Origin of the sequence: Cribrihabitans neustonicus (genome assembly GCF_048820895.1) — a bacterium.
GTDB lineage: Bacteria > Pseudomonadota > Alphaproteobacteria > Rhodobacterales > Rhodobacteraceae > Cribrihabitans_A > Cribrihabitans_A neustonicus.
This window is the reverse complement of the sequence record NZ_JBMERQ010000012.1, coordinates 1-57,671: the sequence shown is the minus strand read 5'-3', so window position 1 is coordinate 57,671 and position 57,671 is coordinate 1. Positions and strand designations below refer to the sequence as shown.

47 protein-coding genes and 4 pseudogenes (1 of these 51 running past the window's edge) are annotated in these 57,671 nt (G+C 59.7%); 13 read left to right on the top strand and 38 right to left on the bottom strand.

The features are described 5' to 3' along the window. The 7 genes from ACOHWE_RS17565 to ACOHWE_RS17535 form a co-directional block, all read right to left on the bottom strand. A protein-coding gene (locus ACOHWE_RS17565; protein WP_420668036.1) for a competence protein CoiA crosses the window boundary here: on the bottom strand, window positions 1-81 show its 5' end (the start). The gene continues 612 nt to the left of window position 1, outside the view; the window shows 81 of its 693 coding nt (coding positions 1-81); the start codon lies at window positions 79-81; its stop codon lies off the left edge, out of view. A gap of 11 nt (window positions 82-92) precedes the next feature. Next, entirely contained in the window at window positions 93-2,300 is a 2,208-nt protein-coding gene (locus tag ACOHWE_RS17560) for a hypothetical protein (RefSeq protein WP_420668035.1), read from the bottom strand. 95 nt (window positions 2,301-2,395) lie between these two features. Beyond that, on the bottom strand, window positions 2,396-4,567 hold the full coding sequence (locus tag ACOHWE_RS17555) for a DEAD/DEAH box helicase (protein WP_420668034.1): 2,172 nt from the start codon (window positions 4,565-4,567) through the stop codon (window positions 2,396-2,398). Window positions 4,568-4,572: 5 nt separating this feature from the next. Further along, on the bottom strand, window positions 4,573-5,880 hold the full coding sequence (locus ACOHWE_RS17550) for an ATP-binding protein (RefSeq protein ID WP_420668033.1): 1,308 nt from the start codon (window positions 5,878-5,880) through the stop codon (window positions 4,573-4,575). Then, window positions 5,873-8,401 (bottom strand): TerB N-terminal domain-containing protein, encoded by a 2,529-nt coding sequence (locus ACOHWE_RS17545; RefSeq protein ID WP_420668032.1) that lies wholly within the window; start codon window positions 8,399-8,401, stop codon window positions 5,873-5,875. The genes ACOHWE_RS17550 and ACOHWE_RS17545 overlap by 8 nt, the downstream gene beginning before the upstream one ends. Before the next feature lie 415 nt (window positions 8,402-8,816). Beyond that, on the bottom strand, window positions 8,817-11,891 hold the full coding sequence (locus tag ACOHWE_RS17540; RefSeq protein WP_420668031.1) for an AAA family ATPase: 3,075 nt from the start codon (window positions 11,889-11,891) through the stop codon (window positions 8,817-8,819). Beyond that, window positions 11,888-13,030 carry an exonuclease SbcCD subunit D gene (locus tag ACOHWE_RS17535; RefSeq protein WP_420668030.1) on the bottom strand — a complete coding sequence of 381 codons (1,143 nt, stop codon included), beginning with the start codon at window positions 13,028-13,030 and terminating at the stop codon, window positions 11,888-11,890. The genes ACOHWE_RS17540 and ACOHWE_RS17535 overlap by 4 nt, the downstream gene beginning before the upstream one ends. Window positions 13,031-13,107: 77 nt before the next feature. Here ACOHWE_RS17535 and ACOHWE_RS17530 point away from each other — a divergent pair, with 77 nt between their 5' ends. Next, the gene (locus tag ACOHWE_RS17530) at window positions 13,108-13,902 is read left to right on the top strand and encodes a BrxR family transcriptional regulator (RefSeq protein WP_420668029.1); all 795 of its coding nucleotides are present in this window, start codon (window positions 13,108-13,110) and stop codon (window positions 13,900-13,902) included. Between the two features lie 4 nt (window positions 13,903-13,906). Here the strand turns inward: ACOHWE_RS17530 and ACOHWE_RS17525 are convergent, their stop codons facing one another. From ACOHWE_RS17525 to ACOHWE_RS17505, 5 genes are all read right to left on the bottom strand, one after another. Beyond that, the gene (locus ACOHWE_RS17525; RefSeq protein WP_420668028.1) at window positions 13,907-15,907 is read right to left on the bottom strand and encodes a type IV secretory system conjugative DNA transfer family protein; all 2,001 of its coding nucleotides are present in this window, start codon (window positions 15,905-15,907) and stop codon (window positions 13,907-13,909) included. An 8-nt stretch (window positions 15,908-15,915) separates the two neighbouring features. Beyond that, entirely contained in the window at window positions 15,916-18,252 is a 2,337-nt protein-coding gene (locus tag ACOHWE_RS17520) for a relaxase/mobilization nuclease domain-containing protein (protein WP_420668027.1), read from the bottom strand. Beyond that, complete coding sequence (locus tag ACOHWE_RS17515; protein ID WP_420668026.1) at window positions 18,239-18,820, bottom strand: transposase; 582 nt, start codon at window positions 18,818-18,820, stop codon at window positions 18,239-18,241. The genes ACOHWE_RS17520 and ACOHWE_RS17515 overlap by 14 nt, the downstream gene beginning before the upstream one ends. 564 nt (window positions 18,821-19,384) lie before the next feature. After that, on the bottom strand, window positions 19,385-19,591 hold the full coding sequence (locus ACOHWE_RS17510) for a hypothetical protein (protein WP_007120662.1): 207 nt from the start codon (window positions 19,589-19,591) through the stop codon (window positions 19,385-19,387). 535 nt (window positions 19,592-20,126) lie between these two features. Beyond that, window positions 20,127-21,056, bottom strand: coding sequence for a DUF2493 domain-containing protein (locus tag ACOHWE_RS17505; RefSeq protein WP_420668025.1), 930 nt, complete (start codon window positions 21,054-21,056; stop codon window positions 20,127-20,129). A 913-nt stretch (window positions 21,057-21,969) separates the two neighbouring features. Between ACOHWE_RS17505 and ACOHWE_RS17500 the strand changes: the two genes are divergently transcribed. Further along, entirely contained in the window at window positions 21,970-22,476 is a 507-nt protein-coding gene (locus ACOHWE_RS17500) for a hypothetical protein (RefSeq protein ID WP_420668024.1), read from the top strand. A gap of 52 nt (window positions 22,477-22,528) precedes the next feature. Here ACOHWE_RS17500 and ACOHWE_RS17495 read toward each other — a convergent pair whose 3' ends face one another. The 20 genes from ACOHWE_RS17495 to ACOHWE_RS17400 form a co-directional block, all read right to left on the bottom strand. Further along, window positions 22,529-23,494, bottom strand: a complete 966-nt coding sequence (locus ACOHWE_RS17495) for a toll/interleukin-1 receptor domain-containing protein (protein ID WP_420668023.1) — start codon at window positions 23,492-23,494, stop codon at window positions 22,529-22,531. 19 nt (window positions 23,495-23,513) lie between these two features. Then, on the bottom strand, window positions 23,514-24,404 hold the full coding sequence (locus ACOHWE_RS17490; RefSeq protein WP_420668022.1) for a reverse transcriptase family protein: 891 nt from the start codon (window positions 24,402-24,404) through the stop codon (window positions 23,514-23,516). After that, the gene (locus tag ACOHWE_RS17485) at window positions 24,401-24,706 is read right to left on the bottom strand and encodes a helix-turn-helix transcriptional regulator (protein WP_037240913.1); all 306 of its coding nucleotides are present in this window, start codon (window positions 24,704-24,706) and stop codon (window positions 24,401-24,403) included. The genes ACOHWE_RS17490 and ACOHWE_RS17485 overlap by 4 nt, the downstream gene beginning before the upstream one ends. 45 nt (window positions 24,707-24,751) lie before the next feature. Then, complete coding sequence (locus tag ACOHWE_RS17480; protein WP_420668021.1) at window positions 24,752-24,919, bottom strand: hypothetical protein; 168 nt, start codon at window positions 24,917-24,919, stop codon at window positions 24,752-24,754. A gap of 436 nt (window positions 24,920-25,355) precedes the next feature. Next, a complete protein-coding gene (locus ACOHWE_RS17475; RefSeq protein WP_420668020.1) occupies window positions 25,356-25,955 on the bottom strand; it encodes a rhomboid family intramembrane serine protease in 600 nt (199 codons plus the stop codon). A gap of 130 nt (window positions 25,956-26,085) precedes the next feature. Continuing rightward, on the bottom strand, window positions 26,086-26,565 hold the full coding sequence (locus ACOHWE_RS17470) for a hypothetical protein (protein ID WP_420668019.1): 480 nt from the start codon (window positions 26,563-26,565) through the stop codon (window positions 26,086-26,088). Between the two features lie 213 nt (window positions 26,566-26,778). Beyond that, on the bottom strand, window positions 26,779-27,507 hold the full coding sequence (locus ACOHWE_RS17465; protein ID WP_420668018.1) for a DUF736 family protein: 729 nt from the start codon (window positions 27,505-27,507) through the stop codon (window positions 26,779-26,781). 124 nt (window positions 27,508-27,631) lie between these two features. Beyond that, window positions 27,632-27,934, bottom strand: a complete 303-nt coding sequence (locus ACOHWE_RS17460; RefSeq protein WP_420668017.1) for a hypothetical protein — start codon at window positions 27,932-27,934, stop codon at window positions 27,632-27,634. A 100-nt stretch (window positions 27,935-28,034) separates the two neighbouring features. Next, entirely contained in the window at window positions 28,035-28,496 is a 462-nt protein-coding gene (locus ACOHWE_RS17455) for a DUF6915 family protein (RefSeq protein ID WP_420668016.1), read from the bottom strand. Between the two features lies 1 nt (window position 28,497). Then, window positions 28,498-28,884: a DUF6878 family protein gene (locus ACOHWE_RS17450; RefSeq protein ID WP_420668015.1), complete on the bottom strand. Its 387-nt coding sequence runs from the start codon at window positions 28,882-28,884 to the stop codon at window positions 28,498-28,500. A 121-nt stretch (window positions 28,885-29,005) separates the two neighbouring features. Continuing rightward, window positions 29,006-33,268: a strawberry notch-like NTP hydrolase domain-containing protein gene (locus ACOHWE_RS17445; protein ID WP_420668013.1), complete on the bottom strand. Its 4,263-nt coding sequence runs from the start codon at window positions 33,266-33,268 to the stop codon at window positions 29,006-29,008. Window positions 33,269-33,371: 103 nt separating this feature from the next. Beyond that, entirely contained in the window at window positions 33,372-33,524 is a 153-nt protein-coding gene (locus tag ACOHWE_RS17440) for a StaA (protein WP_420668012.1), read from the bottom strand. Further along, window positions 33,525-34,043 (bottom strand): type II toxin-antitoxin system YhaV family toxin, encoded by a 519-nt coding sequence (locus ACOHWE_RS17435; RefSeq protein ID WP_420668011.1) that lies wholly within the window; start codon window positions 34,041-34,043, stop codon window positions 33,525-33,527. Beyond that, window positions 34,040-34,366, bottom strand: a complete 327-nt coding sequence (locus ACOHWE_RS17430; protein ID WP_420668009.1) for a type II toxin-antitoxin system PrlF family antitoxin — start codon at window positions 34,364-34,366, stop codon at window positions 34,040-34,042. The genes ACOHWE_RS17435 and ACOHWE_RS17430 overlap by 4 nt, the downstream gene beginning before the upstream one ends. Window positions 34,367-34,491: 125 nt before the next feature. Then, entirely contained in the window at window positions 34,492-35,145 is a 654-nt protein-coding gene (locus ACOHWE_RS17425; RefSeq protein ID WP_420668007.1) for a DUF6927 domain-containing protein, read from the bottom strand. After that, window positions 35,145-35,738 carry a regulator gene (locus ACOHWE_RS17420; RefSeq protein WP_420668006.1) on the bottom strand — a complete coding sequence of 198 codons (594 nt, stop codon included), beginning with the start codon at window positions 35,736-35,738 and terminating at the stop codon, window positions 35,145-35,147. The genes ACOHWE_RS17425 and ACOHWE_RS17420 overlap by 1 nt, the downstream gene beginning before the upstream one ends. 76 nt (window positions 35,739-35,814) lie before the next feature. Next, complete coding sequence (locus ACOHWE_RS17415; protein WP_420668005.1) at window positions 35,815-37,797, bottom strand: ParB/RepB/Spo0J family partition protein; 1,983 nt, start codon at window positions 37,795-37,797, stop codon at window positions 35,815-35,817. Window positions 37,798-37,953: 156 nt separating this feature from the next. Then, window positions 37,954-38,343: a DUF3768 domain-containing protein gene (locus ACOHWE_RS17410; RefSeq protein ID WP_420668004.1), complete on the bottom strand. Its 390-nt coding sequence runs from the start codon at window positions 38,341-38,343 to the stop codon at window positions 37,954-37,956. 68 nt (window positions 38,344-38,411) lie between these two features. Further along, window positions 38,412-39,350, bottom strand: a complete 939-nt coding sequence (locus tag ACOHWE_RS17405) for an ArdC family protein (RefSeq protein ID WP_420668002.1) — start codon at window positions 39,348-39,350, stop codon at window positions 38,412-38,414. A gap of 40 nt (window positions 39,351-39,390) precedes the next feature. Beyond that, window positions 39,391-39,876, bottom strand: a complete 486-nt coding sequence (locus ACOHWE_RS17400) for a hypothetical protein (RefSeq protein ID WP_420668001.1) — start codon at window positions 39,874-39,876, stop codon at window positions 39,391-39,393. 277 nt (window positions 39,877-40,153) lie between these two features. On the opposite strand from ACOHWE_RS17400, the gene ACOHWE_RS17395 reads away from it, so the two are divergent. Then, on the top strand, window positions 40,154-41,356 hold the full coding sequence (locus tag ACOHWE_RS17395; protein ID WP_420668051.1) for a Fic family protein: 1,203 nt from the start codon (window positions 40,154-40,156) through the stop codon (window positions 41,354-41,356). A 212-nt stretch (window positions 41,357-41,568) separates the two neighbouring features. Here the strand turns inward: ACOHWE_RS17395 and repC are convergent, their stop codons facing one another. From repC to ACOHWE_RS17375, 4 genes and pseudogenes are all read right to left on the bottom strand, one after another. Further along, window positions 41,569-42,624, bottom strand: a complete 1,056-nt coding sequence (gene repC / locus ACOHWE_RS17390; RefSeq protein ID WP_420668000.1) for a plasmid replication protein RepC — start codon at window positions 42,622-42,624, stop codon at window positions 41,569-41,571. A 240-nt stretch (window positions 42,625-42,864) separates the two neighbouring features. Continuing rightward, the gene (gene repB / locus ACOHWE_RS17385) at window positions 42,865-43,833 is read right to left on the bottom strand and encodes a plasmid partitioning protein RepB (RefSeq protein ID WP_420667999.1); all 969 of its coding nucleotides are present in this window, start codon (window positions 43,831-43,833) and stop codon (window positions 42,865-42,867) included. Next, window positions 43,833-45,032, bottom strand: a complete 1,200-nt coding sequence (repA, locus tag ACOHWE_RS17380; RefSeq protein WP_420667998.1) for a plasmid partitioning protein RepA — start codon at window positions 45,030-45,032, stop codon at window positions 43,833-43,835. Before repA ends, repB begins: the two co-directional genes overlap by 1 nt. Before the next feature lie 342 nt (window positions 45,033-45,374). Beyond that, window positions 45,375-46,282 (bottom strand): annotated as a pseudogene (locus ACOHWE_RS17375) (recombinase family protein). 237 nt (window positions 46,283-46,519) lie between these two features. On the opposite strand from ACOHWE_RS17375, the pseudogene ACOHWE_RS17370 reads away from it, so the two are divergent. The 4 genes and pseudogenes from ACOHWE_RS17370 to ACOHWE_RS17355 form a co-directional block, all read left to right on the top strand. Next, window positions 46,520-47,579 (top strand): annotated as a pseudogene (locus ACOHWE_RS17370) (hypothetical protein); the annotation flags it as partial. Window positions 47,580-47,930: 351 nt separating this feature from the next. Beyond that, window positions 47,931-49,202, top strand: coding sequence for an MFS transporter (locus ACOHWE_RS17365; RefSeq protein ID WP_420667997.1), 1,272 nt, complete (start codon window positions 47,931-47,933; stop codon window positions 49,200-49,202). 226 nt (window positions 49,203-49,428) lie between these two features. Further along, window positions 49,429-49,698: pseudogene (locus ACOHWE_RS17360) on the top strand (DUF3768 domain-containing protein); the annotation flags it as partial. Between the two features lie 92 nt (window positions 49,699-49,790). Beyond that, a pseudogene (locus ACOHWE_RS17355) lies at window positions 49,791-49,997 on the top strand (integrase core domain-containing protein); the annotation flags it as partial. A gap of 110 nt (window positions 49,998-50,107) precedes the next feature. Here the strand turns inward: ACOHWE_RS17355 and ACOHWE_RS17350 are convergent. Then, on the bottom strand, window positions 50,108-50,809 hold the full coding sequence (locus ACOHWE_RS17350; RefSeq protein WP_420667995.1) for a 4'-phosphopantetheinyl transferase family protein: 702 nt from the start codon (window positions 50,807-50,809) through the stop codon (window positions 50,108-50,110). A gap of 322 nt (window positions 50,810-51,131) precedes the next feature. Here ACOHWE_RS17350 and ACOHWE_RS17345 point away from each other — a divergent pair, with 322 nt between their 5' ends. From ACOHWE_RS17345 to ACOHWE_RS17335, 3 genes are read left to right on the top strand one after another with little or no spacing between them, the layout of a single operon-like run. Beyond that, complete coding sequence (locus ACOHWE_RS17345; RefSeq protein ID WP_420667994.1) at window positions 51,132-51,377, top strand: acyl carrier protein; 246 nt, start codon at window positions 51,132-51,134, stop codon at window positions 51,375-51,377. Then, a complete protein-coding gene (locus tag ACOHWE_RS17340) occupies window positions 51,374-51,769 on the top strand; it encodes a hydroxyisourate hydrolase (RefSeq protein WP_420667992.1) in 396 nt (131 codons plus the stop codon). The genes ACOHWE_RS17345 and ACOHWE_RS17340 overlap by 4 nt, the downstream gene beginning before the upstream one ends. A 4-nt stretch (window positions 51,770-51,773) precedes the next feature. Next, window positions 51,774-53,018, top strand: a complete 1,245-nt coding sequence (locus tag ACOHWE_RS17335) for a Zn-dependent hydrolase (protein WP_420667991.1) — start codon at window positions 51,774-51,776, stop codon at window positions 53,016-53,018. Between the two features lie 180 nt (window positions 53,019-53,198). Here ACOHWE_RS17335 and ACOHWE_RS17330 read toward each other — a convergent pair whose 3' ends face one another. Further along, window positions 53,199-53,954, bottom strand: coding sequence for a thioesterase II family protein (locus ACOHWE_RS17330; protein ID WP_420667990.1), 756 nt, complete (start codon window positions 53,952-53,954; stop codon window positions 53,199-53,201). A 441-nt stretch (window positions 53,955-54,395) separates the two neighbouring features. Between ACOHWE_RS17330 and ACOHWE_RS17325 the strand changes: the two genes are divergently transcribed. The 3 genes from ACOHWE_RS17325 to ACOHWE_RS17315 form a co-directional block, all read left to right on the top strand. Continuing rightward, the gene (locus ACOHWE_RS17325) at window positions 54,396-55,379 is read left to right on the top strand and encodes a TauD/TfdA family dioxygenase (protein ID WP_420667989.1); all 984 of its coding nucleotides are present in this window, start codon (window positions 54,396-54,398) and stop codon (window positions 55,377-55,379) included. 26 nt (window positions 55,380-55,405) lie between these two features. Next, window positions 55,406-57,136: a non-ribosomal peptide synthetase gene (locus ACOHWE_RS17320; RefSeq protein ID WP_420667988.1), complete on the top strand. Its 1,731-nt coding sequence runs from the start codon at window positions 55,406-55,408 to the stop codon at window positions 57,134-57,136. After that, a partial coding sequence (locus ACOHWE_RS17315; protein WP_420667986.1) for a hypothetical protein occupies window positions 57,133-57,671 on the top strand: 539 nt, incomplete at its 3' end. The genes ACOHWE_RS17320 and ACOHWE_RS17315, both read left to right, overlap by 4 nt.

Here is a 57,671-nt window from a genome sequence, read left to right as displayed (position 1 = left end):
GGCGGCATCGCAGCCTGGGCAGTTGCCCAAGGCACCAGGCGTCGCCTCAACTCGTTGACCATTCAAAAGTGCAAAACGCATTCCGACTACGCCTAGTTCAAATCTGACTTTACGTTCTGGTACAACGTCACCAATTCTGCCATGCCCATGTCTAAGATTGGCTCATACATAAAGGAATTGAGATGTATATTCGCTGGCGTGATCAGATTAACGCGGCGTAGAAGGCCTATTTCTTCGGCTTCATTATTGAACAAATCTTTGAATTTTTGAAAAATCTTCCCCGTCTGTTTATTCGAAACATCAAATTCTTCCTGCGCAGAACGGATCTTCGCGACCATGTATCGCTCGGCTCGCATTCTGATCGCGATTGACAGAGCGATCTTGTGCTCAAGATTGATGCCATCGGCAACTTTTTCACACTCATCGGCCGTGGCGAAAAGATGCTCAATAATTGGCTGCGTCAGATCAACATCAGGGAAAGTACACCCGCTCAAATGGCGTTCGAATACGGCCTTGTAGTCCTCGATGGTGAGGGCTTCAGTTTCATCTTTGAAGTGGAGCATCCTGGTAAGCTGAAGGTAGTCAGCATTAGGATTCCCATCGGCATCTTTTGGGCCAAGCGTGTACTCGATCAAATTACGTAAGAACGGGATATAAGCAATTAGAACGGACGGTTCCGCCAACCTGGCCTGCCACTTTCGAAACGGACTCTGGATGTCCGTCCGCTCGAATGGCTCAAACTTGATCCCATCATCAGATCGAAACGCCAGCCGACACTGATGTGCTGGACAGATATCTCTGCTTGAAACTGTTCGAAGGAAATCAAAGTTGTGAGTCAGGACGATGGCAAGGAAATTGGTGTCTTCGACCTTGGTTACATCCTCCAAGAAGTCGATGATCGCGAACTTGTTCTTGTAGTCAAACGAGTCAGAAATGTCGTCAAAGACAAAGAGGGTCTTGGTGCGGTTCTTCCATCGCACGAATACCTCATACATAATATCAAGTATGTACAGCGCGCGGCTTTCACCTGTGCTTAGCGCTCGGAGCAGTTCTTGCTTTTCGGATGAAGCATAACGCCTCTCTTCACCTGCATCTTTGATGATAAAAGCAATCGAAGGAGCACTTCCTTTGAGGATCGCATCGGCCTTGTTCTCAACGGAAAGTTCAAATGGCAGGTAGAGAAAGCGACGATTGAAATCTGCCACTACAGCATCCCAATCACCTCTGCTGCTGTCCGCGTCTGCGATGATTTCAGCGAGAGCACTTTGACCAGTTCGATACTCGGATACCAGCGCTTTGTACTCATCAAGTGCAGCCCGAAGATATTGCATCCAAAGGTCACGTTTCAGGCCTTTCGGTTCGTTTAGCATAGGCAGAAGGTGTTTATTATCTGTGATATAGTCTCGGAAAGCCTGCAGCTCCTTATTTTTGAGCTTTGAATTGAATGTGTCGAATTTCTTCGCCACCGCCTCATCGTTCAAGACGCGAAGCTTCTCCTCTTCGATGCGCTCGCGAAGAGATTGGTCCGAGGAAACTTCTTCCTTCTGATCCGTGTTTTCATCCGCCAAGCTGATGCTGTGTCCAGCGTTAAAAAAGTTGTTCGCTTCGAGCTGCTGCTGAACCTGGGCGACATTATGATACCGAAAATCCCTTCGAAGGATTGGCGATTGTTCGGTTATCTCGCCATACTTTTGCGCAAAGTCCTCGACCGCAGCCGCCACATCTTCGCTGGCAAGGAATTGCTGAACTTTTGGGTCGTACAGGATTCTGTAGTCGGCTTTGCCGAGGTCCGATTGATGAAGTTCGTCGAGCTCGTCCTCAATCGCAGAAAGTGCCTCATAATAGCTACCGCCAAACACATCCTCGATAATCGGGTCTAAGTTCTCCCGTGATCTTTCTCCAAATCCCGCAGCGTTCCTGAGAGCTTTGTCCAAAGCCTTTTTTGCTTCGCCAATCGACTGATGGATTCTTTCGTACTTCGTTCTGAGTTCGGCGTTCGCAAGAAGAGTGGACACCTGACTTGAAGAGAATTTGTCATCGTAGGATTTAACGACGAAAATTTCCTCTTTCTTAATGGCTTCGCCATTCAGGGTGATCTCACAAGTAGGTTCGCGATCCGGGAAGTGCAGGTCCTTCGGCGAATTGCCTTCCGATAGGTCCATCATTGTCTTCGCAAACGATGTTTTCATAACACCGTTCGGAGCGTAGATCGCGTAGCCTTTGTGCTTAAACTCCAGCTCTACCTCAAGTTTTCCAATTCCATAACAATATCTTAAACTTATGTTCAGCTTATCGGCCACGACATTCTCCAAATGATCTCTGCGCCCCCAAAGGTCATTGCATTTGGCACTAGCGGTTCAGAGCATGCAAGGAAACAACCTCTGCTTCCCATCGCTCATGCCTGAATGATCCTTTCAACCAACGTTGGAAGAATATGAGGGACAAGCTTCGAACTGGCTGCATCCAACTCCAAGAGCGGCTTCGAAAGGTACGGATGAAACTTCTCCGACATGAAGTTCCCTGCTCCCGCGAACAGATCGACAGGTTCGCCAGATCGAATATGCGTTAGTACTGTTTGAAGATCGGGGGTTTCGTCCCCTGCCTCCACCAGCAGGAACCCGTCATGCTGCTCGACTGAAAACCCCTCACTTCTCAGTGCTAGCGCGAGGGTTGATGTCTTCACCGTACCGACCCGCGTCGTAATGACTGATGTATGCTCGCCGATGGTGTGTATGTTATTGGCCCTAAACCCCAGCTGTTCATAGTGAGCACGCGCTTCCTCGAGCATCATCAAAGAGACTGTATCCATGTAAGCTGGGCTAGAATTCCCCTCGAGCACGGCGAACATTCGGTCGATCACTTTGTCATGAATGTCCCCCGCATCGCCGCCGAAGACCGGAGGCACACCAGCCTTCGCGGGTTTGACGACGATGACCTTTTCACGATCATGGATTTCTTGAACCACCCAACGCCGCCCAGAAAAAATCAGCAGCATCCCGGGAGCAAGTACATTGTTGATTGGCAGGGTTCCAAGATCCCGCCCCTCTGCAACCAAACGGAATTCCTCAGGTGTCTGAAACACCGCGTAGAAGCTGTAATGCTCAACCAGCTTCTCGCCTGATGGACCCAAAAGTAACAGCCCGCTGCCGGCCTGTTCGATCAAGCCGGTTTCTGGGTGGCCGATTGCACGCAACGCATCTGCGAAGACTTCGGTTGTGACATTCCGAAAGGGTCCTTCGCGGCAGAGCACATTGTAGACCACGCTTGCAGACACGCCGCCGCGCTGCGCTATGACTGACAGTATCTGATGGACGAGCGTTGAGAGATGAAGCGCCTGCGGTTTTGGCGGTTCGCACCAGCCTTCCAGCAGCAGCTCTATCATCGCGATGGACCTGATTAGGCCGAGGCGAAGACGATCCACGAAACTGCTCTCCGAAGTCAACTTGGCTTCGACAGCGTACTGCCTCAGAATGGCCGGTTGTCCTTCACGCCGGCCTGACCGGCCAAGCCGTTGTCGCAACGCCGCGACGCTGAATGGCGCACCGATTTGAGCCACGCAGGTCACGTCACCGATGTCGATTCCAAGCTCAAGCGTCGACGTGCAAACGGCGGTCGTCGGTTTCGCAGGGTCCTTCAAGCGCCGCTCAACGAAGTCACGGTGTTCTCGGGAGAGGCTCGCGTGGTGGGGATAGAATTCCTGTGGCAGGTGCTCCCGTTCGCAAAGCTCCCGCAATCGATCCGCATAAATCTCGACCCGTTGTCGTGCTCCAGCGAAGACCAGGTTGTCGCTGCCTCGAAGATGCTTGAACAGATGGGCTGCAATTGCGTCCGTTGCGGACGGGCTGTTTTCATCTTCATCGCCTGAGAGGTAGCCGCGAAGCTGAAGCCTCAATTCAGCCTCGCTGCCAACTGCTTCGATCAACTCGACAGCGTTTGCGGCGTCAGGGCGAAGATAGGCCTTGGCGAGGTCCATGTCGCCCAGCGTAGCTGACAAACCTATCCGACGGATTGGGCGCTTTATCGCGAGCTCGAGCCTTGTGAGCAGTGAACGAAGCTGGACACCGCGTTCGCTATCCAGAACCGTGTGCAGTTCGTCGATCACGACCGCCCGCGTGGCCCCAAACAGGCGGGCAATTTCCAAACCGCGACGAATGAAAAGCGCCTCAAGGGACTCTGGGGTTATAAGCAGGATCCCTTTTGGAGATTTCAACGCTCGCGTCTTGATCGATTGCGAGACATCCCCGTGCCAGGGAACAACCGGAAGCTCTGATTCCTGGCAGATGCCCTCCAGCCGCATGGCTTGATCCGTGATCAAAGCTTTCAGCGGGCCAATGTAGAGCAGGTCGAAGCCGGCGCCGTCAAAGGGCTCGTCAAGCACCTGTGAAATCAACGGCAGGAACGCCGCCTCAGTCTTTCCGCCCGCCGTGGAAGCCGCAACGATCAAATCGGCATTGGTTTCACATATCTTCCGGATGGATCGCGCCTGGATATCGCGAAGTTCGCGCCATCCTTTCTGGCGTATCCATTTCTGCACAGGCCTGGCCAGTTTGTCGAACGCACTGCTCATCAGCGTCAGAACTTGAAGCTGATCAGATCATCGTCACCGGGGTCTTGGGCACCAGTCGACTCGTCTACCTCGGTCATGTCTTCGCCGAGGTCTTTGGAGACTTCGATCTTTTCGATCAGATCGCTCCACTCGACACCGGGGTTTTGCTCGAGCACGGAAAGCAGGTTCACGAAGGCCGTCACCGTATTGCGCGGGGTGCGGAAGTAAGCTTCACCGATCCGGTCCGAGCAATGCGCCATGAAGGCCTCGAGCGCGTCGTCCGGCAGAGCACTGGCATCGTCCTGCATGATCCGCCGGACATTGGCCAGAAGTACGAAAAGGTCTTCAGGGGTCAGGCTGGCGAGCCGGACAACGGGTCCTGAAAGGTCGACCAATCCGTCGCGCGCGAAGGTGTTTTCGGCCAAACGCGATTGGAGGGCTTCGTAACTGTATAGCCCTCGACGGGTGTTCATCAGAAACTCCGGGGTCCCACCCATAAGGAAACCGAGGTTCTCGGCACTGCCTTGCAGCACATCATTCAGGATCCGGAGGATCTGTTCGTAGTTTGCATTGCGTGCCTGCGACGAGGTGAGCTTGTAGAGGTTCACCATCTCGTCGAGGCCGACGAGCAAGCCTTTGTAACCGGCCTCGCACACAAATGCCGACATAAGCTTCAGATGGTCATAGACACTGGCGTCGTCGATGATCGTTCGCACACCAAGCGCCTTGCGCGCGTCGGTGCGTGTCGCGAACTCGCCGCGCAGCCATCTCAGGGCTGCGGATTTCAACTCGTCGTCGCCGGTCTCATGGCCTTCCCAATATCGACGGATGACTTCGGCGAACTCAAACCCTCCTGTAAGTTCTTCAAAGTGGCCAAGGCGTTCACGAATGACGGTCCCAGTGGGCAAATCCCGTTCTTCAGCATCTCGGTGAGCTTGGCTGACAAACCGTTCCACCACGCTGGCCAATGCCCCGCCATCGGGCTTTGTCCGCGTCGAGAGGTTTCGGGCCATCTCCGCATAAAGCCCCCGAGCTTGTCCGCCGGTCGCGTGAATGCGGCGATCCGGCGCCAGATCCGCGAACATCACAACCAGGCCTTTCTCCAAGGCCACGAGGCGGATCAGGTTTATGAAGAACGTCTTGCCCGATCCGTATTCCCCGATGATGAACCGGATCGCCGATCCGCCATCGGATATCCGGTCCATGTCCTTGACGAGCTCTTCAATCTCTCGGACGCGGCCAACCTGAATATGGCGCAAACCGAGCTTTGGCACGACCCCGGCCCGAAGCGCCTGTACGATTGCATCGCGTTCACGTGGTTTCAACTTAGACATCCCTGCCCTCCGCACTCATCTTTTCTTTTACCGCCTCCGCAATCTCCGGAGACACGTCATATCCATCATACTCGTCGAGAAGCGCTTCATCGTAGGTCTCAAAAGCCCATTCATTCACGACTTCCAGTGCCCCGGACGCCATCAAGCCATGCGAGGCGCAGATCGTCTCGAACTCCGTGTCAGACCAATGCTCACGATTAACTAGTTCGAGGACAATGGCGCCGTGTTTCGAGTCAAGCCCCGCCAGCTGGCTTTGGCTGGCGGGCCCGGACGCACCACTTTCTTCCTCTTCGACGTCGAAAATCTGCCCAAGGACAGACGACACGCGCTCAGTGTCCGAACGGATTGCTGCGATCCGCGACGCGTCGAGTTTGGGTCCGCTGGCTTTTTCAAGCTCGGGTATCGCTTCGCCCGGGCGACCTGGTTGCGACGCACGAACAGTGCAGGGACCATCCGAAACTTCGCCAGCATGCAGGTCCGAGTAGGCCAGCGCAGGATCAAGGCCCAAAGCTTTATAGATCTTCTCGATGCTTGCGACTTCGTCGGAGTGAATGATGCCATCGGCATGTGCTGCACCAACCAGCGCTGCCCGCATGGCGGCCTGGTTGTCTTGGCCCACCTCCTTCAGTTTCCGCCGCAGAAGTGCCATGTCCGGTGGCACAGCCAGGAACCATTCAAGGTTTGCACGAAGCCTGCGGCGTTCCTGATCGCTGAGGGTCGCGGAAGAAACCTGATTTTCCAACGCCCTACGTTCAGGCTCCGCGATGCGACCATCCGCGTGGGCGACGAACGACCCAAGTGCCAATTCGATCAAAGCGCTTCGATAGCTGTCGGAAACTTCCTCCAGTCTTTCGATGGGTTCACCCAGACTAAAAAGCACAACAGGCTCCTCCGCCTTGGGCGACCGGAGCGCAAACCGAGGGTCGGGCGCCAGACCGAAACCGAGGCGCGCGAGCGCGTCGGCCGCTCCTGTCATTTGCCGTTTCCCGATCTTCTCGTTCGTTTCTCCCTCCAGCCGTCCGATCACCTCTTCAAGCGGCACCAATCCCCCCCGATCGACGATATCGATTGCCCATGATTTCAAGCGGTCCATTTCCTCTGATGGGAAAGCATCCCAAAGTTCAGAGGGCAGCAAGGCATGCGCTTCCACACTTCCGCGACCGTCAGGGTTTCGGCCCAGGAAGCGACTGAGCTTGTCGAGGTCGTTCATCACCTCGTCAGCCAACTCTTGGGCAATCTCGACCGGTTTGCGCAGGCCGGAAATATCGGGGACCGGCTTGCCGCCGACGGTTGGGTTGGCGGACCCCTGAAACTCGCTGGAGGCGGCCCGATAGGATGCAGTGAGTGATTTCCGTGGTTTTGTCACTTTGAGTCCATCAGGAAAACGCCGATCAAACCGCATACGGAACAGCGCGACGAACTCGTCACGGCACCGCGTCGCGGGAGTTCTCAGATTTGTTTCCGGATGGCAGATGAACCAACTCAGCAACCAGTCAGCTGTCAGGTTCTCGCCTTTGTCGATACGAGCTCCGATTGCGTATTTGAGTGAGAACGGAAGTTCCCAGCCCTGCTTCTCGAAAATCGGCTCGATAGCGTCGAGGTCGGTTTCGGCGAGCATCGCGATGTCGAGGAACTCACCCAAATACCGCCTGACGGAATGGTTATCAGGGTAAAGTGACTGCAGCCGTCGAACTTCCTGGACGATATCCTTTGCATCTTCGTTCGACTGATCGACGAAGAAGCGACGCTCCAGCCCGTAGAAGTACAAGAACATGTAGCCGGGGTTATAGGAAGCGTCGCTTCGCCCACTTGCCAACCACTCCAAATAGGTTGCCCGACACTGGGGTGAGATATCCGAGTATCCGGGCCAATACGGCATGCCATCGCCAGCCTTGTCCCTGCCCGAGCGCGCGACCGACAGGGACGGATCGATATAGGCTCGGCATTTGTCACGATACCCGTAGGAGTTCAGCAAGGGAGGCGTGCCAACATAGACCATCCCGCCGATGTTGAGACCGGCGACGCTAGCCGTTTCGCTAGAAGGGACCCACCCGCTTTTCGATGATCGGGCCGATGAGCTCGATGCCACTCGCGAGGGCTGGTTTCGTTCTGCGGCCGCTGCAAGTGCCGGCGCCGCAGACTTTCCAGCGCGAACGATCTCAGCGTAGTCCTGCTTCGGAGGGGAATAGGCTTGAGTCACAGCCGATCCCGTGGAAACATTGGCTTCGCGAGTTCGTTCGCGTTCACGCTCGACACGTTTTTCATACGCATTTGGAGGCGCTACCAGCGCTAAATTCGGTTTTGTTGTTTCCGAACTCTTTGCGCCGCCATTTGTAGCGGCAATTTTTCTAGATCGCCGCCTTTCTTGCCACCAAACCAAAAAGATGGGCGCTCCCAATGCAAAAAGAACTTGGCTGCCGTCCGACCAAGACTGCAATCCAAGTGTAACAATTACCAAAGCAGCAAAGAAATAAATCGCTAAAAAAAATGTAACTCGAAAAACCTTCCATACAAAACTCATCAATAAAATCTCCAAACTGGCCAGTTCGATCTCAAGAGAACGGCGCCCACATCTCAACCTCTAGGCAATTTTTCTCTGCTAGAACAATCGGATCCCCAGTGGGGGTGCACATTTCAGCAGTTTTCGAAGAGGTCAGGCGTGTTCGTGTCACGCACTCGGCTCAAACCTTCGCCAACATGCAAACATGGGTGCTTTATCCTATACAATCCCTTCGCGCCCTCAAAATGAGCGCTGCCACCATTGGGCATACGGACCGTGACCACGTCTGCACCGCATATGGGGCACTGATGCCGGAAACTGCGCTGGCGCTTTGCCTTCGAAGAAGACTGTAAGACCCAGCTTTCTCGAACGTCGGTAGTGCCACCATTTGGCAAGCGCCGCGAATGAGCTCGCCGTCGAAACCAACGAAGATCCATCAGACCACCCCCCTTTCCTCTATACTACTCCCAGACATCCCTTTTCTGACATAGAAGCCGTTTGGGATCGCCTCCTGGACGAGCGGTACATGCGAAATCAGACCCACCGCACGGTTCTGTCGGACGATGGAGTTGAGGACCTGTAGGACCTGGTCGAGCGTGCCGGACCCGTTTTCGGTGTCGAGGCTTCCAAACCCTTCGTCGATAAAAATCGTGTCGAGCCGGACTTTGCCACTCGCCGCTTCGACCACGTCGGCAAGACCCAGTGCTAGAGCGAGTGCCGCAATGAACGTCTCGCCGCCTGAGAGTGTGCTTGTAGCGCGTGATTTCCCAGTGTGCGCGTCAAACACCTGTGTTCCAAGGCCTCGCTTGCCTCGCCCTCCGTTCTCCATCTCACGCTCGAGACTATACTGGTAGTTTGTCATCGGACCGAAGCGTAGGTTTGCAGCTTCCAGAATCTGATCGAACATCGCGCCTATTGCGAATGTCTCCAGGGTCAGTCTTTGCGAGTTCTGCCCGTTCACCAGCGCAGCTAGTCCGCGCAGCGGGCCTGATGCCGCTTCGGCTTCGTCAAGCTTGCGCAACGTCTCTTCAATCCCCTTTCTAAGCCGATCCAAATGATCGACACGGGTCTGGGCGGCGATGCGTTCTTCGGTCACCCTGCCGAGTGCCTCAGCATGGGTCTGGTGCGTTTCCCGCAGCGCTTCGATGTCAGGCCGGGACATGCCTTCAATCGCAGAGGTAGCATCTGTGACTGCATCAGACGCACTCTTGTGCTCACGCCGGTAGGTCTCGACCGTTTCTCTATCTTCATTAAGAGTTTCGATGGCTGGCTTGAGAGACTGAAAGGCCTCTGCTGTGAGGCCAGCTTCAGCCAGTCTCGTCCGGAAAACCCCCGCCGCCTTTTGATGGCGCGTCTTGCAGCCCGCGAGCGCCTTGTCCGCGCTTTCGAGATCCTTGACTGCGCCGAGTGCCTTTTCGCGCGCGGAGTTCAGCGCTTTTTCTGCTGCGGTCCGCGCCGCCTGAAGTGACGCCAGCGACCCAGTCACATTCTTAAGTGTGGCCGCGAGCACCGTCACATCGCGCAGGTCCTCCGGCACCTCGGCAAGCTTGCCATCGCGGGCCGCCTTGGCCTCGGTTGCCTTGTTCCGCCGCTCATCAAAGCGATCACGCAACTCATCGCTTTTCCGCTCCAGTTCCTCGACCTGCTGTCCCAGTTCCTCAATCCCGGCCTCCGCGGCAAGAATGTCGACCCGGGGACCAAGCGCTGCGAGTGCTGCGTCCTCCCGACCGATCTGCGCCGCGATGACGGCTGCAAGCTCCTCCGGCGGTTCAAGGGTGGACAAACGTTTCTTTCGGTCCTCCATGGTTGCACGCAGCCCAGCCAGCGCCTCATTGGCCTTCCGAGCTTCGCGATCGGCGGCCAGCCATGCTTCTCGTGACTCTCGGAAAGCCTTATCCAGGCCGGCACTGCCGATTTCGCCCGTCGCAGGAGCGGGATGCTCGGTCGCGCCGCAGACCGGACATGGCAACCCTGCTTCCAGTCTCGTCGCAAGGTGCAGCGCCTGTGCGGCCGCGAGATTTCTTTCGGCTGTCTCAAAACTCTCTCGTGCCTTCTCGGCCCTTCCTGACGCAGCTTCCGACTTCCGAAGCTGTTCTTCGACAGCGGCCTGAGCCGTCGCAACATCCTGTAAGGCGCCCTCATAGGACTTGGCTGCCAGATGCCGTTGGTCGAGTTCTGCGCGACGACCCGCGATCTCGGCGCGCTTCGTCTCGGCCTCACGCGCGACTTTCAACTCGGCGTTTTTCGAGATGCGCTTCTCCTGGAGTTTAGTCAGTTGTGCCTTTGCCGCCTGAAAAGCGTTGTCGGCGTCAAGCTGCTCTTTCAGCGCGGTCTCGACTGCCTGATTGCTTTCGGCTGCTGCCTCAAGGATTCGACCATACCTCTCCAGCTCATCGCTTCTCCGGCGCAGGGTTTCGACCTCATCGGCACGGTCTTCCTCACGCCGGAGCGCATCTGCCGCCTTTTCTACTTGTTTCGCGCCAATTTCGGCGCCCTTGTCTGCCTCTTCGCGCTTGGTCTCGGCTTCACTAACCTCGCGTTCGGCATCCCTCACACGTTCCTCGACATCGATCAGACCCCGCGCGCGCTCGGCTTGTCGGACCTGCTCGGCAAGCGCCTCGATATCGTCCTTCCGCGCCTCAAGTGCGCGAAGCCGTTCCCTCATCTTTTCGGCCGCCGCGAACTTTTCCTCAATGGCCTCCGCCTGGCGCAGCGCCTTCTCGGCACCTTCCGCCGTCGCCTTTTTGGTTTCTTCGATCACGCGTAGCTCTGCGCATTTCCCAGTTGCGGCTTCGATGCCCGAAATCAGTGCATCAGTGCTTTCGAACCCTTCTGCCGCGAGTTGCCTGATGCAGAGCGCACGTTCCTCTCGCACCTGCCGTTCAGCCTCATCGGCTTCTGACTTGAGATCGGCCATGAGCTTCTCGTATAGCGAGACATCGAAGAGTTCTCGCAGGATTTCAAGGCGCTCTTTCGTCTTGGCCGAAAGGAACTTCTCGAAGCGCCCTTGAGGCAGGAGGACGATCTGGCGAAATTGCTCGGAGCCATATCCAAGCATCTCGACGACGGCCGCGTCGACGTCGCGCACCTTCTTCTCTGCCACGATCTTGCCCCGCGCCGCGTCTGTAATGTCATCTAACGACATTCCGGTCGCATCAAACAGGTAAGCTTCGTGTGCGCTCCGCGTCTCGCCTTCACCGCGTGCCTTGGGTCGCATCTGGTCGGGTCGGCGAAGCACAACATATCGCCGCTCACCAATTTCGAACACGAACTCCGCCTCGGTCATTTTATCCGGATCGGCGTGATCCGAGCGCACCGAAGGAGCGTCTTGCTCTGCCTTCGCCGCTTCTCCAAAGAGCGCAAAGGTCATCGCGCTGAAGATGGTCGATTTACCTGATCCTGTTTGTCCGTAGATGCCGAAAAGACCCGCCTCGACGGCATCCCGAAAGTCGATAACCACCCGACCTGGATAGGGACCGAACGCCTGAAGTGTTAGCCGAACCGGTCTCATTGGACATCCTCCGTCTCACGCAGGCGACCGAGTGCCGACGCTACGACCTCCAGTTCCTTCTCTGAGAATCCTTCGTCCCGCACGTGTTCAACGAAGTCGCCAATGACTTCGACAGGGTTCGCGACCGCCAGGGCACGTCCCGTTAAGGACTTTACTTCTGGCGCCTGTTCATCCCGCTCGTAGATAAGTTCACAGGCGTTCGGGAACACGTCGCGGATGCGCTTCATTCCATCGATCACAGGCGCATCATCGGTAAGCACGGCTTTGATAAAATCGTCAGATCGATCTGCGAGGAGAAGTTCTGCGTGACGTCCCTTCAAGACGCGCACTTGGCGAATGGGTGTGAAAGGAATGCTCTCAATCGTGGTTTGCCCGACTGCATCGATCTCGACGAGGCTCATCGACTTCTGGCAGTCAGATTCATCAAACCCGAAAGCTAATGGCGATCCCGAGTACCGGATATGAGGGGCACCAACCGATTGCGGCCGGTGCAGATGCCCGAGCGCCACATAGTGAGCGCCTTCGAACACGGATGAACTGACCGTCTCGACGCCCCCCACTCGAGTGAGAGGCCGCTCACTTTCGCTGCTCGAAGCCCCGGCTACAAAAGCATGCGAAACGACGACCCATCGCGCGCCATCGGGAATGTTACGCCGACTGCAAGCCACCTGAGCCGCGAGAACGTCCTCGGGGGTGTAGAGAGCTTCATCGGCGAAGCATTCGCGGGCGGCATACTCATAAGCGAAGGGCAACCCTGTGAACGCCACCGGTCCGTGTGCATCACTGAGGACCAGAGGTTTCTCGTCCGCACTGATTGCACCACGTATTAAAGCGCGTCGTGTGTCTGTCATAATCGCCATGGATGCGATTCGATCACCAGAGTCGTGATTGCCGGCGATCATCACTACGGCCGCGTCGGTCTCCGAGGCGACGCGCGCCAAGAACCCATTAAACTGCCGCACAGCAGACGTTGGCGGGGCAGCCCGGTCAAAAATATCTCCTGCAATCACAAGAACATCGACGCCGCGGGAGGTGATCGCCAAAACGATCTGGTCGAGAATTGCTGCATGATCAGCATCGAGAGGAATCCCGTTGAACTGACGTCCGAGATGGAGGTCGGCAGTGTGAAGAATCCTCATGACAATAGTCCATATATTTTTTATTCGTATAATTTCTAGATGGACATGCAGGCGAGAGTCAAGGTAGGGATGCGCACATGAAGCTCGACGACCTCAAACATGCGCAGAGAGAGCGCTTGATCTTTCTGGACCGCTGCCTGACCTGGCGGGGCATGGCAAACCGCAAGGACCTGATCGACCGCTTCGGCATTTCGACAGCGCAGGCAGCGCTGGACTTCCGTGTCTATCTCGGTCTCGAGCACAGTACACCGCCAACCTATGATCCAGTTCGAAAGACATACATAGCTGCGAGTGAGCACGAGTCTTTAGCGCCTTCCGGCCTGACCGAAGCCTTCGCTATCCTGACGAGCTGTGATGAAAGCACGCCATCTTCCGCGCTGCCACGACCGGAACGCAAGGCAGATCGGAGGACCATCGCGCTGCTTCACCAGGCAATCCGATTGGGGAAAACCATCCACATACGATACACATCAATGTCGTCCGGTGCCGACGAAGGGCAGTGGATCGCACCGACCCGCTTCACGTCTGACGGTGAAAGCGTGCACGTGCGTGCCCACAGCTTCAAGCACGGTGAATATCGGAACTACCTCCCGATCCGTATCGATCCTGACAGCTCTTTCGAGGAGAAAATCATAGACAAGCCTCTGCCGGAGGATGTGGATTGGAACACTCGGGCAATCATCTGGCTGCGACCAAAGACAGGACTTTCAGAAGAGCAAGCAAAGGTGGTCAGACGTGAATTCGGCTTTGAAGGCGAATGGCTTCGTGTCGAAACCAGAAAAGCTCTGGAATTCTTTTTTGATCGTCGATGGGGGTTGGATACCGTAGGCGCACGGCTTGAGCGCGCGAAAACAAACTACGAACCCATATGAATAACTAAATCCCTTCTCGTACGCCGTTCTTGCTCCGCTCCATAGTTGCCTCCAACATATCGAGACCATCGACAGCAGAGCGCATCTGCGCCTCACCCACCGCGCTCGCTGCCTCGGCATCCGTGACTGGACCCCCAAAATCCAACTCCATCTGTCGTTGTTCCTCTGCGACAACGGCTTGAACGACAGGCGCAGTCTTCTTTGGGGCGACATGGGTTTGCTCTGACGATTGGCCATCAGCAGCCTGGCGTCCGGCCACCACATCGGCCTCGGATCCGCTTGACCCGTCCGGTGGCGGAGTCATCGGCATGGCGCGCATACTCAGCGGCAGCGTGCCCTGCGGCCCCCCTCCCCCCGGCTCCGGAAACGGCAACTCCCCCGTCTGAGCCGCGTGGATAGCCTTGAACAGGCGGTCATCGAAGTACTGGATCCGTTTTGCGCGGACCGGCATTTGGGCATCGATCACCATGACGATCTCGTCGAGCGGCAGGCGGCGCGCCTCGTCTTCAGGCAACAAGGAGCTTTCTTCGGTCCGTGTGGACTGGCTGCGGCCCTCGAAGGGGTTCTTGCCGATGGATTGCGACCGCGTGACGACCGTCTTCGTGGTCTTGCCGACCGCCTTGCTCAGCTCCTCAACGGTCTTCTCATCCGCGGGCGTCAGGTAAAGCTTCACGCCAGCGTTGCCCTGCAGGGCACGGCGGGTGTTTTCGCCGTAGATTTCATCGAGAGCGGGGATGGTTTGGGTGACCACGGCCAAATGGCCGCGATAAGTTCGCAGGGTCTCGATGCTCTCGACCACGATGGGCATTTTGCCCAAACGATTGAACTCATCGAGCATGATCATCACCGGCCACGGCTCATCCGGCCCGGGGTCCTTCTCCTGCATGGCGGAGAGAAGGTCCGAGAAGAAGAGACGGATCAACGGCGCGAGGGGTTTCACCATCAGTGGCTGGACCACGAGATAGACCGAGAAGGGCTTCTTGCGGATCGTCCGGAAATCAAAATCCGACACCGCCGTCGCCTCGTCGATGGCCGGGTTTTGCCATTGATCGAGCCCCGAGGTCATCAGGAGCGAAACGTAGGAGGTCAGGGTGTCGTTGTTGGTCGAAGCGAGCCGCGCGAAGATCAGCTTGGCGGCCCTGTTGTCGACCTCGTGGCCGCGGGCGAAATACTCCTTCTGCTTGTTCCCGCCAGACGCGGCGATGCGGTAGATTTCGCCCAAGGTCGGGCGCTTGCGCTGGAAGGCCAGCAGGCCCGCCGCCACGAAGAGATCGATCCCGCCCTTGAGGAGGCCCTGCACACGGTCATTGTCGCTTTGTAGGAAGAGCGTCGCGAGAAGCTGCAATTCCATCTGCTGGCGTGCTGGATCTTTCAGTTCGGAGATGCGCAGGAGCGGGTTGTAGCGATGCGTGCGCTTGCCCTCCCAATCGGTGGGGGCAAAGCGATAGACCTTGTCGCCCTGGGCTGCGCGGTGCCGGGCCGTGGCCTCGAAACACTCGCCCTTCACATCGAGGGTGACGGCGGAGCCCTGCCAGGTCAGCAGGTTCGGAATGACAAAACCCGTGGTTTTGCCTCGGCCCGTGGGGGCTACGATCAGCGCATGGGGGAAGACTTTCGAGCAGATGTATTTCGCGCGGGATTTTGGATTACCGAGCTTGCCGAGGATGAACCCGGTCCCCGGCGCCCCGAAGAAGCCATTGGCCTTCATCTCGCGGGAGGTCTGCCAATGGGTCTGACCAAACCGTGTCAGGGCGGATCCCGACAGGGCGAGGCTCAGCATCAGGCCGGCGGCGGCAAAGCTGCCGATGATCAGATGGATGAGCTGCGCATCCTCCGGGCGGCGGTCCAGGATCGCCAGATAGTTCTGCGCGATATATGCAAAGTCGATCTCGGCCCCGAAGCCGAGATCCTGGTAGGTCAGCACCGCCGAGGCGATGGTATAGCCCATGGCGCCGGTCACAAGCGTGACGAGAAACACACCGGCCGCGATCCGCGCCTTTCCCATGGACGCGTTCAATGGACCTGACCCCGCTCGATCTCGCCATCCACGTCTGTCGCGCGGTGTTTTTCATATTCGATGTCGGCGAGATCATCGACCACCTGGCGCAAGGCCTCTGTATTGGCCGTCGCTGCATCCGATTGCAGGTAGACCTTGGCGACATAGAGCCGGTCGAGGCGGTCCTCGAGAACCTTGTCCAGCGCATCGGCATCGCCGGATGTGAGCCGGCCCAATTGGCGGTCGTCCAGCACCCGCGCGACCTCCTGGCGGAAAGCGTCCCGCTCCGCCTCGGTCTCGAAGGGCGCGGACAACTCCCCGGCCCGCTCATGGTCCAGGACACGCGCAATCTCCTCTGCAAGACGGTCGGCACGTTCATCAGACCGCATCGCCGCTTCATCGCGGGCTGCGAGGATGTCGTCGCGCGTGGCAACCCCAAGCCCCTCGCGCAATTCGGTTTCGCGGCGGACCTGATTGATGGCCTCCGTGTCGCGTATCTCGACGACGGCGGCATAGGTCGCGCCGAGCCCACGGGCGAGGTGGGAGGGCATGTCCGGATAGCGCGCGCGCAAGTCATCCGTAGCTGCATCTGCAACGGGCGTGCGGATGTCGCGTCCCTCCATGATCCGGTCGACCTCGCGGGTGATCTCGCTGGCGCGGGCCGCATCGGTGATGGTCTCCCTGTAGGGCTCAGACCGGTCGATCACATCGGTTGGGCGTGCGAGCAGCTCCGGGTGCGCCTCGAGATACGTGCGCTGCTCCGTCTCGATCCGGCGCTCCGCCCGTGAGACAACCTCCCAGTCCCGGTCCTCGATCTGCTGCGCAGTCAGGCCGTCTACGCGCATCTCCTGTCGGATTGTCCCTTCCATCGCCCGGACCGCGCCCTCGTGATAGTGGAACCGCTCGCTGACCGCTTCTGCTTCCACGACGCCATCCCGGCGCAGCACGTTCTCGCGCTCCAACAGCGTACCAAGCTCGACATGCACATCGTTGAGAATGGCTCGCGCCTGTTCCAGATCGGCGCGGCGTTCGAGGTTCAGATCGCGCGTCTCGGCCACTTTGGAGAGATCATTGGCGATCCATTGATGCTCGAGCGCGGCGCTCGAGGCCCCAGTCTCGATCCGGGCCACCACTTCCGATGTGCTGATCCCGGTGCCCCGTAGTGCTACGTCAATGCGCGATCTCAGGTCGAGCTCGGCCAGTCGCTCGCGCTGGCTGGCGTCAATATTGGCCTCGGAATAGATCCCGCCTTCCGAGGGGGTCTCTGACAGCGTGGATGATCGCAAACCGAGAGGCTGCATGTGCTGGACCTGCGTCTGGATCTCGATGAGGCGTTTTTCCAGCACGGGGCGTTCCGCGTCAGGCTTCTCGGCGATCATGCCCTGCACCCGCGCGAGCTTCTCGGCATAGAGGCTTCTCAGATCCTCGAAACTTTGATCCTCGGTCATATACACATCTCCTGTTCGGTCCACCTGCCCGCCGCGCGCCAGCACCTCGCCCGCGCGAAAGAGCGCAGCGGCGATGTCTTCCCGGGCCTCCCGGGAAGCCTCCGCGGCAAGCGAGTGGTAGACAGTTCTGGTGTTTGCGATCTCCGCCAGCGTCCGCATCAGGTCGGTGCCCACCCGTTCACGCTCGCGGGGCGCGCGCCCCTCTTCCTTGGCAGCGTAGACCTCACTTGTGCGGGCTGGGTAATGTACAACCCCGCGATCCACCCGGCGCGTGGCTTCCAGGCGCACGCCATACTTTTCCGCCTCCTCGACCATGGCGAGGCGGAAGTCATCATAGTTGAAGCGGTGGTTGCGCCCCAGATAGAAGAACTCGCCTTCCTGCGAGCGGCGGTTGAGCACCAGATGCGCATGCGGGTGATCGCGGTCCTCATGCACTGCGATGATGTAGTCGAAATGCCCCGCGTCGGTCTGGAAGAACCGCTCTGCCACGTCCGTCGAGATGTCGCGCACATCCTCGCCGCGCGTGCCAACTGGGAAGGACATGAGCATATGGGTGGTCTGGCCCAGCTTGGGCTTGAAGCCCGCGTCCCACCGCTTGGCAAAGCGCTCGGTGAGGTCCTTGATGTCCTTCGCTTCGAGCTTCGCCTTGCCATCGAGGAACCCGCTACTGTCCACGATATGGGTAGACTTGGTGGTGAGGTAATCGAGCTGGTTCATCAGCTGCGATTTGGTATGCGTGCCCCCACCCCGGATCGCCTTGAAGACCGCTGGCCGATGCCCTGCTGCCGCGCGCACAAGCTGGCTCTGCTTGGCGACATGCAGCCCCTGCATCGAGCCTCGGATTCGGCTCCAGCCATCCCGGAAGACCTCGCCCGTGACGGTATGGACGGCATCATTCAGCCGCATGGGCAAACTCCCTCAGCGCGGCTGTGGCCTCCAGCTGCATCGCGTCGCGACGACGGCGCAGGAGCAGATCGATCTCGTCAGCAGAATCCAGGATGAACCGCGCCAGCCCGCGCATCTGCGCAAGGCGCAATTCGGTGAACTCCGAGCCGGCCCCCTGCCCCTGCCGATTGGCCTGCGTCATCTGCTTGGCGATCTGCGCGACCCCATTACCGACCTCGTGCAGAGAGGCTCTGTAGCGCGCCATTTCGGCTGCCATCTGCGAATCCGGAACGAACACCCCGCCGGCCGCCTGAATGAGCCGCCGCAGCCCCTCGGCACGGCTCTCGATCCCGGCGGCGGCCAGCACCGCGTCGAGCGCCTCAAGCTCCGCAGCCGTGACCTTCACACTGACCGCCGAGACCGGGATCGCGGCATCCATCTGACGCTCGGCATCGGCTTTCAGGACGTAGCGCACGGCTCGCGATGTGACCTCGAAACGCTCCGCCAACACAGTTGTGGACACACCCTCCGCAGCCTCGCGAACGATCTGCATCTTCTCCATCTCTGTCAGGCGTTTTGTTCGGGACATGCGGAAGAAAGACCCCCTATTTCCTGCCACCTTCCACCAAAGCTGACCCCACCTTACGATAATATACCACTCTGTCAATTATATACTTACGTCGCATTCAGGCTCAGGCAGCCTTGGTGTCCGCTTCGCGCCGCGGCCCGCAGGGACGCGGCTCTGCCACCCTCACCATCGGGCGACCCACCTGTCCAATGGGTCCCCTTCCCCAGCACCGCCCGAGGGTCTGGCCGAACACGCACGTGTTCGGACGGAACCGCGGGCGGGCGCAAACCCCACCGACAGGGCGGACAGGCAGGGTCAAGGAGGGCCAGATTTGGCTCCGCCAAATCTCTGCCGCAAAAACCGGGAGGCCCTGGCCTGCCTGTTTTTGTGGATGGCCCCCTTGAGGCTGACTGGCCGGTCTGTCGCGGCCGGATCATTCCGAGCGGCGATCGTCCGTTGCGCGCGCAGCGACCGGCACCAAGAGGAGGTCACCTCGGGCGAACCGACCGCCGGACACGGCATCCCTGGAACAGGGATCGGGCCGCCCCAAGATCGTCCTGGGGCGGCCCATCCTCGCCAGAGGATTTAGTCCTGGGGATCTTTCGCGCTCGGTGGGAACATCACCAGCTCCGAGACCGCGACCGGGAAGTCGAGCTTGAGGCTGAAGAACTCCGAGCCGTCCCCGTTGCGGGTGTTGCGGAACATCGCGCCCACGCGCTGAAAACGGGTGCGCTCCTGGCCATCGGTGTCGGTGAACTTGACGGGGACGGTGGCGACGTAGTGGTTGGTCATTTGGGTTACTCCTTGTTGCGATGGGGATCACCCGGCACGGGGGCAAGAGGACCGATCGCAAGCGCAAATGCGGAGGGTCCGCGGCCCCGCCGTGGAAACCGTATTTGTGCTTGCCGCAGTGTGAGCTGAGGGCACGAACGGGCCGACCCCGTGCGATCCACATCCATGAGCAAAAAGGAGTGATCCGGATGACCCTTGCCATAACGCCGACGCCACCATCCGCGTTCGCGTCCCGCCGATCCTGGCCGGGGTGCTGAAGGAGCCCGCCCGCGTGGATGCTATGTTCCGAAACACCCTCCGAGGGACGTGCAGGTCTTCAGCCTCATGTGTGACGTCTCGACCCCTCGGCCTTGCGCTGCTTACGATATGCGAGGTGCGCACCATCCCCAGCCCGTACCGATGCGGATGGGCCGAACTCTGACGGGCTGGGTATAGCGATGACGGTGCTGCACGCCGCGGACTGCCGATCAAGTGTGACCGATCGCACGCGCCATGAGACATGACGAAAGGGCCGCCCGAAGGCGACCCTCTCAATTCACTTCTCCGCAGACCTCTTCGCCGGGTCAGCAACCCGCATGACCGTCAGGCCTTTTGCCTCCGCCTTCTGCCCGAGGTTCAGCGCGACTCCGTTGCCGCCGAAGAGTACAACCCCCGTCGCCGCCAACTTGTCGTCCAGCATCTCGTCGTTGCACTTGAACGGTGCCGCCCGCCCATGCGCGGACCAGCGCGGATCGAAGCGCGCTTGCGCGACCCCGCGTGCTCGGGCCCACCGAGCCGCGATCATCTCCGCCCCGTGCTTGCCACCCTTGTGGCAGAGGAAGATCTCCTGGTTGCGGTTCTGCTTGATCCGTTCGCGAACCTTGTCGAGCGTGTTGAAGATCACATCGACATCGGTCCAGTCGGTTGCGCCCGAGACGATCAGGGGCACCCCCTCGACTTTCGACTTCTCGGCGGTTTCCCGGTCGTGCTGCTCCAGCAGCTGCCGGGCCTCGAAGACCGCCCCGGTCTCTTGCGCCCGGACGCTTGCGCGCGACCCGGCTGCCGGGATGAAGGCGTGGCCCGTCTCGACCTCGTAGCATTCCGCCGCCGCCTCGCTCATCACCTCGATCGCGCCGACGATCTCGCGCAGCTTCAGAAAGCGTGCCTGCGCTTCTTCGAGCGCGGTCTCGGCGATCTCCGATCCGTCGTGGGATTTTGCCAGCGCGCCGATCTTGTCGGCGGTGCGGTCGACCTCCTTGCCAAGCGCCACCTTGCGGCGCTGCAGGATCGTGGCGAGCCCATGGGCCAGCGGTTCGATTTCTGCCTCAAGGCCGGTCCCGCGCAGCTCACCGAGCAATACCTCGAAGCTCTCGCGGATAATGCGGTCGGTCAGGATGTGATCTTCCGGGATCGGCAGCTGTGCGTCCTTCTCAGTCAGTCCGAAAAGCTCGATGGTCTCGTAGGTGTTTGCGGTGTCGTAAGCCATGTCTGGTCTCCAGTATTCGGTTGAGGAGCCGCCACGTGAGTGTGGGGGCATGGCCGAATGCCTGGTTTCCGAATCTGCCCGGGTCAGGGACGGCGCAGCCGCCGGCTTGCCGGGCGCAAAAGTTTTCTGCGCGCAGCACCGGACACATGCGCGCCCTCACACACGGGACCATCCCGCGCCACATGCCCCGCCCTCGCCGAAAAGTTTTGCGATCCTTGACGCGGGCTGATTTGGGGGCCATCCGGAGGATATGCTTCCACGCTCATGTGTGTGTGTTTTGACGGTAGGTTTGCCCGACCCGAGCAGGCAAACGGGCCGACCGGACGCGGGAGACGGATGGAGCGGCGGGATCGTTTTGGCCTCAGGCCAAAACAGACCAGAGCGCAATCCGGCGGAGCGGCCGGGGAGGAACGTGCTCGCGAGGCGGGCAAACCGGGATGCCAAGCGCAACGCCGCGGTGAGGCCGCATGGCCGAATGCGCGACGGACCGAAGGGCCGTTCTCCCCTGCGACACGCGAAGCCGAGCTGGGGAGGCCGCAAGGCATAGCCCAAGGTTGATGTGCTGGCGACGCCGCTGCCGACTATACGGATTACTTGTCCAAGCATTCGACGTGATGGCGAATTGTGGTCATTCGTTGCGATCTGCGCGAGTCTGTTTAACGCAAGTACCTAGCAACCTCCTCTCACGCGGCGCCCGCTCGAGGATTTGGATCCGCTGAATCAGACCTAGCCGCCGAGGCATTGGCGTGAGATATAGGAGCAATCGAGGGTAGGTGGTAAGCCACGCATTTTTAGTTGGTCGGCTACCATTCGCACTATGTCAGTTCTCTCTACGTGCGTTCGGCCAGTAGGATGAATTGGTCTCAAGAATCGACTCAAGATGCCGCATGTAAATAGAAAGTAAGGTAGTATCATGGAAGTTCTATTTTCAACAACTCTCAAGCCCATGGCCGACTTCGAAGTGGGAGAAATTGGTTTCTGCAACTTTGGCAGAGGGGCTGAACTGGCCATGCTTGTTATCAAACTCGATGAGGATCTTGGTTTCGTTACAATGCATGACCAAGGCGATGACCTATTCAGTATTCACTATGTGGAACACAGACCTGACCTCTGCCTCTCGTATGGCCAGAACTGGAAGCTGGTGCTCGACCCCACTGGGGATATCCAAATGGGAGGCTATGCCTCACCTGAAATTGGCGACATCATCATGTGGAACGGTGCCTATGGCTTATGCGCATTTCAGTCCCGGGGGCCCATGAAGAGCAAAGTCAACTGTCCGCTGACAGGCACCAAGCCTGACAGGTCACCCATCGAAGCAGTATTTAGGTCATGGAAAATTGTCCTCAACGAGAATGATCCCGAGACTGGCCTCGCGCCCGTGATCTTCCGTCATCCCGCCAAGCAGGTTTCGCAACCTTGATGAAAACGTCAGAAAACAAAGAGAACAGAAACCTTTGAAGGTGCCGCGGTTGTCACTGAAGTGGCTGCACAAACATCTGCCAGTAAGTTTCTGCCGCACCCTCAAACGTCAGCTTCTGGTCTCTGTTTTGGCCGGAGTGTGCCATCCCCATACTCCGCAGATACAGGGTTTGCTCATCGGCCTCGACGGTTAGGTTTTCATTGAACCCGTTGGTGTCTGCATTTTCGGCCGCAGTGTAAGCAATGCCCCCCATATGCCGCCCCCCCATGAACACGGTGCAGCGGCTAGCAGACTGACCGTTATGGTAGGCAACAGCGCTGAAGCGATTTGCGTCAAGCCTGCGGAACGACCCGTCAATCTCGGGATTGCGAGCAGACAATTCAGAAAGCGAGTTCTCGAAATATTTTGCCATGAACTCAAACGCCTCGGTCTGGAAAGCATCACGATCACGGTCTGTGAACGTTTTGGCCACCCGCAGATTACTTGACCGGATCACTTGAGCCGGTGTCGATCTGTTGACTGACTGCGTGTTTTGCATGATGACAGGTGCCGCTGACTGCTTGGTGACCGATTGTGGACTACCGATGCGCTTTGCTGCCGCCTGAACGGCTTCGGCGACGAGACGGAACGCATGGTCGATGTCCGGCCATTGCGTGACCGGACGACCGTCCGTTGGCGTGGCCATCAGCTTGCCGAAGGGGGCGCCATGCCAGAGGCAATCGCGCAGAATGACCGGGATCACGATGGCCTCTCCCGCCTTATGCCGTTCCAGCGCACGGGTCATCTCGATCTCATAACAATAGTCAGAGTTTAGAAAATCCGGGCTTACCAGCAGCAGGATGATCTCATCGGCTTCAATGTGCGCGTCGATCTCACCGGCGAAGTCCTGCCCCGCCTCAATCCGGCGGTCGTGCCAGGTCTCTATCAGGCCTTGACGCTGAAGGATTCTGAGCTGGCGTTCCAGCTGGTCTCGTAGTGCCTCGTCAGCGTGGCAGTAGGAAAAGAAAACAGTTGTCATGTTAACCCATCATTGAAAATCAGTGAGCCTGGTTGCGCGCCAGGATTTGCTGCTCGGTGCCTTCACGCCCCATGAGAGAGGCCATCTTCTTAGCCTTCTCGTATCCCTCGGGAAGTTTCGCGATCTCTGCCCTAAGTTTATGACGTTCTAGGTGCTGAACGTTTGGCATGAGAAGCGTTTGATCTCGCACCACGACGCCCGTTACTACCACCGGCGCATTAATCTGACCGATTTCCTTTGACGCTTTGAAGCTGTGACCATGGTGAGCAAGCCGCTCCTTGATCGCATGAATCAGCACCCCGGGAACGTTTTGCCCAGAAACTGTTATGTCATCGACATACACGCTTACTTGGCATCCGGCATCACGGGTCAGCTGATCAATCTCGTCCCACATGTCGGCGTAGGCCCAGAAGGCCAGCGATGGGCTGGCAGGGCTTCCGGCTGGCAGAACCCCGTTCAGCGTTGTGAGATCAAGGAGGACCTTCACTACGTCGGGAGGGCACCCGAGATATTTGCTAAAGAACCATGCTACCTTGCTGGCCGTGCAGCTCGGATAGAAATCTTCGATGTCGAGAAGATGGAACGCCGCTGCACCGCGATGCCGTGCGGCATTGTCGATGTTCGAGCGACCGCGTACTGGCGACATCAGGTAGTCAGGAGTTTTCACCCGCAGCAGCAACTCTCCGATCCGCCGTTGAATACGCTTCAGATCGCCCCGTGGTGCAAGGATAGGACGGAATGTTCCGTCTTTTTTCTTCTTGCGCAGAGGCTTGTAGAGATCGGGTGCGGCCTTCAACTCAGCAAACTTCTCGGAACTGGTCTGTAATAGTTTGAACAACTTTTTGCGTGTGCTGCACCGATAGAGGGCACATTGATCGAGGGCATAGGACTTGTCGCGGCGCTTCGTCATGATGACGCCCGCTTCCGCTCGATCATCCGAAGAAAATCAAGTATCTTGTCAGCGACAACCCCACGCGCTTTCTCGATAGCGCCCGGCGTCGTGCCTTCTGTCAGCTTCTCGTCAAAAAACCAGATCGAGCTGACTGGCAGATCAAACTCTTCGGCGTATCGTGCAACGATTTCCTGACTTGGCACTTTCCGGCATCGTTCGATATCAGAAAGGTGCGATTGGGAAATATCGAGACGTTCCGCCAACTCGTTCTGTTTCAGGTCATGGAAGACCCGGATCAATCTCAGTGCTTCACCTAGCATTCTCGGTCCTCCTTTCGCCAAATGCGAACATTAAGGGTCGCGCGGTTAGTCGCCAGACAACCGGGACAGCCATTCGGTGAGGTCAAAGAGTTTCCCCATCCCCCAGGCTACCCAGAATACGCCCTTTAACAGGCGAGAATTCCACGTCGGCTTGCGCTTCCGTTTTGTCTCGCGTGTCCCACGCTGGCTGATCTCGTCGGTGTCGTAAGCCATGTTATGGCCTCCTCTGCTGGCCCTGCCGCAGGATTGCGGAAGGGTGTCGCCACCAGCGCGAGGAACGGAGAGACCGTCCTTATCCCTTATGCTGGCCCCCCGGGGTCGCCCGGGGGGCCGCCGCCCCGCCGCCGCCACAGGGGCCGCTTGGGGGGTAGGCGTCAGAGGGAACTAGCCCCTCCACGGATCGGTGAACCGATCCTAATTACAGCGATTTTATTCCGAACCAGACCGAAGCCCGGCATACCGATAGAACATAGATAGGATATTCCTTGCGCGATACAAGATCGCTGTAGGCGATTTTTTTTGCAACTTCCCTGAGGGACACCGTTGCGAACGAAGACGCCGTCATCGAGGCCCCGAAAGTCTAAGAAGGTCGCATCCGGACCTTCGCTGTATCCGTCACCGATGTCCGGTTTTGGCCGAGTGCATTGCTTCAGTCCAGATCGACGCCGCCGAGGCGCGGCGCATGTACATGCGTTCGGATTAGGAACGCAGCGCCCGCGCCCGCGATGGCGCCGAAGAGATGTGCCTCCCAAGACACGCCGGGTTGGCCCGGAAGAACGCCCCAGAGAATAGAGCCATAGAGGACACCGACCACCAGTGCCGCGCCCAGCGTGATCGGGGAGCGATCCACAAGACCGCGCGCGATGAGGAAGCCAAACCAGCCGAAGATCAGCCCCGACGCACCGATATGGATCGCCGAGCCGCCGAACAACCACACGAGACCGCCCCCTAGGCCGATCACCACGGCGTTCACCGACAGCAAGCCTCGCGTGGTCGTTGCCACCAGCAGCCCACCCATCACCAGGAGCGGCGGCGTATTGGCCATCAGGTGCGAGAAGCTCCCATGCAGGAGGGGCATAGCGATGACGCCATCCAACCCGCTGCCGTGCCTGGGGATCAGGCCGAAGGTCGGGTTCAGGCCGTAGCCGGTGATCCAATTGACGACTTGGATCGCCCAGAGCAGCGCGACAAAAGCGGCAAGCGCCGCGGTGCGCCGGAAGAAGACGCGCATGTGATCCCGGTTCATCATGTTGGCGACAGTAGGCACCCCCGCAGTTCCTTCAACGGCTTTCGCGCGCTGCACAGGGTGCCACCTCCGGGAAAAGGGGTTCGCGACGGCCAACTTGGTCACAGCACAAGCCAAGAAAATGGTCTCGATCTTACACGGTGTTCCCCGGGCGAAAGGGCTGGGGTTCACGCTCGGGGCGCTTCAGGGCTTCGGCGTATTTGCGGGCATTGTCGTCAATCGTGCCGTGCCAAAGTTTGGAGACGAACGCGCGGGCGTCTTGGACTGTCATGTCTTTCAGCGAAGAGGACAGCGCCATGAATAGCTCATCCTCGCTGATCGCAGCGGCACGGTGCATGGCGTCCGCGTAAAATGATGGGGCGTTGAGAACCTGCTCGCTTAGCGGCATCTGTGCGAGGTTCTCTTCCGGGATCGCCATGAAGATCGCGTCCTGCAGGTCGGTCAGATAGGCGCGGCGCGATGTGGACACTGGCTTTCCTTCTGCCTTGGCGTCCAGATATCCCTGCCTGGTCTTGTCGAACTTTGACTTGGCAAATGACATAATGACACCGCGCTTTCGGGCGGGTATCGCGAATCCGGTGCAGCGCTCGATGTGAGCAAGGAGGTCTGCCACCTCTGCCTCAACATCAAAGTTGTCAAACCATGGAACCGTCCCTGATCTAGCCGCCACTCGCCCGCCCTCAACGCTACGTTAATATACTATTGTATCGCATTTGCACCGGATCGCAAGCGGGTGGCGTCCTTGACGCAAACGGACATGGAAAAAGGGGAACCGTGATCCCACGGCTCCCCCTTTCGGTTCAGATCGTCTAATCTCGCGCGTTGATCACGCGACCAGCGACAGCCCCGCGCCCGCGTCCTGCGGCTGCTCACCGCTTTCGATGAACGGGATGATCGAGAAGGTCTGCCCGCCGCGCTGTTCCTCGTTCTGCACGGCGTTGACGCGCAGATCGCCGTCGGGCGTGTTGATAAGCAGCGACAGGTAGTCGTTGCCGGTCCGGCTGCTCTTCGCCATCCAGGCCGAGCCGACCCGGATCGGCTTGCCGCGGGGCGAGCTGACCTCGATCCGGTAGTCGGGATGGGTGTCCTCGGACTTGAACTCGTTCTCGATCAGCATGAAGTCGAGGTCGAACATCATGTTGGCGATGTAGCCGGCGAAGGCGTTGTCGGCATCCATCGCGGTCAGCTCGCCCGAGATCGAGCCGGATTTCATCAGGCCGTTCGAGACCAGCGGGATGATCTCGAACTCGCCGCTTTGGGCCGCGCGCGCATCCTTCGTCTGCACCGCGTTGACGCGGAACGGGCCAAGGCCGACATCGATCTGCATCGAGATGTAGGGATTGCCGCTGGTGTTGCCGGTCTCGTTCCAGGCCGTGCCGATGCGCACCTTGCGGCCCGACTTGTTGACTGCCGTCACGTCATAATCCGGACTGCGTTCGGACATCTTCGGGCGGGTTTCGAGCTGGATGGCGATGTCAAAGCGCGTCGAATGGATCATGCCGGTGTATTCGGCGGCTACGGTCTCGACGTTGCGGGTGAGGGTTCCTGCGAACATGGGAGATTTCCTTCTGATTTGGCCGGTGCCTGACGTCCTTGCCAGCGCATCCGGGATTGCTTTCTCGACCCCTCCTGGGATCACAAACCAGAAAGCCTGCTTTCCTTTCAGCCCCGCCCGCGGGTCAGCGCTGCCTTCCGAGTGGGAATGCCACGATGCCTCCGGGTGGTACGCCCCTCCCCTGCCCGTGTGGTCTTGATTGGCTGCCAGGATTTTCCGCGCCGTCCTCCGATCGCGCGATGAAGTACTCCGCCTCTTCCCCGTTCAACCTTTGCCCGCCCCTGTCGGTCAGGCCGATGCAGCTGCCGTTCAGCACATAGGTGATCAGGTACTGACCCAGCCGGTCCTTGTGGACAACGTAGCCGGTATTGGCCCAATGCACGGTCTGGCCGGCATCGACTGCGGCCTTGATGTCATCGAGTGTCATGCGAACCTCCTTACGAAGAATGGTGGGGAAACGACGCGGGAAGCCCGGTCGTCGAACCGGGCTTCACTGCAGCATTTGTTTGGCAAACGGCCGAGAGCTGTCAGGCACCTTGCGAGGCTTGCGTCGCGCGCGCCGCCATCCAATCCTTCAGGCCAAGAACCGTTCTGCCGGCGGCGACCTCGGTGGCCCAGGCAACCCTTGGGTCGCCGCAGGGCTCATTGCCGACATGCCGGTCGATATGACCATTGGCCATCCATGGCTCGGGCTGGATCCGGCGCAGCCAGTCCGCCATACTCGGGATACGGCCCTGACAGTCTTCTCGAACATGCTGCTCGCCGATCCAACGCACGGGGATCTCTCGACCAGCGCTATTGGTCAAGGTCAGGCCGAAGGCGCGTTCAGCCTCAAACAGGCCTTGGGCATGGTGGCGCATGGCTCGGTGCGTGAAGAGCGCGAGGTGCTCTTTCGAGGCGTCAAACCAATCGTGCACAGCCTGATAATCAGACGGCATCCCACCGAATTTCCGGGCAGAGCTTTCAGCATGATGAAGCGGATGCGCCATCTCAAAGCCCCTCGTCATAGCTGTGAGAACATTCGACATAGCGATCCGCATGATCGAGCGTGATGCTGTCGGCGGTGAACTCCCAGGTCAGCGTGCCGTAGCCGCCCTCGTTGTTCTCGAACCCCGGGTGATGGTGATAGGCGAGCGACCAGGCGAAATCGCCAACCTCGGTGGCCAGCGGACCCGGCAGTTGGACCTCCGCAGGCTGCACCGTCACATCCTCGACATTGCCGGAGTCGCCATAGCCTTCGTATTCGGTGGTGACCTCGCTGATGCCAAGCGCACGGAGTTGCGCGAGCAGCTCCGTTCGGGATGCCTTCAAGGTGGTTTCACGCTCTGCGCGCCACTGAGCCGCCAGCGCAGCATAGTCGATCTGGGGATTGGTCATGGGTCTGTCCTCTTGTCTGCAATTGGGGGGCCGGGCGTGGCATTGGTCTGCGCGCGCCTGGAAAGCGCAGACCGGTGAAATCCAGATCCGCGACGCCCGACCGGAAGCCCGCTTTGACTTTTCAGGCGGCTCGTTCTGCCGCTCTGGCGGCTCCCTGCCCGACGATCAGAGCCAGAATGCCGGCTGTGTCGATCCCGTCTCCGTGCGGCAGGAACACCCGCAACTGGAAGGCGATGATCTCGGTGAAGCAGCCGAGGGCCTTGAGTCCGTCGATCATGCCCTTGTCCGCGCCGCCAAGCTCGAGGCGCATCTCGCCTGCGACCCGGCGACGGGTCAGCGTCAGACCCCGGCCCAGATCGACAGGTGCGGTGGTGCCGAGGGCGGCGGTCAACATCTCCTGCGGCGTTTGCGGATTGGAGACGAGGAAGCGGGCGCGCAACGCGGCCGCCCCTTCCTCGCTCAGCGTGCGGCCGATCATGGCGGTCGCCCCGTCGGGCGTGACCCGGTAGATGCGCTCATTGGTGGTCGGAATGTCCTTCCAGATCGGCAACAAGAGCCCGGTCAGCAGGTAGAGCTTGGTCGTGGTGGTTTTTGGCAGGGATGCAGCCTCGGTATCCCAAAGCCCTGCAAACTCGGGCCTTCCGATGTCTTCCCAGGCCGAGGACACGAACCGCGTCTCCTCGAGGTAGCTGGACCCGTTTGGCCTCACCGCCTTGCGCATCAGCGTGACAATGTCCTCGTCATACATCTGCATGGGGCGCGCCGAGATGAGCGCCGCGCGACCGGAGGCGCGATTTACCATGGGTAGCTTGTCGGGATTGCGCGACATGGCCTCTTCGGCGCCAAGAACATGCACCGGATCCGTCACCTCCAGCCCGATGATCCGCGTCACGGCGCCGGATTTCCGGCAGGTCCAGAGATCCTCTGTGGAGACCTGCTCGATCTTTTCGCCACGCAGGGTTTCGACGCCGAGATCGAGCGTGCCCGCCGCCCGCGCCCGTTCCGTCTGATCGGCGATCCGGTGCATGAATTCGGCAAAGAGCGCGTTCTGCATGTGGATGGGGAGGGCAAGCACCCGGTTGAGAAACCGCTGGATCGGGGGAAGCTCCTCGAGCAGCACGCCGTCCTTGTCGATCAGCCGCAGCGCGGTCCAGTCGGTGAAGCTCTCGTAGCTCATCGCTTCGGCCCGCCCGGCGGCAAGATCGGCGAAATACCCGCGCAGCGCCGCCCGCGCGATCGGGCTTTCGAGATTGTCCTCCTCGCGGAACATGCCCTGCGAGCCGGTCTCGCGCTGACCCTTGGTCAAGGCCCCCAGCTGGTCGAGGCGCTTGGCTATAGTCGAGGTGAAGCGTTTTTCGCCATGCACATCCGAGGTGCAGACCCGGAAGAAGGGCGCGTTGACCTGGGCCGAGCGATGTGTGCGGCCGAGCCCCTGGATGGCCGCATCGGCGCGCCAGCCGGGCTCCAGCAGGTAGTGCCGCCGCCGCTTCTGGTTCTTCGCCGTTTGCGCCGCGTGATAGGACCGGCCCGTCCCGCCCGCATCGGAGAAGATCAGGATATCCTTTTCGCCATCCATGAAGGCCTGGGTCTCGGAGGAATTGCTGCTGGGGCTGCGCTTCTCGATGAAGAGATGACCATCCTCAGCCTTAACGGGCCGGATGGACCGGCCCGTGACCTCTGCTACAGCCTCGTCGCCAAAGGCCCAGAGGATCTGATCGAGCGCCGAGGGGATCGGCGCCAGCGTCATCAATTCGATCATGGCCCCATCGCGCAGGGCGAGCGCCTCCCGCGAGACCACCAGTGCGCCGGTCTCATCCCGCAAGGGTTCCGCCACCATGTTACCGTCGATCTCCACGAGCTTCTGCGCATGGATCGGGAAGGCCTGTTCCAGGTAGCCCAGAACATAGTCGCGCGGCGTCAAGGCACCCTCGACGAGCTCGTCTTCCGCGTCCATCATTTCAAGCCGACGTTTCAGCAGGCTCTCGCCGGTCGAAACCACCTGGATGACGCAAGCCTTGCCCGCCGCCAGATCGTCCTCGATGGCGCGGATGATGCTCGGGGCCTTCATGCCCATCAGGAGATGGTTGAAGAAGCGCTGCTTCGTGCTTTCAAACCGGGACTTGGCAGAGGCGCGTGCGGCTGAGGCATTGGTCTCGCCTGAGGCGTCGTTGACGCCGGTCGCTGTCAGCGCGGCCTCGAGATTGTGATGGATCGTCCGAAATGCACCCGCATAGGCGTCGTAGATCTCGATCTGCGCCGGGGTCAGCGCGTGTTCGAGCACGTCATACTCCACCCCATCGAAGCTGAGGGCACGGGCTGTGTAAAGCCCGAGCGTCTTGAGATCGCGGGCAACCACCTCCATGGCGGCGACACCGCCGGCTTCCATCGCCGAGACGAAACTCTCGCGGCTCGGGAAGGGGTATTCGGGGCCCTGCCCCCAGAGCCCCAGCCGCGCGGCATAGGCCAGGTTGTGCACGCTCGTGGCACCCGTGGCCGAGATGTAGAAGACGCGGGCGCGGGGTGCTGCCAGTTGCAGCCGCAGACCAGCGAGGCCCTGCTGGGAGGGTTTGACCCCCCTGCCCTGCTCGGATCCTGCCGCGTTCTGCATGGCATGGGCCTCGTCAAAGGCCAGCACGCCATCGAAGTCGTCGCCCATCCAGGCGAGGATCTGGCTCAGTCGCGTGGTGCCGCATTTGCCCGCGGACCGCAGCGTGGCGTAGGTGACGAAGAGGATACCGTCGCCCATCGGGATGGGCTGATCCGGTTTCCATTTGGAGAGCGGCTGGATGTCGGCGGGCGAGCCGCCAAGATCGGTCCAGTCGCGGATCGCGTCCTCGATGAGCGTCGCGGATTTGGAGACCCAGATCGCCTTCCTGCGCCCGGAAAGCCAGTTCACGAGGATGAGCCCCGCGCATTCGCGCCCCTTGCCGCAACCGGTGCCATCGCCGAGGAAATACCCAAGGCGATAGGCACGTGCGTCTGGATCATCATCAGCGCGGGTCAACTTGGTCTGGTCGTCGTCGACGGTGAACCGCCCCGGCAGGTCGCGCCCATGGGCATCATGCGCCATGATGATGGTCTCGAGCTGCGCCTCGGAGAGATGGCCTTCCTCGATCAACCGTGCGGGCAGGCGCAAGTCATCACAACCCGTATTTGAGGGCATGGGCGGGGCAACCGAGGCCATGGCGATGCTTTCAACGAGCGGCGTGGGATGTTCCTGCGCACCCGCAATCTCGATCCGCTGCGGACGGTAGCGCGCATAGATGTCCGAGACGGGCGTGTTGTCGCGCGGGGCCTCAAGGCTTGTGAAAGTGAGCGGTATGGCGGCGTTGGTCTGAGCGTTGGACGCCGCAACTCTGGCAACTGGGCGCTTGCGCGGGACAGATGCTGGACCGATCGGTCGCGCAGGAGTGGCCGCTGCCCCCCGTTGGACTGGGTGCATCTCGGTCCGTGTTGCGGCCACGGCATCGACAAAAGGAAGGGCTTCATCCAGATCGCACACAGTGGCGCGGATCATCTCGCCGTCGTCCTGCACCTTGTCGAAGACCATCAGCTGGGTTTCCACCGAGGTGCCGAGCTTGCGATAGACCTGCCCCGGCATCGTCAACACTAGTCGCGGCGTCAGGAGACCGCAGGCGCGCGACCAATGCGCGCCATCACGTTCGGGGCTGAACCCCGGCGGCATGATCGCCACCAGCCGCCCACCGGGTGCGAGACGCTTTGCTGCCGCGACGAGATGTTTGGCGGCGATGTGCTTGTCTCGCGAGCGATCGACAGAGGAGGCAAAGGGCGGGTTTATCACCACGACGTCGGGCAGGACCAGGGTCTGCAGCAGATCATCGATATGCTCCCCGTCATGATTTGTCACCTCGCCACCGAAGACAGCGCGCAATAGGCTCTGGCGAAAGGGGTCGATTTCATTGAGCACAAGCGTGGCACCGGCCCGGGTAGCGAAAGCAGCCAGGGCACCGGTGCCGGCGGATGGCTCGAGCACGGTCTCGCCCTTGCGAATGGATGCCGCCCGCACGGCCATTGCCGCGAAAGGCAACGGCGTGGAAAACTGCTGCAGCCGGATCTGCTGCTCGGAGCGACGGGTTTCCGTGAGGAGCCGTGAGGCAAGCAGCTTTGCAACGGCGATGTCGCCAACCGCGCCGTCCCCACGTAGCAGCATCTGGATGGCCGCGGCCTGCATCAGGTCATAGGCCATGCGCCAGTCCCAGGCACCGCCAGCAGCGCTGCCATGAAACGTCTCGCGCATGATGCGCGCGAGCATTGAGCTGCGCAGGGGTTGGTGGTCGACCTCCGCGCCGATTTGCGCCAGTGCAGCGACGAGATCAGCGTCGGAGATTGAGAGAGCCGGGTTTGCCGGTTTGGGCTTGGTCATGGGGTTTTTCCTTTGGATCAGGGTCTGAGTTCCAAAGGACAAAAAAGCCCGCTTTCGCTTTTCAGGTTGATGAGGTCAGACCGCGCTGACCTCCAAGGCTTGGTCAGGTCTTGGGTTCGACCTGCCGCTTCGCATCAATCAATGCCTGTGCGGCCTGCATCACCTGAACCTGTGAAGTTCCGGCGCGTGCATCCTCAAGCGCGGCCTTCACCTGCGCGCAAAACCACGCGTCATGAGAATTCGCTTCAGCGGCCACTTACCGATCTGGCGCCGCTTCAAGGGAAGTTTCGAACCGCTTGTTCTCCGCCGCCGCTTCTTTCAAGAGCGCGTCGAAATTGTCAGGTGGATTGCCATCTTCCAGCATCCCTTTGAACGTCGCATAGGCATCAGTCTTGCTGCCATAGGCGCGCAGGGTCTTGTCGTCGTTCACCCAGGCCACCACGATGACCTTCGCATCGCTGTTGAACCGGTAGAACAGCCGATATTGCTGGAAGAATTTCGCCCGGAACCAGTGCTTGCGGTGATCGCCGAGAGTGCCGCCTTGCCTGAAGGCGGCGGCACCCGGATCTGCCGGTATGGCCTCGGTGACCAGCTTGAAGATGGCGGCCAGCCGTTTCGTGGAATTTTTCTTGTGCCAGGTCTTGGGATCGCGAGCCTTACGCGCCTCGACCTCCTCGACCAGCCCTTCGAGCTGGTCCAGAAAGAGTGGGTGCGCATAAATCGACCATCCATTCACGACAAGGGGCGCTTGGGCGGGCACGCTATCGCCGCTCATTCATCCTCGAGCGATAGCGGCGCATCGAGATCGACGTCAACGTCTCCGACCAGTGCTGCAAGACGGTCATGCAAAGCCCCATCGAACGCCCGAATGCGGTCCGGATGCGCCTTGATATCGGCCTCGACAAAATCGAGAAAGGCTCCTAGCACGGGATCTTCCTCGTCGCTGCACACGGGCTCGATATAGACCCTGCCACTCGGCTCGGTGCAGTAACGAATCTGGTCGCCCTTGCCCAGCTTGAGTTGCTTGCGAACACCCGCCGGCACGGTCGTCTGATACCGATCCGTGAGTTTCGAGACATCTTGTGCGAGCGCTGTCATGGCAGTCTCCTGAAAGAGAGGGATCTTTGCTGCCTGCGATAGGTAATGCATTTGCATTGCCTTGTCAAGACAAGCCGCAGCATCTGCTGTCGCCGGGCAGGTCGATGACCCGTCCGGCGCAGGACCTAATTTCGCCCCGCGAGATACTCCGCCAGCACCGGGCTGGCAGCACCCTTCGCGGAGCTGAGTAGCTCCGAGCCCGCAAGTGACACCTTCGAGAGGCGCACGAGTCCACCGGTTTCCTCGATGCGGTAACAGCGGCGTTTTTGCCGCCCACGCCTGTAGTGGGTCGCGGTGACGATCTGGCAGGTGCTACCATCGGTGAGCGTCACAGGGGTGGCGAGCTTGATCTTGTCGCCTTCCTCGTAGTCCGGGATCGCAGCCCAATCCCGGCAGCGCTTACGCCAGGCATGGGCGTAGCTGTCCGAGTCTTTCAGGTTGGAGAGAAGTTCGATCAGCGCAAGGGGAGCGCGCGACGCGTTCGGGCCAGAGCTTTCCTCCATGTCCTTGTAGCCCCAGCAGCCATCATCGTATCGGGTGAGGAAGACAGCCCCGAAAGAGATGGAGCCATCCGGATCGGTCACATAGGTCGCGTCTTCGACAGGGGAACCGTCAATATTGGTGACCCTTGCCGCCGCATACCACGTGGAGCCAACTTTGCAGGCTTTCACCAGTTCGGTTTTGCGCGTGTCGCTCTCGAAGCTGCAAAGCCGGCTGATCTCCGCTTTCTCATCCGCATAGGTCTGGACGCGACGGTCGGTATAGAAGAGCCATCCCATCAAGCCACCCTCCGGTCATCGATTTCCATCAGCGCATCGAGCGGCACGCGATAGGGCTGCATCGCGTCGAAATCCTCGCAATTGCCGCAGTTTTGCACGATCGCGAAGGTGTCGCAGGCATCCTTGAGGATGACCCGGAACGTGCCGCCGAGGTCCGAGGGCACCTCGTAGGTCCCGCCGATGAGATAGTCCGAGGCCCGGCGTACGAAGACGCGGATGCTGTGACCATCGGTGGCGAGCCGGATGGCCCCATGCCCCCGGTCGATGAGCACCTGCACATCGTCGAGGATGTCGGTGTAGAACTGGCCGGTCAGATCGCGAAACGCCATGCGGCGTTGCGCCATCCAATATGTGTCCCGAAACGGGTTCATGCCATCGGCGAAAGCGAAGGAGGGATCGGCCTGCTCGGTGGTGACGATGCGGGTAGTCGTGCCGTCGATCCCGTTCGAGCGCAGATGCACACCATTGCCGACGATGAGGATCAGCGCGGGCCTGTCCACGGGCCCGTTCCAGTTGGGCAGGAAGGTCTTGCAGGCGCGCGCATGGGCGATCTGCGCCGCAACTGCGGAGGCAGAGAACTTGAGAATAGCCATGGGGATGTCTTTCCGTTGGGCGTGGGAGGGTCGACCCGCGCGGGTGGCATGGTCCACGCGCGGGTCACTTGATGGCTCAGGCCGCTTGCGCGATCTCGCTGTCAGGCTCCGGGGTTTCCGCAGTGGGCTCCGCCTCATCAAAGGCGATACCGGCGGTCTGCATCATCGGCGGGCACCAGGCAGCCACGGCAGCGCGCTGCGCGTCCGTGAGTGTGGCGAAGGGCTTTGAAAAGAGCTTGTCGCAGAAGGCGACGATCTCCCTCTTGCTCGACGAGGCCAGCGTCACCGCCTCCTGGGCCAGACCCAGATCCTCGCCGAGGATCTTCAAGAGCCAGGCCTTCTTGAAGCGGCTGAATAGCGCCGCGTTCGGCGTCCAGTGGGCGCGGATATCGGGCATGATCTCGATCTCGAAGTCATGCATCAGGCTGTCGCGCTGGCGGTCCCGGGCGAAGCAGGACTGCGTGGTGCTGGCCGTCGCATAGGCCACGAGCTTGGCCTTCTCGCCCGGCTTCAGCGCGCGAAAGGCCGCGAACTGATCGGCAGGCGCGCGGGTGTCATCGAGCCAGGAGAGGTTGAGCGCATCATGGGCCGCCGCCACTTGCTCGAACGAGGTGCCGTCGATCTCGTCCATCTTGGCGTGGTTGCGGTATTCCTTGCGGGCCTCGACCTTGATTGCCTGCGTGACACTCATGCCGCTGGCCAGAACGTCACTTACCAGTTTGAAGAGCGTCAGATCGAGCGTGGCCTCGGGGTGCAGTGCCATCGCAGCGCCAAGGGCCATGGCGCGCTCGGTCTTGAGGTCTTCAGCCAACGACGCTGGGTAGTTGATTTCGCCGGCGTCCGGGGCCTCCTCCGCGGTCGGGCTTGCCGAGGAGCCGCGCGCGCCCTCCTCTTTGACGGTGTCTTCCGGGCGGACGAGACCCACATGGAGCGTGATCTGCCCGCCCGACCACGACGCGATCACGCCTGCCCGCGCCAGGTCCTCGACGCTGTAGGCCTCCTGCAGGTCGCGGGCTTCCTCTTCCAGAGCATCCACGCGGTCGTAGAGGACGTTGTATGCGTCGTCCTCGAGCCCCTCATCCTCCATCTCGAGCTGCAATTTCTCAAGCTCGGCGGTGATCTCATCGATGCGCTTCTGGGCGGTCTCATCCGGCTCGATCGGGCCGGGATAGACGCGGCCATAGTCGGCCATGGCCGCGTAATCATAGCGGACCATCGCATCGGCCCAGGCAAAGCCCAGCCTCATGCGGGCCTCCTCGGCGGCAGCCGTGAGTTTCTCGAGCAGGATGGTCTCGACCAGTGCGGCATCCTCGAGCACCGAATGCTCTTCCAGAAGGTCCGCCGCGATCGCCCCGCCGCGTGCCTCGTAGTCCGCGCGCACGAAGGCGCCGATAGCGTCGCTGACCTGCACGCCACGGGATTTGAGCGCCTGGCGCACCGTATAGGCCTGCAGATAACCGCCGTCTTTCGTGAGGGACCCGAAGACCTCGCGCTGCACCTCCTGGCTCGGGTGCTCGGCAAAGGCCTTCATCGTGTCGAGCGTGATCACCTTGGCCCGGGCCGCGGCGCGGATATCGGGGTGGATCAGGCCATAGCGCAACCGGCCTTTGACGGCGGCGACGGTCGTGCCGAAGGTCTTTGCGATGGTCTCGGGCGTCTGGCCATCGACCTCCATCATCCGGGCGAAGGCCTCGAACTCGTCGATGGCGTTCATCGGGGCCTGGGTGATGTTCTCGGCGAGCGACAGCGCCGTGGTGACGTCGCACTCCTCAGGGACAAGGCGGCAGTCCACCTTGGTTTTCGCCGTGAACCCCTTGCTGGCCTTGTCGGCGATCAGCTCCTTCAGCGCGGCATGGCGCCGGCCACCGGCCAGCACGGCGTATTTGCCGTCGACCTGCTGGACCAGAAGCGGCTGCAGGAGACCCAAAACGGCGATGCTGGCTTTCAGATTCGCGATGTTCTCGGGGTCGTAGGTTTCCGGCGAGTTGCTGCGCACGTTGGCGGGGTGAGCTGTCAGATCGCCGATGGCGACGGAAGCGGGATTGAAACTTGCGGTCATGGGATATCCTTCTTGGTGAGTTAGATGCGGCCCGCGCCATCACGCGCGTGACCAATCCCCGCCTTCAGGGATCACCACGACAAAAGGCCCACTCTCCCTTTTAGAGGTCAGTGGGCCTTCATCTCTTGAGGTGTCAGGGGGGAGGAGTCCCCTGCCCTACCAGTCGCGCGCCATCATGATGGTCAGCACGCGCATGGTGGTGGCGGGATTGTCCGGGGTCTCGGCCCCGTAGCGGAAATCGGAATCCGCCTCATAGAGATCGATTTTCCAGAACACGGTCTCGCCCCGGATCTCGACCGCCCCGAAATCGTGCCAGCCTTCCGGGTCATTCTCAGGCTCGAATGTGGCAAACTCACCGGTGGCCTTCACCGCCTCGGCCATGAAGCCGTCACCGGCCTCCATGAGTGAACGGGTCACATGCATGCGGCCTTGGATGGGCCGCGCGAGCGGCACTCCGAGGCATGCGAGCTTGCGAAACGCGTCATTCTGCGCTGCGATCACACTCGGATCAGGGCGGTCTGTCTGAGGCTGTGCGGTGGTGGTCATTGGGCTCTCCGTTGAGAAGTTGAAACACCCTTCCCAAAGCCCGCTTTTTCTTTTCAGGCACACATCCCTCAAGCGGCCTCGGCGTCCTCCCCTGCCCTACCCGCCTCCGACCGTGCGATCAGGTAGTCGCAGGCGCGCTGCGCGTCAGCGGCGTGCTTGAAGATGGCGCCATTGTCCGAGCGCAGAACGCGCAGCCAATTGTAGAGATACGCCGCGTTCATCTCGAGCGTATGGGCCGTAAAGCCGAGCGTCTGGCCAAGGAACACCGAGGTCAGCTCGGCGACGATCTCTTCGCGGGCATAGGCCGTGTTGCCGAAACGCGAGAGGCCGTAGTCGCGGTTCAGCCGATGGCGCGCCTTGGTGGCATGGGCCAGCTCATGGGCCCAGACCCCGTAGAAATTGCGCGGGTCGTGGAACCGCGTGATGGATGGCATGAACACCTTGTCTACAGGCGGCAGATAGTAGGCTTCCGTGCCCGTGAAGACGGTCGTGATGTCGATGGCATCAAAAAACGCCTGCATATGCGGGATGGGCTCGGACGGCGGATGTTCGGGTGCCGGCTCCGGATCTGGGAAGAAACTGTCGGGCAGACCCTCGATCTGGCAGGCATTGAACACGCGGTAGGATTTCTGGAAGCGGAAGATACGGGCTTCCTCGGAGTGATCATCGCCGTCGCTGTGATCATGCTCATCGCCGGCGTCTCTCCGGCTTTGACCGTAGTAAACGACGACAGAGGACTTTTCGCCCTTGCGGACCTTTGCGTCCAAGGCATTGGCCTGCGGCAGCGTCATCCAGAAGGGAGAGCTGTGGCCCGCCATCACGGTCCGCATCGTCAGCAGGAAGTTGTTCACTCCCTGGTAGGGTTCCCCGCCCACGCGCAGGGGGCGACAGCTGCCACCTGCGGTCCATGGCTTGCGCCACGGCAGGACGCCGCGCTCGATGATGCGGATGATTTCGTTCGTGATGACCTCGGAGGCATCGAATTTGGGCGTACGGGATCGGGCCATGGCTCGCGTCCTTTCGAGTGTTGATGAGGGGGAATGGGGATCAGATTGACCGACGGGGCCGCGGATCGTTGGTGATGCTGGCACCGAGCTTTACGACCATGTCGATGTAGGTGGTCAGCGAGACGGACCTGCCAGGACCGCAAGGGTCAGGGTCGAGCGATCCGTCCCGCGTCACCCGCGGCAGGTTGGCGAAGGCGATGACATCCATGACGGGTCGGATATCGATGAACGGGGTCCCTCGTGCGACCGCAAGAGCGGCCAGGGGAAAGCGCTCGATCGGCGCGAAACTCGAGACGGTGGTCCAGCCGAGATGGAGGAACGTCCCACCCTCCCCGCAGATCACATGCGCGTTTGGCAATGACGCCGCCTGCTTCAGATAGCCGAGATCACGCAGGACGATCTGGCGTTCGAGCCGTTGTGCCAGCGCCGTCTGGCCAGTTCGGCGCAGCTCTCTATGCCGCCACCAAGAGGCTGCGGTTGCGCGGAGCACGCGCAAGACACCTGTTTGCATGGGAATGCCCTTCATCAGGAACGGCAGACCGGAACCCGGCCCGGACCCATCTGAGGGACCCCAAAGGCCCTCATCTGACAGTCACAAAACCCGAAGAACGCTTTCTCTTTTTCCGGCCCCTTTGGGCACACAACAAAACCGAAAAGCCCGGCGCATCTGCCGAAGCCATTGATTTCATGCAGCAATTCTAGATCGGCAACCAAGATCGGCAACGCATATCGGCAAAACCTTGCTTGAAAGTACGAAATGTGTTTATTTTTCAATTACTTTGCAAACACGGAAGATCGGCAAAATGCTGGAAACACCCGCCAGGATCGAACCCTGCTTCTTCGAGGAGCATATTCCTACAGAACTGGCAGACCTTTCGGTCGACATCCAGAGGGAAGCCACCGGGCTGGGACAAGGGTTGCATCCTGACAGCGCAGCCGAACTTGCCGATCTCGTCCGTGTGATGAACTGCTACTACTCCAACCTGATCGAAGGACACAACACGCGCCCCCGCGACATCGAAAGGGCGCTGGCTGGTGCAGAGCTTGAGGAAGAAACCCGCCCTCTCGCCCTTGAGGCCCGGGCCCACGTCATCGTTCAACGGGCCATCGACGAGATGCACCGCAAAGGCACCCTGCCCCGCCCCACATCTATCGAATTCCTGACTTGGGTCCATAAGAGCTTCTACGACGAGATGCCGGATGAGTTTCGGGTCATCGAGCATTCTGACGGCACACACGAGCCCATCGTTCCGGGACGCATACGCCAGGATGACGATCGGGAAGTTGCGGTCGGGCGCCACCTACCTCCTTCATCGTCGCGCGTTGCGGCATTCATGGACCATTTCGACAAACGGTTTCAGATTGCGGCGCGGTCTTCGAGCGGACGGATCATCGCGATCGCGTCTGCACATCACCGGCTGAACTACATCCACCCTTTCCCGGATGGTAACGGCCGTGTCAGCAGACTGATGTCTCATGCCATGGCCCTCACAGCGGGGATTGGTGGCCAAGGGCTCTGGTCCGTATCACGTGGGCTGGCCCGCGGGCTAACCGATCGGGGCGAGTACAAACGGATGATGGATCTCGCGGATAGTCCACGCCGCGGAGACCGCGACGGACGGGGGAACCTGTCAGAAGCGGCACTGAAGACGTTCAGTGAATGGTTCCTAAAGGTAACGCTCGACCAGATCACCTTCTCAGCAAGATTGTTCGATCTCGGCGGACTGGACCAACGGTATCGTCGTCTTGTTGCAGATACCATCGATGACAAGCGAGCGCCGGAACTAATCTCGGCGGTTCTTCGGCATGGGGCACTGGAACGAGGCGATGCGCAGATTGTGCTCAAGACGTCCGAGCGTACTGCTCGCAACACGCTGAGTAAACTGACCGCCGCCGGATACCTGACTTCCGTCTCGCCGAAGACGCCAGTTCGGTTGGCGTTTCCGTTGGATTATCGAGAGCGGCTCTTTCCAAACCTCTTTGGAGATGGTGACCTCCCACAATAGCTTTAGGGATTTAGGGTTTAATGCCTGGCCGCCGATTTCTTCCATGGCCTGCGAGATTTTCATCAAGGCTTGCTCGTGTGTCACTTGTCCACCGCGGTGGACATCTGCTGTTCTGAGATAAACTGAAGAACCACCACGCGCCGCTAGGTGCGTTTGGACAGTTTTGGTTGCCACAAGCGCCGCTTCTCGTTCGAAGTCCACCGCGGTGGACATTAGACAGTTCGCTCATTGGTTTCGGACAGTCGCTTGATCAAAGCTAATGGATCAAATTGGTTTTGCCTTTGACCCAGGGTGATACTGTGAAAATACGCCCCAAAATCCCGGATGCGTTTTCCAAGTTGTAGCATGATGAAGATCGCGCATGACGCTTTCTGAGCTCCTACAGCATTCTTGGCTTTCTCGAAAGTTTCTGGGTGAATGCCCATCATGGGTGCAAGTGTTCGCGCATGGTTTTCAATGTCCAACCAGTTTCTAAGTCTGTCTGTGGAGAACGATGTCGCCTGATCGCAGACTGAGGTCAGCAAGTCTGGTTTCAGGGCCTCATCGCCTATGTTGCTATCTAAATCTTTTTTTTCTTCTTCAGACTTAGATTGATGCCGGACAGTTTGTCCGTCATTGGCGGGCAATTCCATAGTTTCAGGCGGGTCATCCGGGGTAGACAAACTCTGGCATTCTGCATCTGTATTGGCGAGCAGAGCATGGTATTCGGGGAGGCTCAGCTTCCTGCGTAGAGCTTTCCGTGCGAGGTTGATGAATGCGTTGCTAGGATCGTGCTCCTCCAAATGGGCGAGCTTTGTAAGGATCTGTTTGCGGACAAATATCCGATCCCGCCGGTTATTTTCCATCTCATGTGCGATGGCGATAAGCTCGCTCGCACGTTGGAGGAGGGGAGTTAGAGACAGTCCATAACTGATGCATTCCCCGCTGGACGAGCGAACGCGGTAGCGCTTTCGATTTGAACTGTCATTGCGTTTGATGAACCCGAGTTCGACGAAGCGGTTGATGTGTCTGCGGAGTGTCCGTTCGTCGATTCCGCCGACGCGCTGGCAAATCGAGTCGTTGGACGCGAAAACCGTTTCACCATGGCCGGGCTTCAAGAAACTGAGCATGGCTTGAAGTGTTTGGATATGGCCAGGACGCAGACCGAATACGCTACGTGCATCTCTCAGTGCCCTGAAGATGGTCCAGATGTCGGTTTCAGCCGCAGAAATTGAGCCGCGTGATGCATCAGCACCAGCGGTTCTGATCGATAGTTTTGTAAATGCCATGGTTTGTTCACGACGACCGTTCGGCCCACAACTTCCCAGTCTCTTCCCGAGATTTCGCTCAGAAAAAGGCAATAAAAATCGGTCCACCGAATCGGTGACTCTTGACCGGTTTGCTGGAGGTTGCTACATCATGAGTGCTAATCGAATGATGAGGGCTCTCCAGGGGAAACTTTGGGGGGCTCTTTTCTTTCTGGTCTTCGCTTTTCTCCTCTGCTCGCGTTACTCTGTGTGGCTCGGGGCTTAGGACCCAGAGCCGCTCTCATTCCGCCACTGTTCGAAGAGCTGCAAAAGCGTTGCCTCCGCGCGCTCTTCAATCCATTGGCCGAATTCTGGGTGGTCCTTCTTGGCGATCTTGATGGCGATCGTTTTCTGATCGACTGTCAGCGTTCCCACAGAGCTACCGTCCGCATCTTTGACGACGGACGTTAGGCTGCCGTTGGCTTGTTTCTTGTCGCTACGCGCCTTGTTCGAGCAAGCCGAGTAGACTGCCTGAAACTTTTCCGCGCTTGGAGTGTCGTCGGGCAGGGCGGCAATCACCTCTTTGGCCGTGTTCACCAGATCTATCTTTTTCGAGAAAGCAGCCAGGTCACCCCATTGCCGTCGTCCGATGCCATGTGCCGGTCCTATCAGCTGTACAAGCCCTTCTGGCAGTTGCTCTATGACGACGCGATGGTTGGACACGCCCTGCCGTGTCAAGCCGAGAGCATCCTGGATGACGTTTGGCTTGTAACCTGATTCCTGCATCTCTTTGATAAAAAGAGATTTCTCAATGAAAGACGGGTCTAGTCGGAGATTGTTCTCTTGGCCCTGTGCGATCAGAGATGCGTCGTCATCCAAGGTTCGGACGATCGCCTTGACCGTTCCACCGACCATGCGGATCGCTGCAAGCCTGCGTCGTCCGTAAATGATGCGGTATCTGTCCGGTTGCGCTGATGGTCGGACCATAATCGGCACTTGTTGCCCATGCTTGCGAATGCTTTCGGCCAACTCATCAATACTGGAATCCTCCAGAACCAACCGATCGCGCAGACCATCCATGTCAATCTGATCGGGCTCGATGTCCCGAATGGAATTCGCGGTGATCTCGCGCAAAGAGTCGCGCAAGCCGCCAACAGATCCTGGCAGTTTTGCCGCTTTTGGCGGGGTAGGGGAGGAGGCCGCGCTCTCCTTCTCGTCCTTTGGAGGCTGATTGAAGATATTTCGGGCCATCAGCGACGCCCCCATGCCATTTGAATTGTTTGTTCCAACTCATCGCCAACGCCGTTCACGCTGGTTAGGGCGCGATCAATCGTTTTCCTGATGAACTGGCTCGGATCAACTTCGTAGACGGTTTGCTGGGTCATGCCGGCGTCCGAGATTGCTGTAGACTTCAGCATTGGCTCAGTCATGACCTGTCCGGCCAAGATCGATCTCAGGTAGCCCGCCATCTGGGTCTGAGGCCCGTCCGACGGTTCATATCTGGTAATCAGGAACTTGACAAAATCCCATGTGACACGCCGACCGATGGCTTCCTCCACCGCCTTGACCGTTTCTGAAGCAAGCTTCAGGAATTGGCTCATGGATGCGATGTCAAGCATGCCAGGTACCACGGTAACCAAAAGCCCCGTCGAGGCTGCCAACGCCGTTAGGGTCAGAAAGCCAAGTTGAGGCGGGCAGTCGATCAGCACGATGTCGTAACTCGCCTCAACTTCCTCGAGCGCCAAGGCTAGGCGCTCCGCAAATATGGGCTGCACCCGACGGGCGAGGGCGTTTGCCGTCTCAGTTTCGTATTCCGAGAGCATTAGGCCCGCCGGAACCATATCGAGCTTGTGGAAGTAGGTCGTTTGGATGACGTCGGAGAGTGGAACTTGCTCCTCATATCTCAGAGCATCATAGATTGTGCCGCCTTCAGCGAACTCGAGCTCAGGCCGAAAACCGAAAAAAGTGGTCAGACTTGCCTGTGGATCGAGATCCAAAACCAATACTCGGTAGCCTCGCAAGGCATACCGTTGTGCAAGATGTATCGTTGCTGTCGTTTTTGACGATCCGCCTTTGAAATTGACGACGGATATCACCTGGAGACGATCGCCCTCACGTCGACCAGGACGGTAACTTTCTGCGTTCTTTCCAGTGCGTCCAAGAACATCGCGCAACTCATCAATCTCTTGGGCTGTGTAGAACCGGTGTCCGCGGTTGTCTGTATGCACTTCCGGGAAGCTGCCGTCCTTGTGCCGGTTGCGCAGGTTGGATGTGCTCACGCGCAAGAGGCTAGCGACCTCGGTAGAACTGAAACGGCGCAGGGACTTTCGTTCTTCGGGCTCGAAAGCGATCTTCATCTGGCGATCCAAAGACTCAGCCAGATTGTCGGCAAATGCTCCGATATCGGAAGAGCCTATGCCTTGCGTGTACCCAATGTTACGATCATCCATGTCCTGCCGCCCACTCTCGGCCTCTGTTGAGGCTCTTAGTCATTCTGACGGTGTACAGCGTGTCTGACGCGTTTTGCCGTCAGAATGGGAATGCCACGATCCAGTGAGTCCGGCAAGAAGAATCTAAATGTAGTGTGAAAGTTATCCACAACACCTATAGGTGTTGTCGTATAAAAAAACTCAGCAAGTCATTGATATAGATATATTAAATGCAGATCTAACCGAATCGAGCCGCTACTCTGTTGAGTTGGCACATTAGCAGCTAACCCCAAGCAACTAGTGGCACTTTCTGCCTCCTGCGGAGTTTTCTCCCGGTGAAATTTTTTGGATTCGGGTCAGAAGCTACATCTGATCTTGGCTCGATTCGTACGGCATGAGGCCAAGTCGTTCCGCCCGCTCCAACAGCATTTTCACCGAAGACGGCTGCCATCTTGTTCGGCCACGAGGCGTGCGTTCGCGCATAGATTCCAGCCGTTCACAGATCGCTTGAAGCGTGATGTCGGGATCTGCGCCCTTGATGCCAGCAATAATTGCGGGCAGGCGGTCGTCGGTTTCGCGGCGCCCGGCGCGGGCCAGCACCTCGGCAGGCAGGAAGCCGTCGCGGACATAGGCCTTCACAGCGCGCAAGAGACGGCTTTGGGTCCAGCGACGCGCCTCGGGCAGGGGGCCGTTGATGATGCGCACAACGTCTTCCCAGGCCAAGTCGGGGCGCAACCGGCGCACTTGGGGCACCCAGTCTTGAGCCGTCTCGTTCAGCCGCTCCATGTAGCCGTCTTGCCGCGCGAGCCGCACCTTGCGAAGAGCGGCAGGGTCTTTGGCCCGCAGCCCAGGGTTCCCGCCCACGCGGCCCTTTGTGCGTGCGCTGGCAAGGCCGGCCTTGGTGCGTTCCCGGATCAGGGCACGCTCGAACTCGGCCGCAGCGCCCAAGACCTGCAACGTGAACTTGCCCTGGGGGGATCCAGTGTCGATCGGGTCCTGAATGGAACGAAAGAACGCACCCTTGGCCTCCAGCCGCTCGATCACCTCCAGCAGATGCGACAGGGATCGCGCGAGGCGGTCAATCCGCACGACCACCAGCGTGTCGCCCTTGGATACGCGTTCCAGCACCCGCGCCAGCACCGGCCGCGCACGATTGCCGCCCGAGGCTTGTTCTTCATGGATCTCGGCGCAGCCCGCGGATTTCAGGGCCTGCGACTGGGGCAGGGGGTCTGATCCTCGGTCGAGACCCGAGCGTAACCTATCAGGGGCACCAAAACAGTCTTTTTGCAGTTTCATACATCGCCATTAAACGACTGTTTGTAAACGCGCGCTGGGGCGTTTCTCTCGTCGCGCTCGGTGCAGGAGCCCTTGTATCTTTGGGTTGAAGGGAACGAGAGGCGCTCCAGCGGTCTCAAGAAGACAGCGGCTTCGAACGACTCTACCGTAGAGAAAAGGGCAAAGTCTCGAACTCCATCGTCAAGCGCGCAAAACGGCAGTATAATGCGCGCATGAGCCGATTTCGCCAGACAGACTTGGATGAAGACGGGGTGCCTCTTGGAGACATGGAGGCGGCCGAGGACCGGGATGAGGCTGATCTCTGGTTCCTGCCCGGACCTCTTGAGGTTGAACCCGACTATCTCCCTCCCGGTCCTGCGCCCGAGGCCAAGGATTCAGAGATCGTCGACGCCTGGCGTCGAGCCGAGGCCGGGCAGGCGGCCCAGCTGGCCCGCGTCGCGGCCCGCCTAGGGATTATCGATGAACGCCTGCGCCGGGGCCCCGCGGGCTGGCGGCAGCGGCTCGCCCTGATCGAGGCATCGGATCTCAGCTGGTTGACTCAGGACCGGATTGGGCTCGACCGGTTGTCGCTCTACATGGCGCTGCGGGTCTCGACCGCAACGGATGATGCGCAGGCCTTGTACCGGATTGGCTGGACCGTGCGGCGGCTGACCGGCGGATCAGCGCCGTTGACGCTTCGATCGGGTGTCGGCGATCTCGAGACGTTCCTTGATCGGCGCGACTGACCAGGGCAGGGGGAGCGCTTTGAAGATGCCAATGGGCCATCCCGCGTGCTCGAGATGGTAGGGCGCGAAGCCTTCGAGCACCGGGCAGCCGGATGGCTTGCGATGATGGATCAGGCCGAAGACCTGCATCCCGTGACGCGGGCCTGCATGGGCTTTCATCTCTGGCACGTCGCGGAGCTCTCGCCGATCGATGATCCGCTCGAGGCCGCGGTGACGGGGGCGCGTGTCGCGATCGCCGATCTATCGCCGTCGGGGAGCGCCCCGGGCGCGATTTTCGCACCGATCGTTATGGGCGGGGGAGGTGGCTTCCGCGCGATCGGGGACCCGCTGGCTCGGTTGGTCCGCTGGCTGAACGCGATGTAGAGCGCAACCTTCGCTGCGCTGCGAAGGCTCGAGGAGATCGAGGCCTGGGCCGCTGGTCTCGGTGCAGATGGCGGAGCGCTTGGCGGGCGCGCATCGGGCGACGGTTCAGCGGAACATCGACTGGATGCAGGAGCGGGGTCTGGTCCGGGAGGTCACGGGGCAGGGGCGGTATAGGGTGTGGCGGATCGTCGAGACGCGCGCGACAGACGCCAAGTCAACCCGTGGTCGGAATGACGGGGTGCTGGCCGAAGATTTGTTTGATGTGCTGGCTGCACGCCATTGATCCCCGGTGCCGCGTTGCCGTTGAATATGAAATAAAGAATTCAACAAAATCATTCGCCTCCCTTTGCCATTAGCTGCGATATCGTTGCACACAATTCTGAAACAGCGCTACAACGGACTGGTTCGGAGCAACACCTAAACCACCGAGTGTTGCGGGCTGCATGAATGACTGCTTCGGCGGACTATGCGACGATTATGGTTGCGCCTGTTTACATTGTGACTGAAGTTCCTAGATATGTCTTCTGACGCAAATATGTCCTTCGCAAAGCTGCCGACCCCCGCGCGTCGGCACGTGTATCTTTTTCAAGGTCATCAGTTTCTAGACCGTTTCGCCATGGGGGTGATCGTCGCCGTGACGGCTCTAGCCCTTCGAGGACGGGGCTTGGGTGTCGGTGAGATCGGGGCGCTCTTCGCCATCTACGCCGCCGTGACGATGACAGCCGAACTGCCCTTTGGCGGGCTAGCCGATGGGGTGGGGCGCAAGCCGGTCTTTCTGCTGGCAACAGTAGCGAGCCTGATGGCCTCCATAGTGTTTATCTGGTCCGACGCGTTTTGGCCGCTCGCCGCGTCGTTCGCATTGGTCGGCCTCGGTCGCGCATTGCGATCGGGAACGCTAGACGCCTGGTACGTGGAAGGACTGCATGCACACGCCCCCGGCGTCGAAATCCAGCCCTTCCTAGCGCGTGCGCAAACGGCAAATTTCGCGGGTCTTGGGTTTGGGGCGCTTGTAGGCGGATTCCTTCCCGGCCTTGTTGCAGGGAATGACCCTTCCGATCCATTGATCGGTCGGACAATCTATGACGTATCCTATGCTGCCGGACTCGCGCTGACACTTATCGTGTTTACCTACACGGTCCTTCTTATCCGGGAACCGGTTCGCACCCTTAACGGGGCGGTCGTGCTGCGCGAGATACGCGCCGTACCGGGCACGATCCGCGACGGCGCACAGTTCGCAATCTCGCACCGGACGCTCTTTCTGCTACTCGCGATCTTAACCCTCATGCTATTCGCCACCAACCCGGTCGAGGTGCTCTGGCCCACCGTGGTGCAAACCATGCTCGATCCCGAACGCGCTGCCGCCGTGGTGGGGCTTTTGACGGCAGGATATTTCTTGGCAATCGCGGTCGGCGCGAGCGTCGCGGGACGGGTCGGCCGCTTCTTCAAACGCCGAAACGCGGCTACGCTCGCAGCGGTTCTCGGAGCGCTCGTCGTTTGTCAGATCGCATTGGCTCTGCAAGAGTCCCTCATGGGTTTCATAGTAGTGTTTCTCCTTTTTTCCGTCGTATTGGGACTGTCGGAATCGCCCGCTGCAAGCATCCTGCACGCCTATGCGCCGGACAATCGTCGCTCCACGATCCTTTCGGTCCAGTCTCTTCTAAAGCAGTTGGGTGCAATGGTCGGCCTGCTCATCCTAGGCTGGATCGGCGAGTCCGAAGGTGTAGGCGTTGCTTGGATCGCTGGGGCGGCAAGTCTCGGGGCAGCCGCAGCTCTTGCGATCCTGCTAGCCAGACAAACAAGGCGCTAGTACTAGCCTGCCCTCTCTGGCCATCCCTGCGCAGATGCACGTCGTTGACGCCGCTGATGCGAAACAAGCGAACCTTAATACCGGGTAAACAGATACCAGCTCCGTTCCGCTGAACGGACCTTTGGATCTGTTTTGTTCCGATAGGATTTGTCCGGGCTCTTCCACCAAGCGGAAAAGAAAAAGCGGGCCTTGGGAAGGGTGTTTCAACTTCTCAGAGGAATGCCCGATGACCATCACCGCACAACCCAAGACAGACCGTCCGGATCCGACCGTGATTGCCGCGCAGAACGACGCGTTTCGCAGGCTTGTCTGCCTCGGGATACCGCCAGAGGCGCCTGTCCAAGGTCGCATGCATGTGACTCGCTCGCTCATGGAAGCCGGGGAAGGGATCATGTCTGAGGCGGTGAAGACCACCGGCGCGTTCGAGACCTTCGAGACCGAGAATGATCCCGAGGGATGGCATGATTTTGGTGCGGTCGAGATCCGAGGCGAGACGTAACCGGTATTCCAGTCACACCTTGGCGTCGTAGTTCAAGGTTATGAGGTCCGCCATGTCGCTTTGCATGTGCCCTCCAGCGATGGCTGTCAACTGACAATGCCTATATCGAGGCCTTCAACAGCCGCCTCCGTCAGGAATGTCTCAACGCCTCATGGTTCCTATCGATGGATGACGCCCGCAACAGGATCAATGCTTGGAGGGCCGACTACAACGAAACCAGGCCGCATTCTTCGCTCGGAAACTTGACGCCGAGCGAATTTGCGGCCCAATTGAATGAAACCCGAAAGGTCGCATGAAGGCCGGACCAGAAACGGGGTGAAGTTCATTCTCCATTCTCCTAAACATTGCGGAGGGCCACTTCAGAGGGGGAGGACCAGAAAATGCAGACGCAAACGGTTTCACCACATCAGTTAGCGTCACCAGGTGTTTTGAATTCCGGTAGTTGCGCCCATACTGCCGTAACGACAAAGCGGTCAATCCAAGCGAAGCAACCAGTCAAACTCCGGCGGCCAGCGATGTCCGGTGCGGCAGCCGATGCTAGAGACACCTCGAAAGATCTAGTCAACAGATCCACTTCGATTAGAACATCTTTAAAATCTAAGGGGACTTGGGTGACTGGGAAGTATGCTTTGTAAAAAGCCTCCTTGGCCGAGAAGATGAGAGATGCAATTTCGTTCTCGGCGCCCAGTGTGGTCAAACTGGCGCACTTTTCTGAAGTGGAAATTAGATCAAGTATTTTTGGCGTAACCGCCTGTCTTTGCTCGACATCCACACCGATTCCAAGCAATGAATCACGCCGGGCGACATGGGCCATGCACATACCGGTGCAGTGGCTGATTGAACCTATGAAACTCTCCGGCCATATTGGCGCTCGCGTCTTGTTTGGTAGGATTTCTTGCGGCGGACAGCCAAGTTCATGCAGCGCCTGGCGCGCCAGAACTCGGCCCGTTAGGAACTCGTCACGACGGCGAGGCACTGCTCGGGCAATGACGGCGGCTTCACGAGTATTGAACGCAGTGGCAGGACCGATCAGCCCGCAAGCTATCGCAGTTCCAGAGGGCGCAACTTGAGATACCCAGTTGGCGATCGATGTAGCTTTATCCGGCATTACTTAATCTCGAAAATGCTCAACTCCAAATAGTGACTGATTGCGCACTCTTACACAGCAACCTGCCAATCCCGGCCGAGCGGATCGCCGTTGTTGTGACACGGTGGCGGACGGAATACATCTAAAATGTTCGCCGGAGGTTGGGGTCGCTCGTGGGTGCCAGCGTGGTTGGCAAACCGCGCATTCTTCCGGGTTTTCGACGCACTCAGGGCTGAAAATGCGCCAAGAACCTCCACAGCGACATCTGGCTTCAAACGATTGTACGGTTGCGCAATCGCAAGAAAAGGCTAAAATCCAAAAACAACTTTAAGGATTGGACGATATGAATAGTTCTACCGTTGCCGAAATGCGTGCAATTTGGGAAAAGAGCCTGCACACGACCGATCTGAGCTTGGACGACGACTTCTTCGATGTTGGCGGCCACTCGCTGTCTATGGTGGTCGTGCAGGACCGCATCACCGAACGATTCGGTGTCGAGATCGCGATGGACCAGCTGTTCCGAAACGCAACCATCAACCTGATGTCGGAGCTCGTCGACGCCGCCAGCGTGGCGAGTTCGGGGCATTGAGCTACGGCATCGGCGAGTCGGCAGCACAGCCGGGGGTGGCGACCCCCTCGCTCTCGATCCGTGCGCTCGACCTCACCCGCGGCCTTCCGGCGATCGGGCTTGGTGTCGAGGTGCTGCCAGATAGGGACTACTCGCAATTCTCGATCGAGACGAACAACGACGGAAGGACCGATCAACCGCTGCTCGAGGGCCCGCCCTTCCCTTCCGGGCAGTGCAAGTTGCGATTCGCTATCGGGAAGTTCTTCGCTTTGAACCGGTCGTGGCCGCCGAACACGTCTTCGGAATGGCTCGACATCGTGCCGGTGCAGTTCGACGCGGCGGTCGAAGTCCGCCACCTCCACGTCGCGATGTTGATGACCCCCAACTCCTACACCGCCTATCGGGGGAGCTAGCGGCGTGGACCTATCGACCCGAATCGACGGTCGCCGGCTGCTGCGTCGGCTGGAACAGCTCAGGCAATTGGGCAGGACCAAACGCGGCGGGGTCACCCGGTTCGCCTACGGCGACGACAACTTAGCCGCCCGTAATCTGGTTTGCCGATGGATGAACGATGCCGGGCTTCACGTGGTCGTAGATCCTGCGGCCAACCTGATCGGCTCCCGCTCCGGCGTGCATAATGGGCGCCGTATTGTGATCGGCAGTCACCTCGGTACTGTGGTGAACGGCGGAAATCTCGACGGGGCCTACGCCGTACTTGCAGCGATCGAAGTTGCAGACGCATTGCGATTACTCGAGTCACCGCTACTCCATAGCCTGGCAGTCGTGGCCTTCTCGAACCAGAACAGCGCGAGGGGCAACAAGGGAATGCTCGGCAGTAGGGCGGTGGTCGGCGAGGTCGACCACGTTGACGCCGAAGGGATTAGCGTTCGGGCGCGCCTGGCCGCCGCCGGCGGCGCCCCCGAGCGGTTGAGCGAGGCGAGATGGAATCTCGGCGAGATCAGCGCGTTCATCGAGCTTCATATCGAGCAATTCCCCCGGCTCGACAGCGAAAGGCGCATACTCCGTGTCGTCGATGGCATCTTCGGCCGCCAGTCGGTCGACGTCACCGTGCGCGGTATCAGCAACCACGCTGGCACTGTCCCAATGGGTCAACGCAAGGACGCCTTGTGCGCGGCGGCAGACCTCATCTTGGTCATCAAAGATCTCGATGAAAGTGCAACCGTCGGCCGGATCACAGTCTCACCGAACGTCACTAACGTCATCCCGGGCTTGGTCGATATCGGAGCCGAATTCCGTTTTTCCGATGCCGAATCGTTCGATGTCGCTCGGATAAAGTTAGAAGGAGCTGTCGAACACGTGGCGAGGCGCCGGGCGATCAGATGCGAGCTAGCGTGGAAGCAGATGCTCGCTCCGGTCGCGCGTGACGCAAACGTGACCGGCGCGGTTCGACGGGTCGATGCGTCCTCAGGGCATGCTTGGGCCGAACAGTGGTGCGACGTCGGCTATGACGCCCAGGTCCTCGCACGGCACCTGCCGGTGGCGATGATCTTCGTTCCGATTGTCAGCGGGCGCAGCCACGACCACAACGAGCGAACCCGTCCCGAAGACCTGGTCGCTGGGGCCGAGTCGCTGTATTCGACGCTGCTCGAACTCGACCGGCCGAGGGGAGCGTCACTGATGTCTGAGCGGACAAATCAATAGGGCGATGGCGTAGTCCGGAGCAACTGTCCACGGGACTTGCTTTGTCCCTAGGGCGCCACAAGCCGGCGATGCTGTCGATCGGCCTCGATTAGCGGATCATCGGGCAACCCGGCGCCTTGGTGCGGCTCATCGAACACATTACTCATGATGATGTGTGGATCTATTTCCGCGCGGAGATCGCTAGCCACTGGCGGTATCGATCCCCGTCCGATCATGTGGCGGATCAGGCCGGTCACGTTCGATCCAGCGCTCAATGAGCCGCGCGATCGGCACAGGGTTGGCCCAAGGGAAGTAGTGATCGCCCGCGACTTCCTCGATGCGGATCGATGCACTTGTCAGGTCGGCCCAGCCTTCGAGCGATGATCGAGGAACGTCATCGTCGGTTCCGTCGAGCACCATGATCGGCGCGCGCACCGCAACTGGTGGGGTGTTGCGAATCCGCTTCGTGAGCTGCCACTCGGCTTCGATAGTCTGGCGAACCGCATCGCTTATCGCCGCTGGCAGAGTGTCGAGTCCGAGTGCTTCGTCAGATCGCTCAGGAGCGACGGGGCTGTTCGGGGCCGGGCACCCGGCGACGACTAGGCGCTCGCAGACTAGGCCGTTGCTCTCCAGCCGTTTGGCAAGCTCGAACGCGACGAGGCCGCCGAAACTGTGGCCGAACAACAATATTGTTCGCTGTTCGGCGAGGGGCAGGCAATGAGTTTCAAGGTAGTCGCACAGTGCTTCTACGTTCCCGTGCGCAGGCTCGAACAATCGCCTCCCGTGTCCAGGCAGTTCGGCCACGATTGTTTTTATCGAGTTCCCGAAAGCCGAGATCAGAGGCTCGTAACGACGTGCTGGTCCTGCGGCACATGGGATGACAATGATGGCGCGTTCGGTGTGACCGCTTTTCTGGTTTGGTTTCATGTTGGTTAATTTCTCCATGATCGGGGCCATCGTCGACCATTCCGTTCGCCGTGCGACCTGTTGATGTCAGTGCCACATCATTGATTTACAGGCGTCAAGACGTATTGAGCGTGCTCTTGGTCTTGATGATCCTCCAAACAGCGAATCACCCAAGAGTGTTTTTTCTCTTGATCAATCGCGTCGAAGGTGTATCGATAATGTGAATTACCCTTCGAAATGAAACTTAAAAAATCGAAATCCCAACTCGAACAACACCTAAAAGAGGCATCGTGGTGCTCTCGCCCCAAGAATTGAAACTCACCCAGCGCTTAATAGAAAAACAGCTAATCCAAGAACTATGAACCACTACAGAATACTCAAACCTGTCGGACTCCGGCGCCTCTAGCCTGCAAAAACAGCGGCTCCCAAGACTAGGAGCGCGGGCACTAGGGCAGTACCACCGATCCAGGCGACCCCAGCGGAGACCCAACGATGATCACCACTTTCGACCGCAAGGCCTGCAGTAACGGGCGTTCGCTCGCCCTGCTCGACACAGGCGAAGAACTCGCTGCGACGGTCACCGCAAACTACGACGCGATACAAGATGTGCTGCGCACTGAAGGAGCCGTTGTCGTACGTGGAGCAACGGTAGTTGACGCCGTCGGTGTCGAGAAGATCATCGAAGTCGTCGGAGAGCCGCCGATGGAGTACCTAGAACGATCCACGCCTCGCCGAAGCCTCGGCTCGTTCGTCTATAGCTCCACCGAGTTCCCGGCCGACCAGACGATCAGCCTGCACTGCGAACTGTCGGCGGCGCACATCTACCCACGCCTCGTGTGGTTCTACTGCCGAGTCGCACCCGACACCGGTGGCGCTACGACACTGTGCGACGTGCGGGCGGTTGCCGAGAGATTGCCGAGAGGTCTGCGGAACAAGTTCGAGCGGCTCGGCTGGCGTCTTGTTCGCCGCTACAACACGGGCTTCTCTCTACGATGGCAAGAGGCGTTCGCCACTGACGACCGGTCCGAGGTCGAGGGCTACTGCCGGTCAGCGGACATCGCCTGGAAATGGCAGGGCGACGACGTCCTCGAGACCGTACAAGTGCGTTCGGCGTTTCTCGATGCCGACCCCTCGGGGCGGTCGAGCTGGTTCAACCATGTGGCGTTCTGGCACCAAAGCAGCATGCCGGCACCGATGATCAGACGATTCGAGAGGGACGGGATGCTCGACCAGCTGCCGTTCGACACCACGTTCGGCGACGGCTCGCCCATCTCGTCCGAAGAGGCTGACGTCCTGCGGAACGCCTTGGCGGCCGAGGAGTTCTGGTTCGACTGGACCCCAGGTGATCTCTTGATACTCGACAACAGGCTCGTGGGCCACGGTCGCCAGAGCTATAGCGGCGACCGAACCATTGTCACTGCACTCACGACCCCTGAACGCCGACCGGCATTCGCACCCGCTGGGGCCGTGAAATGATGGCCCCTGCAGACGATCTCTGGTCAATGTTCGAACACGTCTTCGCCGATCACGGTGATGCGATCGCATTCGAAACCTTCGACGAGAAGATCAGCTACGCACGTCTCGACCGCGAATCGCGTGAGCTGGCGGAACGGCTCCTTGAAACCGCCCCGGCACCCGGTTCGATCGTTGCGATCGAGCTCGACCGGGGACCGGGGCTCGGCCTAGCGGTCGTCGCCACCCTCCGGGCTGGCCTCGGCTGTCTGGTCCTCGACCCCCGTTTGCCCGTTGATCGCGCCGTCGACCAGATCGCGCAAGTTCGCGCGGGACGCACGATTCGTCGCGGGATCGATAGCAATATCACCATCGACATCCGGGGTTCGCACAAGACCAACTTGATCGACCAGGCCGGCATCGCTGGCCAGGTCACCGCGCACCCTGGTTTCCCCGCGTATGTCGTGTTCACGTCGGGGTCGACGGGTCGGCCCAAGGGTGTCGAGGTGTCCCGAGGGGCCCTCGCCGCTCATCTGCATTCGGCCGCTGAGGCGTTTGGCTATGGCCCTACCGACCGAGCCCTACACTTCGCTCCACAGTCCTTCGACGTGTTCTACGAACAGCTCCTGCTGCCGCTGTCGGTCGGTGCAACCGTTTTCTGGCGCGAGGGAACCGTGTGGGGCAACGTGGAGCTGTCGGCCGCGGTCGTCGATCACAACCTTACAGTGGTGAACCTTCCGACATCGTTTTTCCGGCAGTGGATCGGTGGATTCTCTCGTCCGGCGCCGAAGCTTCGTGTTGTCATCGCCGGTGCTGAAGAGATGACCCGATCCGATGTAAAGGTCTGGCGCGAGCATCCCTTGGCCGCGCACGCCGCGTTGATCAATGCCTACGGACCGACCGAGTCAGTCGTGACCGCGTCGTGCCATCTGGTCGATCCAACCAATCTCTACGAGATCGGTGTGCCGATCGGCGCGGGCATGCCCGGCAGATCGCTTGTCGTCGCCGGTCTGGAGGAGCCGCCTGTCGGCGAACTTGGCGAGGTTGCGATCCGCGGCATCTTGGCCAGTCACTACGTGGGGAATCCTCGACTCACCGCAGCCTTGTTCCGGCCCCTCAACGATGGGGCTCGCGAGTACCGCACCGGCGACATCTGCACGACGACCGATTGCGAGTTTGTGTTCGGGCGCCGGGTCGACTCGCAGATGAAGGTGCGAGGGCACCGGATCGAAGCGCAGGAAGTGGCAACTGCGGTGCGCGAGCTGCTGCTGGTCTCCGATGTGCAGGTCCTGACCCACGACGGATTGTCCCTCACGGCCTTCTATGTTGCCCCCGACGGTGAAATCGCGTTCCAGGAAATGGTCACCAAGGTGGCGAGCCGACTTCCCGCTTACATGATCCCAAGCAACTGGATCCGGTGTGAGCGGTTCCCGACCTCGCTGAACGGCAAGGTCGATGTCAAGGCGCTGGCGGCGCAGTTGGCCGCCGATCCTATCTCTACGGATTTCAGGCCAGAGCCCAAGTCGGCTGCCGCAGGTTCGCTTGAGGAACAGATCTCCGCACTTGTCCGCACCGTGCTGGGGGTCGACTCGGTCACCGCGGCGACCTCGTTCTTCGACATCGGGGCCCACTCACTCCAGCTCCTGGAGTTGTTGGACCACGTCGATCAGGAGTTCGGCGTCCAGATCGGCATTGTCTCTTTCTTCGAGGAGCCCACTATCAATGGTCTCGTGGCTAGCGTGAACGCCCAACAAGCAGTCGATGCCGAGTTGGTCCGATGAGCACCACTGCCGATACCGCGACCGTCAACCAAGCCCTTACCGGAGCGCAGCGCGCGCTGGTGAGCCGGGAGGTCGTCGCGAGCGCCGATGGCCGAACCGATAGGGCGAGCCGGATCGCCTGGACGGCGATGTTGCGCGCCCCGGCCGATCCGGTGCGCTTACGCGCCGTCATCGAGTCTGTGATCGCGAGCCATCCGATCTTGTCCGTGCGGGTGGCCGACCGCCATCGCAGCATGAGTTTTCCGGCGGCAGGGGAGGAGCGCTCGGTCGAGCTGATCGTCACGGCCGAACAGCCGAGCCGCGACGCGCTGGCACGATGGGCAGATCGACTCGAACCCCACCAGGGTCTGAACGTGCTCGCTGTGCTTAGCCAGGACATCGACCAGCCCGGTCACCTGAGTGTGCTGGTGCATCATGTGGTGTTCGATGGTGCGTCGGCGGCGTTGTTCTTTGATGCGTTGTCGGAAGCATTTGCTAGTGGGCTTGATGGCGCTGGAGAGGTGGCGCCGGAGGTGGGGTTTGTTACCTATGCCGA

Coding starts and splice junctions, on each gene's coding strand:
- ACOHWE_RS17555 (WP_420668034.1), bottom strand. CDS start 4,567: ATGAGCAGTGCGTTCGACAAACTGGCCAGGCCTGTGCAGAAATGGATA.
- ACOHWE_RS17550 (WP_420668033.1), bottom strand. CDS start 5,880: ATGTCTAAGTTGAAACCACGTGAACGCGATGCAATCGTACAGGCGCTT.
- ACOHWE_RS17545 (WP_420668032.1), bottom strand. CDS start 8,401: ATGAGTTTTGTATGGAAGGTTTTTCGAGTTACATTTTTTTTAGCGATT.
- ACOHWE_RS17540 (WP_420668031.1), bottom strand. CDS start 11,891: ATGAGACCGGTTCGGCTAACACTTCAGGCGTTCGGTCCCTATCCAGGT.
- ACOHWE_RS17535 (WP_420668030.1), bottom strand. CDS start 13,030: ATGAGGATTCTTCACACTGCCGACCTCCATCTCGGACGTCAGTTCAAC.
- ACOHWE_RS17530 (WP_420668029.1), top strand. CDS start 13,108: ATGAAGCTCGACGACCTCAAACATGCGCAGAGAGAGCGCTTGATCTTT.
- ACOHWE_RS17525 (WP_420668028.1), bottom strand. CDS start 15,907: ATGGGAAAGGCGCGGATCGCGGCCGGTGTGTTTCTCGTCACGCTTGTG.
- ACOHWE_RS17520 (WP_420668027.1), bottom strand. CDS start 18,252: ATGCGGCTGAATGATGCCGTCCATACCGTCACGGGCGAGGTCTTCCGG.
- ACOHWE_RS17515 (WP_420668026.1), bottom strand. CDS start 18,820: ATGTCCCGAACAAAACGCCTGACAGAGATGGAGAAGATGCAGATCGTT.
- ACOHWE_RS17510 (WP_007120662.1), bottom strand. CDS start 19,591: ATGACCAACCACTACGTCGCCACCGTCCCCGTCAAGTTCACCGACACC.
- ACOHWE_RS17505 (WP_420668025.1), bottom strand. CDS start 21,056: ATGGCTTACGACACCGCAAACACCTACGAGACCATCGAGCTTTTCGGA.
- ACOHWE_RS17500 (WP_420668024.1), top strand. CDS start 21,970: ATGGAAGTTCTATTTTCAACAACTCTCAAGCCCATGGCCGACTTCGAA.
- ACOHWE_RS17495 (WP_420668023.1), bottom strand. CDS start 23,494: ATGACAACTGTTTTCTTTTCCTACTGCCACGCTGACGAGGCACTACGA.
- ACOHWE_RS17490 (WP_420668022.1), bottom strand. CDS start 24,404: ATGACGAAGCGCCGCGACAAGTCCTATGCCCTCGATCAATGTGCCCTC.
- ACOHWE_RS17485 (WP_037240913.1), bottom strand. CDS start 24,706: ATGCTAGGTGAAGCACTGAGATTGATCCGGGTCTTCCATGACCTGAAA.
- ACOHWE_RS17480 (WP_420668021.1), bottom strand. CDS start 24,919: ATGGCTTACGACACCGACGAGATCAGCCAGCGTGGGACACGCGAGACA.
- ACOHWE_RS17475 (WP_420668020.1), bottom strand. CDS start 25,955: ATGATGAACCGGGATCACATGCGCGTCTTCTTCCGGCGCACCGCGGCG.
- ACOHWE_RS17465 (WP_420668018.1), bottom strand. CDS start 27,507: ATGTTCGCAGGAACCCTCACCCGCAACGTCGAGACCGTAGCCGCCGAA.
- ACOHWE_RS17460 (WP_420668017.1), bottom strand. CDS start 27,934: ATGACACTCGATGACATCAAGGCCGCAGTCGATGCCGGCCAGACCGTG.
- ACOHWE_RS17455 (WP_420668016.1), bottom strand. CDS start 28,496: ATGGCGCATCCGCTTCATCATGCTGAAAGCTCTGCCCGGAAATTCGGT.
- ACOHWE_RS17450 (WP_420668015.1), bottom strand. CDS start 28,884: ATGACCAATCCCCAGATCGACTATGCTGCGCTGGCGGCTCAGTGGCGC.
- ACOHWE_RS17445 (WP_420668013.1), bottom strand. CDS start 33,268: ATGACCAAGCCCAAACCGGCAAACCCGGCTCTCTCAATCTCCGACGCT.
- ACOHWE_RS17435 (WP_420668011.1), bottom strand. CDS start 34,043: ATGAGCGGCGATAGCGTGCCCGCCCAAGCGCCCCTTGTCGTGAATGGA.
- ACOHWE_RS17430 (WP_420668009.1), bottom strand. CDS start 34,366: ATGACAGCGCTCGCACAAGATGTCTCGAAACTCACGGATCGGTATCAG.
- ACOHWE_RS17425 (WP_420668007.1), bottom strand. CDS start 35,145: ATGGGATGGCTCTTCTATACCGACCGTCGCGTCCAGACCTATGCGGAT.
- ACOHWE_RS17420 (WP_420668006.1), bottom strand. CDS start 35,738: ATGGCTATTCTCAAGTTCTCTGCCTCCGCAGTTGCGGCGCAGATCGCC.
- ACOHWE_RS17415 (WP_420668005.1), bottom strand. CDS start 37,797: ATGACCGCAAGTTTCAATCCCGCTTCCGTCGCCATCGGCGATCTGACA.
- ACOHWE_RS17410 (WP_420668004.1), bottom strand. CDS start 38,343: ATGACCACCACCGCACAGCCTCAGACAGACCGCCCTGATCCGAGTGTG.
- ACOHWE_RS17405 (WP_420668002.1), bottom strand. CDS start 39,350: ATGGCCCGATCCCGTACGCCCAAATTCGATGCCTCCGAGGTCATCACG.
- ACOHWE_RS17400 (WP_420668001.1), bottom strand. CDS start 39,876: ATGAAGGGCATTCCCATGCAAACAGGTGTCTTGCGCGTGCTCCGCGCA.
- ACOHWE_RS17395 (WP_420668051.1), top strand. CDS start 40,154: ATGCTGGAAACACCCGCCAGGATCGAACCCTGCTTCTTCGAGGAGCAT.
- repC (WP_420668000.1), bottom strand. CDS start 42,624: ATGGCATTTACAAAACTATCGATCAGAACCGCTGGTGCTGATGCATCA.
- repB (WP_420667999.1), bottom strand. CDS start 43,833: ATGGCCCGAAATATCTTCAATCAGCCTCCAAAGGACGAGAAGGAGAGC.
- repA (WP_420667998.1), bottom strand. CDS start 45,032: ATGGATGATCGTAACATTGGGTACACGCAAGGCATAGGCTCTTCCGAT.
- ACOHWE_RS17365 (WP_420667997.1), top strand. CDS start 47,931: ATGTCCTTCGCAAAGCTGCCGACCCCCGCGCGTCGGCACGTGTATCTT.
- ACOHWE_RS17350 (WP_420667995.1), bottom strand. CDS start 50,809: ATGCCGGATAAAGCTACATCGATCGCCAACTGGGTATCTCAAGTTGCG.
- ACOHWE_RS17345 (WP_420667994.1), top strand. CDS start 51,132: ATGAATAGTTCTACCGTTGCCGAAATGCGTGCAATTTGGGAAAAGAGC.
- ACOHWE_RS17330 (WP_420667990.1), bottom strand. CDS start 53,954: ATGGCCCCGATCATGGAGAAATTAACCAACATGAAACCAAACCAGAAA.
- ACOHWE_RS17325 (WP_420667989.1), top strand. CDS start 54,396: ATGATCACCACTTTCGACCGCAAGGCCTGCAGTAACGGGCGTTCGCTC.
- ACOHWE_RS17320 (WP_420667988.1), top strand. CDS start 55,406: ATGTTCGAACACGTCTTCGCCGATCACGGTGATGCGATCGCATTCGAA.